The 56949-nt window shown below is 60.1% G+C and carries 54 protein-coding genes (1 of these 54 only partly in view); 43 read left to right on the top strand and 11 right to left on the bottom strand.

Translation table 11 applies throughout. The annotated features are described in order from the left end of the window. Together manA and AB5750_RS03660 are read right to left on the bottom strand one after the other, a co-directional pair. Positions 1–350 carry the beginning of a mannose-6-phosphate isomerase, class I gene (gene manA / locus AB5750_RS03665; protein ID WP_438266016.1) on the bottom strand. 583 nt of this gene lie to the left of the window's left edge, so the window shows 350 of its 933 coding nt (coding positions 1–350); its start codon is at positions 348–350; the stop codon falls past the left edge of the window. A 75-nt stretch (positions 351–425) separates the two neighbouring features. Then, the gene (locus AB5750_RS03660) at positions 426–1145 is read right to left on the bottom strand and encodes a GntR family transcriptional regulator (RefSeq protein ID WP_117648347.1); all 720 of its coding nucleotides are present in this window, start codon (positions 1143–1145) and stop codon (positions 426–428) included. Positions 1146–1485: 340 nt separating this feature from the next. On the opposite strand from AB5750_RS03660, the gene AB5750_RS03655 reads away from it, so the two are divergent. From AB5750_RS03655 to nhaA, 3 genes are all read left to right on the top strand, one after another. Next, entirely contained in the window at positions 1486–2439 is a 954-nt protein-coding gene (locus tag AB5750_RS03655; RefSeq protein WP_368145685.1) for an ROK family protein, read from the top strand. A 159-nt stretch (positions 2440–2598) separates the two neighbouring features. Beyond that, positions 2599–3522, top strand: a complete 924-nt coding sequence (locus AB5750_RS03650) for a manganese-dependent inorganic pyrophosphatase (RefSeq protein WP_117802798.1) — start codon at positions 2599–2601, stop codon at positions 3520–3522. A 267-nt stretch (positions 3523–3789) separates the two neighbouring features. Continuing rightward, positions 3790–5148 carry a Na+/H+ antiporter NhaA gene (gene nhaA / locus AB5750_RS03645; RefSeq protein WP_368145686.1) on the top strand — a complete coding sequence of 453 codons (1359 nt, stop codon included), beginning with the start codon at positions 3790–3792 and terminating at the stop codon, positions 5146–5148. A gap of 372 nt (positions 5149–5520) precedes the next feature. On the opposite strand, the gene AB5750_RS03640 is transcribed toward nhaA, so the two are convergent. Further along, positions 5521–5775 (bottom strand): hypothetical protein, encoded by a 255-nt coding sequence (locus AB5750_RS03640; RefSeq protein WP_117772872.1) that lies wholly within the window; start codon positions 5773–5775, stop codon positions 5521–5523. Between the two features lie 149 nt (positions 5776–5924). On the opposite strand from AB5750_RS03640, the gene AB5750_RS03635 reads away from it, so the two are divergent. The 7 genes from AB5750_RS03635 to AB5750_RS03605 all read left to right on the top strand — a co-directional run bounded on the left by AB5750_RS03635 (position 5925) and on the right by AB5750_RS03605 (position 12881). Further along, positions 5925–7229 (top strand): aspartate aminotransferase type Ic, encoded by a 1305-nt coding sequence (locus AB5750_RS03635; protein WP_161144547.1) that lies wholly within the window; start codon positions 5925–5927, stop codon positions 7227–7229. Positions 7230–7280: 51 nt separating this feature from the next. Next, positions 7281–7595: an STAS domain-containing protein gene (locus AB5750_RS03630; protein WP_117654909.1), complete on the top strand. Its 315-nt coding sequence runs from the start codon at positions 7281–7283 to the stop codon at positions 7593–7595. A gap of 153 nt (positions 7596–7748) precedes the next feature. Further along, the gene (locus AB5750_RS03625; RefSeq protein WP_368145687.1) at positions 7749–8342 is read left to right on the top strand and encodes a twin-arginine translocase TatA/TatE family subunit; all 594 of its coding nucleotides are present in this window, start codon (positions 7749–7751) and stop codon (positions 8340–8342) included. Next, a complete protein-coding gene (gene tatC, locus AB5750_RS03620) occupies positions 8342–9133 on the top strand; it encodes a twin-arginine translocase subunit TatC (protein WP_055285525.1) in 792 nt (263 codons plus the stop codon). Before AB5750_RS03625 ends, tatC begins: the two co-directional genes overlap by 1 nt. Before the next feature lie 6 nt (positions 9134–9139). Continuing rightward, complete coding sequence (gene hypA, locus AB5750_RS03615; protein ID WP_117565013.1) at positions 9140–9496, top strand: hydrogenase maturation nickel metallochaperone HypA; 357 nt, start codon at positions 9140–9142, stop codon at positions 9494–9496. A 55-nt stretch (positions 9497–9551) separates the two neighbouring features. Then, positions 9552–10235 (top strand): hydrogenase nickel incorporation protein HypB, encoded by a 684-nt coding sequence (gene hypB / locus AB5750_RS03610; RefSeq protein ID WP_368145688.1) that lies wholly within the window; start codon positions 9552–9554, stop codon positions 10233–10235. A gap of 54 nt (positions 10236–10289) precedes the next feature. Continuing rightward, positions 10290–12881: a DNA topoisomerase I gene (locus AB5750_RS03605; RefSeq protein ID WP_368145689.1), complete on the top strand. Its 2592-nt coding sequence runs from the start codon at positions 10290–10292 to the stop codon at positions 12879–12881. A gap of 122 nt (positions 12882–13003) precedes the next feature. On the opposite strand, the gene AB5750_RS03600 is transcribed toward AB5750_RS03605, so the two are convergent. Continuing rightward, positions 13004–13990, bottom strand: coding sequence for a zinc-ribbon domain-containing protein (locus tag AB5750_RS03600; RefSeq protein WP_271737224.1), 987 nt, complete (start codon positions 13988–13990; stop codon positions 13004–13006). Positions 13991–14230: 240 nt separating this feature from the next. On the opposite strand from AB5750_RS03600, the gene tmk reads away from it, so the two are divergent. The 21 genes from tmk to nagA all read left to right on the top strand — a co-directional run bounded on the left by tmk (position 14231) and on the right by nagA (position 35425). Next, a complete protein-coding gene (gene tmk / locus AB5750_RS03595; RefSeq protein ID WP_161115023.1) occupies positions 14231–14914 on the top strand; it encodes a dTMP kinase in 684 nt (227 codons plus the stop codon). Position 14915: 1 nt separating this feature from the next. Further along, complete coding sequence (locus AB5750_RS03590) at positions 14916–16043, top strand: DNA polymerase III subunit (protein WP_368145690.1); 1128 nt, start codon at positions 14916–14918, stop codon at positions 16041–16043. Further along, positions 16034–17734: a PSP1 domain-containing protein gene (locus AB5750_RS03585; RefSeq protein ID WP_368145691.1), complete on the top strand. Its 1701-nt coding sequence runs from the start codon at positions 16034–16036 to the stop codon at positions 17732–17734. The genes AB5750_RS03590 and AB5750_RS03585 overlap by 10 nt, the downstream gene beginning before the upstream one ends. A gap of 102 nt (positions 17735–17836) precedes the next feature. Further along, the gene (locus tag AB5750_RS03580) at positions 17837–18643 is read left to right on the top strand and encodes a phosphoribosyltransferase family protein (protein WP_368145692.1); all 807 of its coding nucleotides are present in this window, start codon (positions 17837–17839) and stop codon (positions 18641–18643) included. 11 nt (positions 18644–18654) lie between these two features. Further along, positions 18655–19764 carry a hypothetical protein gene (locus AB5750_RS03575; protein ID WP_368145693.1) on the top strand — a complete coding sequence of 370 codons (1110 nt, stop codon included), beginning with the start codon at positions 18655–18657 and terminating at the stop codon, positions 19762–19764. 733 nt (positions 19765–20497) lie between these two features. Continuing rightward, positions 20498–21523 carry a substrate-binding periplasmic protein gene (locus tag AB5750_RS03570; protein ID WP_368145710.1) on the top strand — a complete coding sequence of 342 codons (1026 nt, stop codon included), beginning with the start codon at positions 20498–20500 and terminating at the stop codon, positions 21521–21523. Positions 21524–21840: 317 nt separating this feature from the next. Beyond that, positions 21841–22425, top strand: coding sequence for a ribosome hibernation-promoting factor, HPF/YfiA family (gene hpf / locus AB5750_RS03565; RefSeq protein ID WP_368145694.1), 585 nt, complete (start codon positions 21841–21843; stop codon positions 22423–22425). A gap of 79 nt (positions 22426–22504) precedes the next feature. Next, entirely contained in the window at positions 22505–23458 is a 954-nt protein-coding gene (locus AB5750_RS03560) for a DegV family protein (protein ID WP_368145695.1), read from the top strand. Between the two features lie 56 nt (positions 23459–23514). Further along, positions 23515–24636 carry an NAD(P)-dependent oxidoreductase gene (locus tag AB5750_RS03555; protein WP_438266018.1) on the top strand — a complete coding sequence of 374 codons (1122 nt, stop codon included), beginning with the start codon at positions 23515–23517 and terminating at the stop codon, positions 24634–24636. 5 nt (positions 24637–24641) lie between these two features. Then, positions 24642–25070, top strand: coding sequence for a hypothetical protein (locus tag AB5750_RS03550; RefSeq protein WP_055310425.1), 429 nt, complete (start codon positions 24642–24644; stop codon positions 25068–25070). A gap of 15 nt (positions 25071–25085) precedes the next feature. Continuing rightward, positions 25086–25784 carry a hypothetical protein gene (locus AB5750_RS03545; RefSeq protein ID WP_368145696.1) on the top strand — a complete coding sequence of 233 codons (699 nt, stop codon included), beginning with the start codon at positions 25086–25088 and terminating at the stop codon, positions 25782–25784. Between the two features lie 6 nt (positions 25785–25790). Continuing rightward, positions 25791–26876: an isocitrate/isopropylmalate dehydrogenase family protein gene (locus AB5750_RS03540; protein ID WP_117743273.1), complete on the top strand. Its 1086-nt coding sequence runs from the start codon at positions 25791–25793 to the stop codon at positions 26874–26876. Between the two features lie 126 nt (positions 26877–27002). Next, positions 27003–28088: a hypothetical protein gene (locus AB5750_RS03535; protein ID WP_368145697.1), complete on the top strand. Its 1086-nt coding sequence runs from the start codon at positions 27003–27005 to the stop codon at positions 28086–28088. A gap of 644 nt (positions 28089–28732) precedes the next feature. Then, a complete protein-coding gene (locus AB5750_RS03530; RefSeq protein ID WP_368145698.1) occupies positions 28733–29176 on the top strand; it encodes a PTS sugar transporter subunit IIA domain-containing protein in 444 nt (147 codons plus the stop codon). Next, positions 29176–29457 carry a preprotein translocase subunit YajC gene (yajC, locus tag AB5750_RS03525; RefSeq protein WP_022094612.1) on the top strand — a complete coding sequence of 94 codons (282 nt, stop codon included), beginning with the start codon at positions 29176–29178 and terminating at the stop codon, positions 29455–29457. The genes AB5750_RS03530 and yajC overlap by 1 nt, the downstream gene beginning before the upstream one ends. A gap of 36 nt (positions 29458–29493) precedes the next feature. Next, entirely contained in the window at positions 29494–29976 is a 483-nt protein-coding gene (gene agaV / locus AB5750_RS03520) for a PTS N-acetylgalactosamine transporter subunit IIB (protein WP_022094611.1), read from the top strand. 90 nt (positions 29977–30066) lie between these two features. Beyond that, a complete protein-coding gene (locus AB5750_RS03515) occupies positions 30067–30867 on the top strand; it encodes a PTS mannose/fructose/sorbose/N-acetylgalactosamine transporter subunit IIC (RefSeq protein ID WP_022094610.1) in 801 nt (266 codons plus the stop codon). Then, positions 30857–31939, top strand: coding sequence for a PTS system mannose/fructose/sorbose family transporter subunit IID (locus tag AB5750_RS03510; RefSeq protein WP_055251210.1), 1083 nt, complete (start codon positions 30857–30859; stop codon positions 31937–31939). Before AB5750_RS03515 ends, AB5750_RS03510 begins: the two co-directional genes overlap by 11 nt. A 185-nt stretch (positions 31940–32124) precedes the next feature. Next, on the top strand, positions 32125–32856 hold the full coding sequence (locus AB5750_RS03505) for a GntR family transcriptional regulator (RefSeq protein ID WP_022094608.1): 732 nt from the start codon (positions 32125–32127) through the stop codon (positions 32854–32856). Between the two features lie 114 nt (positions 32857–32970). Further along, positions 32971–34137, top strand: a complete 1167-nt coding sequence (locus tag AB5750_RS03500) for an AgaS family sugar isomerase (protein WP_035137674.1) — start codon at positions 32971–32973, stop codon at positions 34135–34137. A 118-nt stretch (positions 34138–34255) separates the two neighbouring features. Next, positions 34256–35425: an N-acetylglucosamine-6-phosphate deacetylase gene (gene nagA, locus AB5750_RS03495; protein ID WP_022094606.1), complete on the top strand. Its 1170-nt coding sequence runs from the start codon at positions 34256–34258 to the stop codon at positions 35423–35425. 75 nt (positions 35426–35500) lie between these two features. Here the strand turns inward: nagA and AB5750_RS03490 are convergent, their stop codons facing one another. Further along, on the bottom strand, positions 35501–36085 hold the full coding sequence (locus tag AB5750_RS03490; protein WP_195246910.1) for a flavodoxin domain-containing protein: 585 nt from the start codon (positions 36083–36085) through the stop codon (positions 35501–35503). Between the two features lie 156 nt (positions 36086–36241). Between AB5750_RS03490 and AB5750_RS03485 the strand changes: the two genes are divergently transcribed. From AB5750_RS03485 to AB5750_RS03470, 4 genes are all read left to right on the top strand, one after another. Further along, positions 36242–37123: an aldose 1-epimerase family protein gene (locus AB5750_RS03485; protein WP_195361255.1), complete on the top strand. Its 882-nt coding sequence runs from the start codon at positions 36242–36244 to the stop codon at positions 37121–37123. A 59-nt stretch (positions 37124–37182) separates the two neighbouring features. Then, positions 37183–38118 carry a hexose kinase gene (locus tag AB5750_RS03480; protein WP_022093844.1) on the top strand — a complete coding sequence of 312 codons (936 nt, stop codon included), beginning with the start codon at positions 37183–37185 and terminating at the stop codon, positions 38116–38118. 197 nt (positions 38119–38315) lie between these two features. Next, complete coding sequence (locus AB5750_RS03475) at positions 38316–38789, top strand: NanQ anomerase/TabA/YiaL family protein (protein ID WP_117629886.1); 474 nt, start codon at positions 38316–38318, stop codon at positions 38787–38789. 806 nt (positions 38790–39595) lie between these two features. Further along, on the top strand, positions 39596–40546 hold the full coding sequence (locus tag AB5750_RS03470) for a tyrosine-type recombinase/integrase (protein WP_368145699.1): 951 nt from the start codon (positions 39596–39598) through the stop codon (positions 40544–40546). A 26-nt stretch (positions 40547–40572) separates the two neighbouring features. Here the strand turns inward: AB5750_RS03470 and AB5750_RS03465 are convergent, their stop codons facing one another. Then, positions 40573–41307 (bottom strand): hypothetical protein, encoded by a 735-nt coding sequence (locus AB5750_RS03465; RefSeq protein WP_368145700.1) that lies wholly within the window; start codon positions 41305–41307, stop codon positions 40573–40575. Between the two features lie 289 nt (positions 41308–41596). On the opposite strand from AB5750_RS03465, the gene AB5750_RS03460 reads away from it, so the two are divergent. From AB5750_RS03460 to AB5750_RS03440, 5 genes are all read left to right on the top strand, one after another. Continuing rightward, a complete protein-coding gene (locus AB5750_RS03460) occupies positions 41597–41854 on the top strand; it encodes a hypothetical protein (protein ID WP_368145701.1) in 258 nt (85 codons plus the stop codon). Then, a complete protein-coding gene (locus AB5750_RS03455) occupies positions 41842–42708 on the top strand; it encodes a DnaB-like helicase C-terminal domain-containing protein (RefSeq protein ID WP_368145702.1) in 867 nt (288 codons plus the stop codon). Before AB5750_RS03460 ends, AB5750_RS03455 begins: the two co-directional genes overlap by 13 nt. Positions 42709–43033: 325 nt before the next feature. After that, positions 43034–43372 carry a plasmid mobilization protein gene (locus AB5750_RS03450; RefSeq protein WP_368145703.1) on the top strand — a complete coding sequence of 113 codons (339 nt, stop codon included), beginning with the start codon at positions 43034–43036 and terminating at the stop codon, positions 43370–43372. Positions 43373–43381: 9 nt separating this feature from the next. After that, positions 43382–45286, top strand: coding sequence for a type IV secretory system conjugative DNA transfer family protein (locus AB5750_RS03445; RefSeq protein WP_368145704.1), 1905 nt, complete (start codon positions 43382–43384; stop codon positions 45284–45286). Positions 45287–45312: 26 nt separating this feature from the next. Beyond that, complete coding sequence (locus AB5750_RS03440) at positions 45313–46248, top strand: relaxase family protein (RefSeq protein WP_193221507.1); 936 nt, start codon at positions 45313–45315, stop codon at positions 46246–46248. A gap of 315 nt (positions 46249–46563) precedes the next feature. Here the strand turns inward: AB5750_RS03440 and AB5750_RS03435 are convergent, their stop codons facing one another. Together AB5750_RS03435 and AB5750_RS03430 are read right to left on the bottom strand one after the other, a co-directional pair. After that, a complete protein-coding gene (locus tag AB5750_RS03435) occupies positions 46564–47211 on the bottom strand; it encodes a helix-turn-helix domain-containing protein (RefSeq protein ID WP_368145705.1) in 648 nt (215 codons plus the stop codon). Beyond that, on the bottom strand, positions 47211–48458 hold the full coding sequence (locus tag AB5750_RS03430; RefSeq protein ID WP_368145706.1) for an arginine deiminase family protein: 1248 nt from the start codon (positions 48456–48458) through the stop codon (positions 47211–47213). The genes AB5750_RS03435 and AB5750_RS03430 overlap by 1 nt, the downstream gene beginning before the upstream one ends. A 262-nt stretch (positions 48459–48720) precedes the next feature. Between AB5750_RS03430 and AB5750_RS03425 the strand changes: the two genes are divergently transcribed. From AB5750_RS03425 to argF, 3 genes are all read left to right on the top strand, one after another. Next, complete coding sequence (locus tag AB5750_RS03425; RefSeq protein ID WP_152068496.1) at positions 48721–50154, top strand: YfcC family protein; 1434 nt, start codon at positions 48721–48723, stop codon at positions 50152–50154. 28 nt (positions 50155–50182) lie between these two features. Next, entirely contained in the window at positions 50183–51433 is a 1251-nt protein-coding gene (locus AB5750_RS03420) for an arginine deiminase (RefSeq protein ID WP_152068497.1), read from the top strand. A gap of 81 nt (positions 51434–51514) precedes the next feature. Beyond that, the gene (argF, locus tag AB5750_RS03415) at positions 51515–52522 is read left to right on the top strand and encodes an ornithine carbamoyltransferase (protein ID WP_152068498.1); all 1008 of its coding nucleotides are present in this window, start codon (positions 51515–51517) and stop codon (positions 52520–52522) included. A gap of 561 nt (positions 52523–53083) precedes the next feature. Here the strand turns inward: argF and AB5750_RS03410 are convergent. The 3 genes from AB5750_RS03410 to AB5750_RS03400 all read right to left on the bottom strand — a co-directional run bounded on the left by AB5750_RS03410 (position 53084) and on the right by AB5750_RS03400 (position 56508). Next, positions 53084–53686: a hypothetical protein gene (locus AB5750_RS03410; protein ID WP_368145707.1), complete on the bottom strand. Its 603-nt coding sequence runs from the start codon at positions 53684–53686 to the stop codon at positions 53084–53086. Between the two features lie 4 nt (positions 53687–53690). Next, positions 53691–53990, bottom strand: coding sequence for a DUF2958 domain-containing protein (locus AB5750_RS03405; protein WP_368145708.1), 300 nt, complete (start codon positions 53988–53990; stop codon positions 53691–53693). Between the two features lie 640 nt (positions 53991–54630). Then, the gene (locus AB5750_RS03400; RefSeq protein ID WP_368145709.1) at positions 54631–56508 is read right to left on the bottom strand and encodes a hypothetical protein; all 1878 of its coding nucleotides are present in this window, start codon (positions 56506–56508) and stop codon (positions 54631–54633) included. Positions 56509–56949 lie beyond the last annotated feature (441 nt).

Genomic DNA, 56949 nt, shown 5'->3' with positions numbered 1-56949 from the left:
CAGCACTCGGTCTTGCCCAGGCTGCCGTTCTCGTGCTCGGCAGCGTACTCGTCGTTGGGGTGAATCTGGATCGAAAGGTCGTCCTTGGCGTCCAGAATCTTAATGAGCAGCGGGAACTCCTTGCCCTCGCAGTTGCCAAAAAGCTCACGGTGCTCGGCCCACAGCCACGACAGCGTGTGGCCGGCATACGGGCCCTCCGCGATCTGGCAGTCGCCGTTGGGGTGGGCCGAGATAGCCCAACACTCACCGATGGGACCCTCGGGAATGTCGTAACCAAATACGGTTTCGAGCTGGCGGCCGCCCCAGATCTTCTCGTGGAAAATCGGCGTCAGTTTAATCAAATCGGACATGTTCATACTCCCACGGTGTTGCGCGGCCGCCCGCTCTAATCGAGTCATAACGAGCGCCCGCATGACTACAAAAACCTATGCCAACGTTACGTTGTGCAGCTCAAAGCGGTCGCCGACGTTGCGCGAAATCGAGTACTCAAAGGCGTTGCCGCTATCCAAAAAGCCAATCTGGTTGAGTTCGAGCAGGGGAGCGCCGGGTTTGGTGCCCAGACGCTCGGCCTCTTCCTCGGTTGCCGCCACGGCGCGGATGGTGCGGTGGAAGCTCGAAATCTTCAGCCCGCATTGCTCGCGGATAAAGCTATAGACCGATCCGTATAGGTCCTTCTTTTTAAGGCCCGGTATCAGCTCGAGAGGCATGTAGGTGTACTCGATGACGATGGGCTTCTCGTCGACCTGGCGCACGCGCACGATGTGATAGGCAAAGTCGTCCTCGGCAATTCCCAGCTGAGTTGCGACGTCCGCTGGTGGATTGACAATCGAGAAATCGTAGACCACCGAGGTCACCTTCTCCCCGCGGTGCTCATACGAAAAGCCCTGGGCGCGGTCGTTTTTGCCCTGGAAAAACGCCTGGTCGGGAAGACCCGCCGTGTCCTTAACGTAGGTGCCCGACCCGCGACGGCTGGTAACAAGACCCTCCTCGGTGATCTGCTCGATCGCGCGCTTGACGGTGATCTTGGAAACGCTATAGAGCTCGCAGAACTCAACGACGGTGGGTAGCTTGTCGCCCGGTTTAAGAGCGCCGTCCTCGATGCTTCGACGGATATCTGCAGCTATCGCCTCGTATTTGGGAATCATGGAACCTCCTTTCCGGCTTGATTGAGTACAGAAGAAAGTATAGTCAACACCTAAGCATCCCTATTGCGTTTTTGAAAAGTTCGAGAAAGGTTTAATTAAAAAACGCTTCTCTTTAAAAACTAGAGCGCTCTAAATGAATATGCACTCGAATAATGTGGTATTGAGCAAATTGATCGGCTCGAAGATGGGGTTGGGCCGTTTTGCCGCCCAGCGCTCCGAATCTCATGCCTTGCGTTTTCCCAGATAAAACCTGCCAAAACAAACCTGTCCCTTTTTGACAGGTTTTTGCCTGGGGAGCGGTACCATACAGGCAATGTTTAAACGAGAAAGGTGGGCTCCCATGGAACCTAAGCAGTACTACATCGGCATCGACGTTGGCGGCACTTCGGTTAAGGAAGGCCTGTTCGACGAGGACGGCAACCTGCTTGCCAAGGCCAGCGTGCCCACGCCTCCTATCGTTGACGCCGCGGGCTTTGCCGCGGTGACCGAGGCTATCGATCAGGTGATCGCCAAGGCACAGATTCCGCGCGCCTTTGTGGCGGGCATTGGTCTGGCCGTTCCGTGCCCCATCCCGGCTTCGGGCGATGCCAAGGTCAAGGCCAACATTGCTATCAACCTGCCTGAACTGAGGATTGCCATCCAGGAGCACTGCCCCGACGCGGTCGTTAAGTACGAAAACGATGCCAACGCCGCTGCCATGGGCGAGGCCTGGCTCGGCTCTGCCAAGGGCGTACAGAACGTGGTGATGGTCACCATCGGTACCGGCGTGGGCGGTGGCGTTATCGTTAACGGCGACGTGGTATCGGGCGTTGTGGGTGCCGGCGGCGAGATTGGCCACATGTGCCTGAACCCCGAAGAGGAGCGCACCTGCGGCTGCGGCGGCCATGGCCACCTGGAGCAGTATTCCAGCGCCACCGGTGTGGTGAGCAACTACCTTGCCGAGTGCGAGAAAGCGGGCGTCGAGCCCATCGAGCTCACCGGCCCCTCCGATTCCAAGGACGTGTTCCAAGCCTGCCGCGAGGGCGACAAGCTTGCGCTGGCCGCGGCCGATACCATGGCCGACTATCTCGGTCGCGCCCTGGCGCTCATTGCCAACGTGGTCGATCCCGAGATGTTCCTCATCGGCGGCGGCGCATCCGCCTCGGCCGACGTCTACCTCGACAAGGTCCGCGAGCACTTTAAGCAGTACGCGCTTTCTGCCTCGCGCGAGACGCCCGTCAGGGTCGCCTCGCTCGGCAACGACGCCGGCATCATCGGTGCCGCCTACGTAGCCCTGCGCGCCGCCGGTAAATAGCTGGTGCGGGGGCAGGTGGTGAAAGGGGGACAGGCTTCGTCCCTGACCTCGCCTCAGCGCTTGCCCCAAATTGTGCCGCGACCCTTCCGTCTCATAAGGTTCGGCGTCAGCGTGCTACCATAGCCACGTCCAAGTACACATATCAAGTGGAGGATATCCATGGCAAACGTTCTTGTCTTTGGTCACCAGAACCCCGATAACGACGCCATCATGAGCGCCGTCGTCCTGTCCCAGCTGCTCAACCAGGTTGAGTATGCCGGCAACACCTACGAGGCCTGCGCCCTTGGTCAGCTTCCGGCCGAGTCCGCCAAGCTGCTTGCCGACGCCGGCATTGCCGAGCCCCGCGTGATCGAGTCCGTCGAGGACGGTCAGCTCGTCGTTCTCACCGACCACAACGAGTCTGCCCAGTCCGTTGCCGGCCTTAAGGATGCCACGGTCTTTGGTGTCGTCGATCATCACCGCATCGGCGACTTCGAGACCGCCGGCCCGCTGCACTACATCTGCCTGCCCTGGGGCTCCAGCTGCACCATCGTCACCAAGCTCGCCGGCGTGCTCGGCGTTGAGCTTTCCGACGTCCAGGCCAAGCTGCTGCTCTCGGCCATGATGACCGACACGCTCATGCTCAAGAGCCCCACCACCACCGATGTCGACCGCGCCGTCGCTGCTAAGCTCGGCGAGCAGGTGGGCGTCGACCCGGTCAAGTTTGGCATGGAGGTCTTCCTCACCCGTCCGTCCGGCTCCTTCACCGCAGCCGAGATGGTCGGCAACGACATCAAGATGTTCGAGCCCGCTGGCAAGAAGCTGCTCATCGGCCAGTACGAGACCGTCGACAAGAGCCGCGCACTCGGCATGATCGACGAGATCCGCGAGGCCATGCGCGCCTACGCCGCCGAGAAGGGTGCCGACGGCATCGTCCTGTGCATCACCGACATCATGGAGGAGGGCTCGCAGGTCCTGCTCGAGGGCGAGACCGAGGCCGCTCAGAAGGGCCTGGGCATTGCCGACGAGCACGACGGCGTCTGGATGCCGGGCGTCCTCTCCCGTAAGAAGCAGGTCGCTGCCCCCATCATGGCCGCCTGCTAGGTTTAGTTGACCGAACGCCACGACCGGATCGCGGACGCCCCGCGCTCCGGTCGTTTTTTGTGCACGGCGCCGCGTCGTCTCTCGGACAGGTGTGCCCGTGCCGTTGAGCAAATAATGTTCAACCTGTGGTTCCGCTTTTCGGCCACGCCTGCGTGCTTGTCGTGCAGGGTAGGCTAGATGCAAGCGTAATACGTTAGAGCGCGGCGCCGCCACTTGGGCGGGCCGTGCTTTTTTAAGACGGGAACTTTCCCGTGAAAGGAGCCGCCCATGGCAGCAACTGAGCAGCTGTTCAACGTTCGTGAGCGCAAGCGCTTTGAACGTCACGACATTTGGGAGCGCATCGCCGAGAACGGCACGATTTCCGCCGCGGTCATGGTGATTGCCGCCATCGCCGCCGTCATTTGCGCCAATACCGATGCCTACGAGGCCATCCATCACTTTTTGGAGACCCCGCTGTATGTGGGTCTGGGCAACCTTACGGCTGGTCTCACCGTTGAGCTTTTCGTCAACGACTTCCTCATGGCGATTTTCTTTTTGTTGGTGGGCATTGAGCTTAAGTACGAGATGACGGTCGGCGAGCTCAAAAACCCGCGTCAGGCCATGCTTCCCATGCTGGCAGCCGTGGGCGGCGTCGTCGTTCCCGCCTGCATCTACCTGATCTTTAACCATGCCGGCGCGCACAACGGCTGGGCCATTCCCATGGCAACCGATATTGCCTTTGCGCTGGGCGTGCTGTCGCTTTTGGGCAATCGCGTGCCCAACGGCGTGCGCGTGTTCTTCTCGACGCTCGCCATCGCCGACGACCTCATCTCCATCGCCGCCATCGCCATTTTCTACGGTCAGAGCCCCAATCCGTTTTGGTTGGGCGCCGCCGCGCTTGTGACCTGCGCGCTCGTGTGGCTCAACAAGACGCAGCATTACCGCCTTGCCCCGTATTCGGTACTGGGTCTGCTGTTGTGGTTCTGCATGTTCAAGAGCGGCGTACATGCCACGCTTGCTGGCGTCATCTTGGCCTTTACCATCCCGGCCAAGTGCGGCGTCAAGCTCGATAGCCTCACCGATTGGTTGGGCGAGTGCCTGCCGCTGCTCGATGACCGTTACGATGACGAGGCACACATCCTGGGCCAGCATGACTTTACCGTCTCGACCACCAAGGTCGAGCGCGTCATGCACCGCGTGACCCCGCCGCTCATCCGCATGGAGCGTCTGATCTCCACGCCGGTCAACTTTGTGATCCTGCCGATCTTTGCGTTCGTAAACGCTCAGGTTCGCTTAGTGGGCGTGGACATGAGCACGCTGCTCACCGACCCGGTGACGCTCGGCGTGTACTTTGGCATGCTGCTGGGCAAGCCGATCGGCATCTTTGGTATGACGTTTGCCCTGGTTAAGCTTAAGATCTCCGAGCTGCCGCATAACGTTAACTGGCACATGATTGCCGGTGTGGGCATTCTGGGCGGTATCGGCTTTACCATGTCGATTCTCATCAGCGGCCTTGCCTTCCCGACGGCCCAGTTTGAGGTTCTTGCAGCCAAGGCCGCTATTCTCACCGGCTCTGTCACCGCGGCCGTGCTTGGCATGATCTACATGAGTGTGATCTGCAAGCACCCCGCGCCCAAAAACGAGTAAGAGCACAAAACCGGCTTCAGAACCGGTTTAGGCGCGTTCAAAATGCGGATTCGGGCGGTGTTTGCCGCCTGCCAGACACCCCAGTGGTCAAAAAACGCCGTTTGTGAGTACTGTCACAAACGGCGTTTCATTTTAGGTGTGGAAAATAATGAACACAATCTTGTTATCTGTACGTTAACGAGTAATCGCTTGACTCAAATTTGGCGACAGCTACTGCTCGGAAAGGAAATTTGGGCGCAAAAATGTCGATTTGGGTCCTGAATCGCTGCTACTAAAAAAGTAACAGTACTCATATTTGCCCTTTTTTGGCCACAAGCCCTAAAACAAGCCTCGCCAAGGTCGGGAAGCGGGCCAAATCGCCGGCCTCGAGGCTTATTCCACGGTTCCGTAGACGGCGCCCCAGCCGTGGGCGGCTAGGGCCGAGTTAAGCTGGTCACACAGCGACTGGCGGTCGTAATAGCCGGGCGGTAGCAGGTTGACGATTTCCATGAGATCGGGCGCCAGGTCCAAGATCTCGGCCTGCACGATCAGGTCCAGGCGGTCGATGGCGTGGCGATCGTAAAACAGTCCGTCGACCAGGCGCTGCAGGTCGCCGAATTCCTCGGCCCTAAACGATCCGTACTCCATAGTGCCTCCTTGGGCGCCCCACGCCGCCATGCGCGGCGATTCGTAATTCATTGCGATGAACTTAATCTATCACGGCTTCATACCGTTGCGGCGGTGGCGGTCTATACTTAGACGAACTGCAACGTCCCGCTTCGCGAAAGGTCGCACACATGCAGACGATCTACCAGAAGATGGAAACCACCGAACTCGATGCCGCCATCGAGGCACTCAAAGCCGAGGTCGCCGAGGTCAAGGCCAAGGGCCTGGCGCTCGACATGGCCCGCGGCAAGCCGTCGCCCTCTCAGGTGGACATCTCTCGACCCATGCTCGATATCCTCAATGCCGACGCCGATTTGCACGACGGCAACGTCGACTGCTCCAATTACGGCTGTTTTGAGGGCATTCCCTCGGCACGCAAGTTGGCAGGGGAGTTCCTGGGCTGCCCCGCCGAGCAGACGCTCGTGCTGGGTTCGTCGAGCTTGCTGATCGAGCACGATATCGCCGGTATGTTCTGGCGTTGCGGCTCATGTGGTAGCGACCCTTGGGAGGCTTACGAGGCCGCGCACGACGGCAAGAAGGTCAAGTTCCTGTGCCCGGTTCCCGGCTACGACCGCCACTTTGGCATCACCGCCGATCTGGGTATCGAGAACGTCCCCGTCGCGATGACCGACAACGGCCCCGACATGGACGAGGTCGAGCGCCTGGTTGCTGCCGACGACTCCATCAAGGGTATCTGGTGCGTGCCCAAGTATTCCAACCCCACGGGCATCACCTTTAGCGAGGACACCGTGCGCCGCCTAGTCGAGATGCCCACGGCCGCGCCCGATTTCCGCATCTTCTGGGACAACGCCTACTGCGTGCATGACCTGTACGACGAGACCGACGAACTTGCCAACATCTTTGACCTCGCTCGCGCGGCGGGCACCGAGGACCGTGTGGTGGCCTTTGCCTCGACGTCCAAGATCACCTTCCCGGGCGCCGGCATCGGCTTTATCGGTGCGAGCCCCGCGGTTATCGCCGAGTTCTCCAAGCGCCTGAAGGCCGGCCTCATCAGCGCCGACAAGCTCAACCAGCTGCGTCACGTGCGCTTCCTTCCCACCATCGAGGCGGTTAAGGAGCACATGAAAAAGCATGCCGAGTTCCTGCGTCCGCGCTTTGAGGCCGTCGAGCGCAAGCTCACCGAGGGCTTGGGCGACACGGGCTGCGCCACCTGGACGCACCCCCGCGGCGGCTACTTTGTAAGCTTCGATGGTCCCGAGGGCTCGGCCCAAAAGGTCGCCGCGCTTTGCGCCGACCTGGGCGTCAAGCTCACGCCGGCCGGTGCCACCTGGCCCTATGGCAAGGACCCGCGCGACACCAACATCCGCATCGCGCCGAGCTATCCCACGGTCGAGGACCTGGAGGCCGCGCTCGATGTGCTGGTGCTGGCCGTTAAGCTTGTCGCTGCCGAGCTTGCTCGTGCCGAGCGCGCCTAACGCGCGGCTTCCCGTACTATCCGCACTTTCGATACGTAAAGGAGCGTATACATGGATTTGGGTATTTCCACCAACCCCACGCCAGAGCTCTACACCATTAAGGTGACCGGTGAGATCGATATCTCTAACGCCGATAGCCTGCGCAACGCCATCGACCTGGCGCTCGAGCAGCCCACCGAGGCCGTTGAGCTCGATTTTGCCCAGGTGAGCTACATCGATTCGACGGGCATTGGCGTGCTCGTGGGCGCCGCGCACCACGCGGTCGACCACGGCAAGCGTTTTGGCTGCGTCAACGTGCAGCCCCCGGTGATGCGCGTGGTTCAGCTGTTGGGTGTCGACCAGGAGATTTCGATCACCGCTGCATAATCTTTGCCCCCAAAAGGGCGTGCCGTTTGGCATATGTTTGTGATGCGCTCGGACGTTTTGGCGTCCGGGCGCTATACTTGACCGAATGAATAGACGAGTTCCGGCCGAATGGCGCGGTGCGGGCTCGACTCACATCGAGCCTTGGAGGTATGTGTGTTTGGTATTGGAGAGGGTGAGCTCGCGATCATCGTGGTCTTCGGCTTTTTGCTGTTTGGCCCGGATAAGCTCCCGCAGATGGGCCGCACGATCGGCCGTGCCATCCGTCAGTTCCGCGAGACGCAGGAAAAGATGACGGCCGTTGTTCAGTCCGAGATTATCGATCCGGTGAGCGAGGCCGCGTCGGCCCCGGTCAAGCCCAAGAAGGCTGCTGCGACCGACGACGATTCCGATGCGGACGAGGATGCCGCCGAGACGGCAGCGCCCGCCAAGAAGGAGACCTTTGCCGAGCGTCGCGCCCGCCTTGCCGCCGAGAAGGCCGCGAGCGAGGGTGCCACTGAGGGCGAAGGTGCTGCTGAGGAGGCTGAAGCCGAGGGTCCCGAACCCGCCGCTGCCGGGTCCGAGGCTGCAGCCGCTGTCGAGCCCGCTCCTGCCGCCGAGCCCGAGCCCGAGCCGGCAGAGCCCACGACGGCTGACCTCTACGCCCGTCGTCCCCGCAAGCGCAAGGCCGTCGTCGACCAGCTCGCTCGCGAGCTCGAGGCCGAGGATGACACCGCTGCTGCCGACGCTCCGAAGGGAGGCGATGAGTAATGCCTATCGGACCTGCGCGAATGCCGCTCTTCGATCACCTGGGAGAACTCCGTCGCCGCCTGACCATCGTGGTCGTGTCGGTGTTTGCCGCCGCTATCGTGCTGTATTTCGCCACGCCCGTGGTGCTCGACATCTTGGAAGACCCCATCCGCTCCTTTGTGCCGGACGGTAAGTTCTACATCACCACCACGCTCGGCGGCTTTGGCCTGCGCTTCTCACTGGCCATCAAGATGGCCGTGGTCATGTGCACGCCTATGATCATCTGGCAGATTCTGGCGTTTTTCCTGCCGGCGCTTCGCCCCAACGAACGCAAGTGGGTCGTGCCCACGGTGCTCGCCTCGACGGTGCTGTTCTTCCTGGGCGCAATCTTCTGCTACTTCATCATCATTCCCGCGGGCTTTGAGTGGCTCATCGGCGAGACCTCGGCCGTCGCTACGGCGCTGCCCGATCTGGAGAACTACGTCAACATGGAGCTGCTCTTTATGATCGGCTTTGGTGTGGCGTTTGAGCTGCCGCTCATCATCTTCTACCTGTCCGTCTTCCACATCGTTTCCTACGCGGCCTTCCGCAGCGCCTGGCGCTACGTGTACGTAGGCCTGCTCGTGGGTTCGGCTGTGATCACGCCCGACGGATCGCCCGTCACCCTGGGCCTTATGTACGGCGCCCTGCTCTCGCTCTACGAGATTTCGCTCGCCATCGCCCGTGTGGTCATTACCGCGCGCGAGGGCAAGGAGGGCTTGTTTGTGAGTCGTCTGGACCTGTTCTCGGACGATGAGGACGACGAGGAGTAAATCGGTATGCACGAGGTTGGCATTGTCAACGGCATACTCGATACAGTGATTCGCGCGGCGCGTGGGGCGGGGGCCTCGCGCGCCGTTCTGGTTACGCTGCGTATCGGGGATATGACCGAGGTCGTGCGCGAGGCGCTCGACTTTGCGTGGGAGACGTTTCGTGACGAGGACCCGCTCACGCGCGGCTGCGAGCTTGCCGTGGAGGAGGTCCATCCACAAAGCGAGTGCTTGGACTGCGGTGAGGTCTTTGAGCACGACCGTTTCCACTGCCGCTGCCCCCAGTGCGGCGGCGCCAATGTGCGCCTACTGCACGGCCGCGAGCTCGACATCGCAAGTATCGAAATCGAAACCCCCGATGATTAGCCTATCAGCCATCTGGGGACGGGGTATAAAGGGGCAGAAGTAAGGAGTGCCGAATATGGCCGAGAAAACGATTGATATCGCGTCGCCGATTCTGTCGCGCAACGAGCGCCTGGCAGATCAGCTGCGACAGCGATTTAAAGAGACAAACACCTATGTGATCAATGTGCTGTCGAGCCCCGGCTCGGGCAAGACCACCACGATCCTGGGCACCAACGAGCGCCTGCGCGACAAGGCTGGCCTGCGCTGTGCCGTCATTGAGGGCGATATCGCCTCGGACGTCGACGCCATCACCATGAAGGAAGCCGGCATGCCCGCCATCCAGATCAACACGGGCGGCCTGTGCCACCTTGAGGGCAACATGATCATGGAGGCTGTCGATGCGTTCGACCAGGCCGTCGGTCTGGAGAACATCGACGTCATCTTTATCGAAAACGTTGGCAACCTGGTCTGCCCGGTCGATTTTGACCTGGGCGAGAACCTGTCCATCATGATTCTCTCGGTGCCCGAGGGCGACGACAAGCCCATCAAGTACCCGGGCATCTTCCAACACGCCGCCGCACAGCTGCTCAACAAGGTCGACGTGGCCCCGGCTTTCGATTTTGACATGGATAGGTATACTAAGACACTCGATGACCTCAATCCGCAGGCGCCGCGGTTTGCCGTGAGCGCGCGCAAGGGCGAGGGCATGGATGCCTGGTGCGATTGGCTCATCGGGCAGATTGAGCAAGCAAGGGCGTAAGTCGGCCGCCATACGGGCGGGCGTAGCCGCAGAGATACGAGATAGGAGCCTCTTTTGAAGCTCATCATCGCCGAGAAAAACGACGCTGCGCGTCAGATCGCTGAGCGTCTGTCCACGGGTAAACCCAAAAAGGATAAGGTGTACAACACCGCCATCTACCGTTTTGAGTGGAAGGGCGAGGAGTGCGTGACCATCGGCCTGGCCGGTCACATCCTTGCGCCCGATTTTTGCGACAGCGTGCTGTTCGATAAAAAGCTGGGCTGGTATTCGGTCACCGAGGACGGCGAGATGCTGCCGGCCGACATGCCCGATGGCCTGGCTCGTCCGCCCTACGACACCAAGCGCAAGCCGTTTCTTGCCGACGGTATCTCCATCAAGGGCTGGAAGCTCGAGAGCCTGCCCTACCTCACCTGGGCGCCCGTCATTAAACTACCGGCCGAGAAGGAGCTCATTCGCTCGCTCAAGAACCTTGCCAAGAAGTCCGACAGCGTCATCATCGCTACGGACTTCGATCGCGAGGGCGAGCTGATCGGTTCGGACGCCCTCAACAAGGTGCGCGAGGTTGCGCCCGACTTGCCGGTCGCCCGCGCCCAGTACTCTTCGTTTACCAAGGCCGAGATTACGCACGCCTTCGATAATCTCGTCTCGCTCGACCAGAACCTGGCCGACGCCGGCGAGAGCCGTCAGCACATCGACCTTATCTGGGGTGCGGTGCTCACGCGTTACCTGACGCTCGCCAAGTTTGGCGGCTTTGGTAACGTGCGCTCCGCCGGCCGCGTGCAGACCCCGACGCTTGCCCTGGTGGTCGAGCGCGAGCGCGAGCGCATGGCGTTTGTGCCCGAGGACTATTGGCAGATTCGCGGCATGGGCGCCGCGCAAGGCGCTGCCGAGGACGATCGCTTTAAGATCGCGCACAAGACAGCGCGCTTTACCGACAAGGATGCTGCCGAGACGGCGTATAGTCACGTCGACGGCGCCGAGACGGCAACCGTCGCCGCGGTGACCAAGCGCTCCCGCAAGCAGCAGCCGCCCACGCCGTTTGCGACGACCTCGCTACAGGCCGCCGCCGCGGCCGAGGGCATCTCGCCTGCGCGTACCATGCGCATCGCCGAGTCCCTCTACATGGCGGGCCTCATCAGCTACCCGCGTGTCGACAACACCGTGTACCCCGCGACGCTCGATCTGGGCGCCGTGGTGAGTGACCTGGCAAAGATCAACCCGGCGCTGGCGCCCGTGTGCAAAAAGGTACTCGCTGGCCCCATGAAGCCCACGCGCGGTAAAGTCGAGACCACCGACCACCCGCCTATCTACCCCACGGGCGAGGGCGATCCGTCCACGCTCGACGGCGGCCAGCGCAAGCTCTACGACCTGATAGCCCGTCGCTTCCTGGCGACGCTTATGGGTCCCGCGACCATCGAGAACACCAAGCTCGAGCTCGACGTGAACGGTGAGCCGTTCGTGGCTTCGGGCGATGTGCTCGTGACTCCGGGCTTCCGCGAGGCGTATCCGTATGGACTTAAGCGCGATGAGCAGATGCCGCCGCTGGAGCAGGGCGATACGGTCGATGTGTTCGACATTAAACTCGAGGCCAAGCAGACCGAGCCGCCCGCGCGCTACAGCCAGGGCAAGCTCGTGCAGGAGATGGAAAAGCGCGGCCTGGGTACCAAGTCCACGCGTGCGAGCATCATCGAGCGCCTGTATGCCGTGCGCTATCTCAAAAATGATCCCGTTGAGCCGAGCCAGCTGGGCATCGCCATCATCGACGCGCTGACGCAATTTGCCCCGCGCATCACGAGCCCCGATATGACCAGCGAGCTTGATGGCGATATGACCCGCGTCGAGCGCGGCGAGGACACCGAAGAGCATGTCGTGACGCACTCGCGCGCGCTGCTGGCTGGCGTGCTCGACGAGCTGCTCAAGCACACGCAGGAGCTGGGCGACGCCATCAGCGACGCCGTTACGGCCGATGCGCGCGTGGGCGCCTGCCCCAAGTGCGGCAAGGACCTGGTTATGAAGACGAGCGCCAAGACCCGTGGCAGCTTCATTGGCTGCATGGGCTGGCCCGACTGCGACGTGACCTATCCGGTGCCGAGCGGCGTCAAGGTAAGCCCGCTCGAGGGCGAGGCAGCCGTGTGCCCCGAGTGCGGCGCGCCGCGCATTAAGTGTCAGCCGTTCCGCCAGAAGGCTTTCGAGATCTGCGTGAACCCGACGTGCCCCACCAACTACGAGCCCGACCTTAAGGTGGGCGAGTGCAAGGTGTGTGCCGAGGCCGGACGCCATGGCGACCTGATCGCACACAAGAGCGAGAAGAGCGGCAAGCGCTTTATCCGCTGCACCAACTATGACGATTGCGGCGTGAGCTATCCGCTGCCGGCGCGTGGCAAGCTCGAGGCGACGGGCGAGACCTGCCCCGAGTGCGGTGCCCCCATCGTGGTGGTCAACACGGCGCGCGGTCCGTGGCGCATCTGCGTCAACATGGACTGCCCGACCAAGGAGAAGAAGCCGGCTCGCGGCCGCAAAACTGCGACCAAGGCGAGTACGGCAAAGAAGACGACGGCGGCAAAGAAGACTGCTGCCAAGAAGACGACCGCCAAAAAGACGACGGCCAAGAAGTCGACTACCAAAAAGACCGCTGCCGACAAGTAGCCGCACGGTCGAAACATCACCTAAAACAAAAACGAGCGAGGACCCCGCGATCCTCGCTCGTTTTTTAGGCAGTCATTGGGGACGTTCTTTAATGACTAGTCGTTTAAGACCGTCGCATGTGACTAGTTCACTTCGACGGGTTTGGCGCCGGGATAGCGCTCCTCAAAGTCTAGGCGGTACTTATTGTCATTGGTGCCCGCCACGTTGTCGCGCGACAGCGGCGCCACGATCTCATTCTTGTGGTCCGCAGGCTTGGCGTATTTCAGGCTGATCTCCCAGGCATCACAGATTGCGTCAATGCGGTGATCCAGGTCGTCGTACAGGGCGATGATGTCCTTCCAGGAGCTGTAGTTCTTGGAGCTCGTCGGGACGTCTAGGTCCTCGACGATGTCGTAATACTGCTCGATGGTGTTCTCCGTGCGCTCGGCGACGTCGGCGAGATTTTGACGGGTGGTTCGATCCTCTTCCAGATAGCTGCCGTTGAAGTTCTGCGCGCAGCCACGGACGTAGTTGTCGAGGTCTTCGAGCAAGTCGTAGTATTCGCTTAGTCGGCGGTAGAGATTCTGCTCGGAGAGCGTTGCTTCGCCGCCATCCTCGTCGTCGTCATCGTCATCATCGTCGTACAGGCTGTTGGGATCGCCGAGAGGCTTTAGGTCATCGTCGTCGACGTCATGGTGCAGCTTAGCTACCTCGGCGGTCGTCTGCGTGGCGGCGTTGTCGAAAGGCTTGATCACAAAGAAAACGACCAGGGCGATGATGATCGCCACCAGCACAACGATAACGGCGATAAGCGGCCCGGTGCCGCTCTTTTTGGGAGCGGGGGTCTGTGGTGAAGCGGGCGCGTATGCGGGAGCCGGCTGCTGTTGGGGCGAGCCACTCGCGACGGGTACGCGCTGCGTAGTCTCGACGGTCGCGGGGCCTGCGGCGGGGTCGGGGCGATAGGCGAGGGGGTCGTCCGCCTTGGCTTGCGGCGTATCGAGGGAACCGGTCTGCTCAAAAGCGGGCTGGCTATCGCTCGCGGTTGTTTGCTCAACGGGTGCACCGCACGAGGTGCAGAACTTGGCATCATCTGCAAGAAGCTTGCCGCACGAGGCGCAATACCGAGACATTGCCACTCCTTTCGCCACATTTCAATGCAATACGACGATTATACCCAGCGTCCAAAATTCCCCATCATAAGTTGCGGTGAAATAGGGACTGTTTGGCGGTCTCAGAGCTTCAATCAGTCCCTATTTCACCGCAACTTTGGAAAGGCACCTTTAGCCATTGGGGACGCACCGAGCACTGGGGTATCATGGCTTGGTTGCTATAAATCGCATTTACGCGCCTTGTAGGAAGGGGCTGCGCCCATGGCTTTTGAGCCCGCTCAACATAGCTTTATCACGCTCGAGGGCGTCGACGGTGCCGGCAAGTCCACGCAGGCGCGCCTGCTTGCCCGCGCGCTCGAACTCGCTGGCTACCAGGTTGTGAGCCTGCGCGAGCCGGGCGGTACCGCCATCAGCGAAAAGATCCGTGCTCTGCTGCTCGACCCCGCCAACACGGCGATGGGTGACACCTGCGAGCTGCTGCTCTACGAGGCGGCGCGTGCCCAGCTGGTGCACGAGGTCATAGCTCCCGCCCTTGCTGCCGGCAAGGTGGTCCTGTGCGACCGCTTCTACGATTCCACAACCTGCTATCAGGCGTTTGCCGATGGCCTCGACCGTCAGATGGTACGCGATGCCAACAACCTGGCTGTCGCCGGTACGCATCCGGCGCTCACGCTCGTCTACCACATCACACCCGAGCAGGCGGCGTTACGCATGGCAGCCCGTGGCGCGGCAGATCGCATGGAGGCAAAAGGCATGGCCTTCCAAGAGCGCGTCTACCAGGGATTTTGCGCCATTGCCGCCGAGGAACCAAACCGCGTAAAGCTCATCGACGCGACCGCGTCCATCGAGGACGTCTTCGCGCAGACGGTCGAGCAGGTTCGCGCCTACGGCCTCGACATTTCCCAGGACGCCGTCACCGCCGCGCTTGCCCAGGAGGCCGAGTAGCATGGCCCCCGCTCAGGCAAGCCTACTGGCCAAGCTCGACACCCAAGAGCGCGTGCGCGACTTTTTGACCAATGCCGTCGCCAGCGGTCGCGCATCGCACGCCTACCTGTTTTTGGGCGCGCCCGGCGCGGGCAAGCTCGACGCCGCGTGGGCGCTCGCCCAAGCCTTCCTGTGCGAGCAGGATGGCTGCGGCTCATGCGATAGCTGCGTGCGCGTCACCCGCCATACACACCCCGACGTGCACTATTACACGCCCGAGAGCGCCACGGGCTACCTCATCGCCCAGACCCGCGAGCTGCTCGATGACGTGCCTCTGGCGCCCATCCGTGCCAAGGCCAAGGTCTACATCATCGACCGTGCCGAGCAACTGCGCGCCAACACCGCCAACGCACTGCTCAAAACACTCGAGGAGCCGCCCGAGGGCGTTATGTTCATCCTGCTGGGCACCTCGGCAGACGTGATGTTGCCCACCATCGTGAGCCGCTGCCAGTGCGTGCCGTTTCGGCTGGTATCGCCCGCCGTCGCCGCGCAGGCCGTGAGCCGCGCCACCGGTCAGGACCCTGCGCGTTGCCGCATGGCCGTCGCCGTAGCGGGAAGCCCCACGCGCGGTATCGAGTTCCTCAAGAGCGCCGAGCGCCAGGACGCCCGTCGCCAGATGGTCCGTGCCATCGACTCGCTCATCGCCGCCGACGAGGCCGATGTGCTCAGTCGCGCCAAGTCGCTCATTGTCGCCGTTAAGGCGCCGCTCGCCGAGGTCAAGTCCACGCAGGAAAAGGTGCTCGAGCAAAATGCCGACTACCTGTCGCGTGGAGCATTGAAGCAGCTTGAGGACCGCAACAAGCGCGAACTCAACGCGCGCGAGCGTTCGGGTATCATGGAAGCGCTGGCGAGCGCGCGGACGCTCATGCGCGACGTGCTGCTGACGCTACAGGATGGGGCGGCAGACGTTGTGAACGAGGACGTGCGCGACACGATCGGGCGGCTTGCCGCGGCGACGAATGTTGCGGGTGCCACCCGGGCGCTCGAGGCGGTTGCCACCGCTGAGCGCAACATCGCCAGAAACGTTACTCCCCAGCTGGCCATCGAGGTCATGCTGTTCGATATCAGGAAGGCACTGAAATGCCGTTAGTCGTACCCGTTAAGTTTACCTACGCCTCGCGCGACCTGTGGTTCGACCCACAGGATCTGGATATCCTCGAGGCCGATTATGCCATCTGCTCCACCGAGCGCGGAACCGAGATCGGCCTGGTCACGGCCGACCCCTTCGAGGTGCCGCAAGACGAGATCGGTCAGCCGCTCAAGCCTGTGTTGCGCGTAGCGAGCGACATCGACCTGCAGCTTGCCGACGACCTGGCTATCCAGGGTGACGAGGCCATGGTCGACTTCCGCCGTCTGGTCAAGGAGCTCGACCTCGAGATGAAGCCGGTCGGCGTCGAGTACCTGTTTGGCGGCGAGAAGGCCGTGTTCTACTTTGCGGCCGAGGAGCGCGTCGATTTCCGTCAGCTCGTCAAGGACCTGTCCTCGACGCTGCACATTCGCGTCGACATGCGCCAGATCGGCGTGCGCGACGAGACCCGCCTGGTGGGCGGCTATGCCCAGTGCGGCCAGGAGCTCTGCTGCACGCGCTTTGGCGGACAGTTTGAGCCCGTCTCGATCCGCATGGCAAAAGAGCAGGACCTGCCGCTCAATTCCTCCAAGATCAGCGGCGTTTGCGGCCGCCTGATGTGCTGCCTGCGCTATGAGTTCGAAGCGTACAAGGACTTTAAGAGCCGTGCGCCCAAAAAGAAGACGCTCATCGATACGCCGCTTGGCAAGGCGCGCATCCAGGAATATGACACGCCGCGTGAGCAGCTGGTGTTGCGCCTGGAGAACGGCAAAGTCTTTAAGGTCAACCTGGCCGACATGACCTGCTCTGAGGGCTGCAAAAAGAAGGCCGCCGAGCAGGGCTGCAACTGCCGCCCCGACTGCGTGACGCGCGATGTGCTCGAGCGTATCGAGTCGCCCGAGATGCGCCTGGCGCTTATGGAGCTCGACCGCGAGAACGGCGTCGACGTGGGCGATGGCCTGTCGAGTGCCGACCGTCTGGCTGGCACGTCGATGCCCAAGCGCCGCCGTCGCGATGCGGACGCCGATACCCGTGCCGGTCAGAGCCAGGGCGAGGGTCGCGGCCGCGGTAAGGGTCGCGGCAAGGCCGAGGCACCCGAGGCCGAGGGAGCGGCCGATGGCCGTCGCCGCCGCAAGCGCACGGGCTCGGGCGATGCTACCGAGGCTGCAGCCGCGGGCAAGAACTCCTCCCGCGAGCGCGAGGCTCAGCAGCCTCAGCAGCAGAATCGCGGCGGCGGCATGAACCCCACACGACGTCGCCGCCGTCATCTGTCGAGCGAGGAGCGCGAGGACGCCTTCCGCGCCGCAGCTGCTCGCGAGGCTGGTGCCGCTTCCAAGGGCGCCTCGGCCTCCGATGCGCCTGCCGACAAGGGCGGCAAGTCACGTGGCGAGGAGGAGCGCGTGCCGCGCCCGCGCCGTCGCCATTCCTCGGGCGCGCAGCAGAAGCCCTCAGTGCCCTCCGTGGCCGATCAGGTCTCGGATGGCGAGGTCAAGGTCACGCGCCGTCGTCCCGGAGATGGCGGGGGAGCGGCTGCCAAGGCTTCGCGTGGCGCCGCTCGCGACGAGCGCGAGCCGCGCGAGGACCGCGGTGGCGAGGGCTCGGCCGACCAGGGTCAAAAGCGCCGTCGCCGTCGCCGTTCCCGCAAGCCGCGCCAGGATGGTGGTGAGGGCTCGACCCCGTCTTCGTCCGCACCACAACCGCCCGCCGGCGAATAACGCCCGCGAGCGGATTTAGCTCGCCTTGCCCCGAGCGCATCGGGGTATCATAGCGCCGAATCAACAACCCTCCCCGCGACCGAACGTAGGGAGGGTTGTGTCTTGAAGAGCCATCTGAACATATTGAGCCGCCTGCAGGGCGCCGGCGCCCTGCCGTTTGCGGACGAATTGCTACCGTTTGCCGAGCGGGTGGCACGCGAGGCGCTCGAGGCATTGTCGCCAACACGATGTGCCGGCTGCGAGCGCGCCGGTACGCTTATTTGCCAAGACTGCCTGGCTGCGCTCACGCTCATCGACCCACGTCATAGCTGCACCCGATGCGGCGCCCCGTTTGGGGATTTGCTGTGCACTGAGTGTTCGGTCGAGAGCACGTCCTCGGCAATGGCGGAGGCGCTCGATCGCTGCCTGGCGTGCGCCGTCTATGCGCATCCGCTGCCGCGCATCATTAAAGCGTACAAGGATGCGGGCGAGCGACGTCTGGCTCCGTATCTGGCGGAGCTGCTCTACGACACCGCCCTGCATGCCCAGGTCGTAGCGCCCGATCGCTACGGAGGTGTGCTGTCCGGTGCGGATGCGGTGGTGTTTGTGCCTGCGACGGCGGCAGCGTTTCGGCGGCGTGGTTTTGATCATATGGAGGCCATTGCGCGCCCATTTTGCGAGCTGTCGGGTGTTCCTCTGCTCGAAGCCCTCGTTAAGTACGGCCATGGCGACCAGCGTGAACTCGGTCGTGAAGAACGCCGTGAACGCGCCCGAGGCATGTACGAGACCGTTGAGGACGTGCGGGGCCGCCGCCTGCTGCTTATCGACGACGTTATCACCACGGGTGCGACGATGGCAGCGGCTTCGGCGGAACTCAAGCGCGCCGGTGCCGCGGCCGTTGATGGCCTCGCTATCGCACGCGTTTGGTAGGGGTGATTCATGTGGCGGTAACAATCAGGCAGTGCAATAAACCGACAAAAGAGCAGCTAGCGGCTTCCGTGATCCTGACGGGCGCCTCGGCGTTGCGCATGATTCGAGCCGAGCGCCGGCAGATGGGCTACATCGGCTGGAAGGACTTTGAGCCCGAGGAGGAGTGTCGCGTGCTGTGTACGTTATCGCCTTCGACCGAGGATATCTATCTTCCCGACCTGGTGCGAATTGGAGCCAAAAGCGGCGAGGTGCAAGAAGATCTGTGCTTGCTGGTGGGATCTGCGGCGCAGCGCCGCCGCATACCTGGCGTGGGCTGGTCCGTGTGTTCCGGGTTGCCTGCCGGCTCGATTCTAGAGGTGGAACCGGGGGTGTACAGTCTATCTCCCGAGGCCCTTTGTGTTGCCGTTGCGCGCGAGGTCGGCTGCATCCAGGCGTTTGCCCTGGCCCAGGAGCTGTGCTCTAAGATTTCACTGAGCGACCGCGGGAAGTATCTGCCTCCCTACACCTCGCCTGTTACGAATAAACTTGCAAAGGACAAGGACCAGCCAGCAGACGTGGGCTACTTTGAAGTCGAACCGGTGCTGACGCCCGATCGCCTGGCAGATTACCTTGCGGCATGCAAGGGGAATGTGGCCAAACAGCTGCTGCGCCTGTGTCCCCACCTGTCAGAAAACCTGCGCTCGCCCATGGAGTGCATCATGCTCGCTCTGTTTTCGCTTCCGTTTTCCTATGGCGGATTTGCCTGCGGTCCCTTTAAGACCGACTACAAGATCGAGTTCGATGACCGCGCGCAGGCAATCTCGGGGATGCCTCATGCAGTTTGCGATGCGTATCAAGAAGCGGCCCGGTTTGACCTGGAATACAACGGTGAGCTGGGCCATTCCTCTCGGAGGGGACGTATCCATGATGAAAAGCGCAACACGGGCTTGATTACTATGGGAATCGAGGTCGCGACGGTCAATAGCGAAATGCTCTGTGACATGGAAGCGATGGAAGCGCTCGCATGGCGCATGCACCAGCGTATGCGAAAGCGGTACCGGAATCGTGTCGATGCCCGCAGGAAGAAGCAAGAGGCGTTGCTTAACACGCTGCGGGCGTGTTTTGGGCTTAAGCCGGTCTAATTCACGTCGAAAATAGGGGGTTAATCATATGCCCTGGCCAAAATATGGCAAATATGAGTACTGTCACTAAATCAGTAACAGCAAAATCAAGGAATTTAGGACTCGGGGGCGTCATAAAGTAAGAAGATAATAAACAAATGTAGAATAACTAAGCATCAGGTTGGCGACACTGAGCGCATAATCTGTCCGAGAGGCCAAAATTGCCTGTTACTAAATTGGTGACAGTACTCATATTTGCCATTTTTTGGCCACAGCACCCTAGGAAGGGTGCCCCGGAGCTCCCCATAGGGGGAGCTCCGGGCTTCACAGGGGCACGAATAGCCCACTCCGACCTGCGAAATCTGTACTCGCGATGCGAATGACGCCCCTAACCTTAAACTATAGCTTGAACTTAGCTATAATGCGCTACGTTCCTACCAGGCTGTGGTTGCGGACGGACGAAATGCCCGTCCTAGTCCAAGACAGACGCGGTCAAAGGGATCCACGTAAGCGACCGCGTGCGCGCGGCGCGATCATGGCGCGTCCTAGATGTAAGCCGCACCGTCCGTTCTACTTTCTTTGGGGCAATACCGCCTCGCGGGCGAGCGGGCCAGTCGTGAAGGTGGCTGCGGCCTCCCGAGCAAACACCCCGGTGCGCAAGTGTGGGGTCAAATACCAGGTCAGCTGGTGGGAACAATCTGATATTCCGCGCAACGCACGGATCGTATACGACACAGAAGGCAGGGTAGTGGACATGGTGAGGGGCAGCTTGATGCACGCGGCTCGGTTAGGTGCTGGGACCGCAGCGGTCATCGCCGTTTTGGGCCTGAGCGGATGCGCGTTCAACCCGCTGTCTACGTTCACGACTCCCACGATCGACCAGATCGAGTACGAGACCGTCACGCCCGCGGTGTCGGATGATGCCCTGGTCACCCCCGGTACCCTGACGGTTGCCCTCGATACCTCCGATGCGCCGCAGGCCATGCAGGGCGCTGACGGCGAGCTCACGGGGTATGCAGTCGACGCTGCCCGCGCCCTCGCAAGCCGCATGGGCCTTAAGGTCGCCTTTGTCGATGCATCCTCGGCGGGTTCCGCGCTCGGTGACAAAAAGGCTGATATCTTTATCGGCGAGATCAACTCCACGGACGGGGACGTTAGCTCGCTCGGCACCTGCCTGTACGATGCCGCTTCCGTGTTCGGAAAAACCAGCGATGGTGGGTCGCTAAGCGTTTCCACCGATACCCTTAACACGTCTACTCTGGGTATTCAGATGTCCTCGGCCTCGCAGGAGGCGCTTGCTAAGCAGAGCATCACCGCCAACCAAAAGACCTACTCCAACATCAACGAGTGCTTTGAGGCGCTCGAGTCCGGCGAGGTCGACTATGTGGTCTGCGACTCCACGGCCGGCGGCTACCTTGCACGCCTGATGAGCGAGGTCTCCTATGTCGGTGCGCTCGAGGCGCCCTCGACGCTTGGTGTTGCGGGCCTCTCGTCCAATGACGAACTGTGCCGTGCCGTGAGCGATGCCCTCGACGACATCACGGTCGACGGTACGCTCGAGGCGGTTCACTGCGTCTGGTACGGTCAGATTCCCTACGACCTCACCACTAAGACGGTTTCGGGCGCTAACGTGCAACCGGGCGACTCTGAGTCCAGTGAGACCACGTCCTCCGGCAGCGAGTCTTTCGATTCCAACAATGAGACCGCATCCTCCGAGGACAAATCGTCCAGCCAGGAAGGCACCATCACTGACGATGACATTAACAAACTCAATAGCTAGTTATTGCCAGGGGTGGTGTCTCCTATACGTTGGAAAGGACACCTCTTCACGGTTTCAACATGCACTGCCGGGCTTCCCCAATAGGGGAGCCCGGCTTTTTCATCCCTATAAAACCAGCAGGTCAAAGCCAATTTTCGGGACCAAATACAAATCTGTCGGCTCCCTCCTATAGCGCACTTTGCCATGGAAAAGTACGAGACTTCGGTATGCGGTATCAAGCAATCGTTATTCGGGTCTTTGGGAATCCGCGTGATTAAATGCACGGCAATGGGTACATAGCCAGTACAGTAAGTCCCCGAGGCAGATTGGAGCCACGTATGGATATCAAGGTTTCTGGACGCAAGACGACGGTAACCGATGCTCTGCGTGCGCATGTGGATGAGAAGATCGGCGAGGCGCTCAAGGTTTTCGATATCGAGCCCATGACGGTCGACGTTGTACTTCGCTATGAGAAGAACCCCTCGAACCCCAACCCGGCAATCGTCGAGGTCACGGTTCGCGCTCGCGGTTCTGTGATTCGCGTTGCCGAGCACGGTGCCGATATGTACGCCGCCATCGACCTCTCCGCCGACAAGGTCACCCGCCAGCTGCGCAAGTTTAAGACCAAGGTCGTGGACAACCGCCAGGGCGGTGCCAGCGCTGCGGATGTCGCACCGGTCGAGCGCGTCGACGATTTGGCCGACCTGCTGCTGCCCGAGGAGGACGACGACCTGCTCGTCCGCGAGAAGGTCATCGACGTCACCCCGATGACTGAGGAGCAGGCGCTGGTGCAGACCGATCTGCTGGGCCACGACTTCTACGTGTTCGAGAACGCGACGACTGGCCTCATCAATGTGGTGTATCACCGTAAGAATGGTGGATATGGCATCATCAAGCCCCGTATCGAAACACTTGACGAGTAAAATACGTTAACTTGCATGAGTTAACGGCTGGCGGCCATCCCATGCGGGTGGCCGCCTTTTTACGTAAGGAGTCGCTTTGATGGACAAGGCTGCATCCGCCGGCCATTCAGACCGCTGCCGCATCGTCGTCGATACCTGCTGCGACTTTAGCCCCGAGGTCGCCGCGAACCTCGATGTCGATATCCTGGGCTTCCCCTTCATCATCGATGGCGAGGAGCGCACGGACGACATCTGGTCGAGTATCACGCCCAAGGAGTTCTACGACCGCATGCGCGCCGGCGCCCGCGTGTCCACCTCGGCCGTGTCGCTCGGTCGCTATATCGAGTTCTTTACCGAGTGCGCCAAAGAGGGCACGCCCACGGTCTACCTGTGCTTTACCTCGGCGCTGTCGTCGAGCTACAACTCCGCGTGCCAGGCGGCAGATGCCGTGCGTGCCGAGTATCCCGACTTTGAGCTGTACGTTGTCGATAACGCCCTGCCTTGCGCGACCGGTGAGCTGCTGGCGCTCGAGGCAGTCCGTCAGCGCTCGGCGGGCCTAACTGCCAAGCAGCTGGTCGAATGGGCAAACGAGGCCAAGACCTACGTCCATGGCTACTTTACGCTCGAGAGCTTTGACGCGCTGGCGGCCGGCGGCCGCATTCCGCCCGCGGCGGCGCAGCTCACGGCTAAGCTCGACGTCAAGCCCGAGCTCTCCTACGACCTGGCCGGCTCGCTGTCGCTCATCGGTGTCAACCGCGGCCGCAAGAAGGCGCTCAAGTCCATCCTCAAGTCGTTCCGCGAGAACTACGTGCCCGATCGCACTATGCCCATCGCCATCATGACGGCCGATGCCGAGAAGGACGGCGATTGGCTCGAGGCCGCCATCCGCAAGGAGGAAGGCTGCGCCGACGTCACCATCATCCGCAGTTCCGTGGGCCCCACCATCGGCTCGCACGTGGGTCCCGGCATGGTGGCCTGCGCGTTTTGGGGTAAGAACCGCGCCGAGAAGGCCTCGCTTTCCGACCGCATCGCGCGTCGCGTACGTGGCGAGTAGGCGAGCGCTGCGGCCGCAAACGCCCTCAAGTCACTGCCCAAACGCTGGCATCGAGTATTCAACCTGGTAACAACACCCAACCCAAAAGGAAAGGTTTCATGGCAAACAAGCTCTCCGTCGCATTCATCGGCACCGGAATCATGGGTGCCCCCATCGCCGGCCACATCCTGGACGCCGGCTACCCCGTCACGGTCAACAACCGCACCAAGTCCAAGGCCGCCGCGCTTATCGAGCGCGGCGCCGTCTGGGCCGATACGCCGGCCGAGGCCGTGGCGAACGCCGATGTCGTCTTTACCATGGTGGGCTATCCCTCCGAGGTCGAGGAGCTCTATCTGGCGGGCAACGGCCTGCTTGCGTGCACCAAGCCGGGCGCGGTCTTGATCGACCTCACCACGAGCTCGCCCGAGCTCGCCCGTGACATTGCCGAGGCCGCCCAGGTTTCTGGTCGCATGGCGTTTGACTGCCCCGTCACCGGCGGCGAGTCGGGTGCTATCGCCGGCACGCTCACGGCTATCGTGGGCGCTACCGAGAACGACATCGCCCCGGTCCGCGACATCCTTGCCACCTTTGCGGCCAACATCTGCTGCTTCGACGGCGCCGGCAAGGGCCAGGCTGCCAAGCTCGCCAATCAGGTGTCGCTGGGCGCCTGCATGGTCGGCATGGCGGACGCCATGGCATTTGCCGAGCTGAGCGGCCTTGACCTGGAGAAGACCCGCCAGATGATCCTGGGCGGCACCGGTAAGTCCGGCGCCATGGAGAGCCTGGCGCCCAAGGCGCTCGACGGCGACTACAAGCCCGGCTTTATGGTCGAGCACTTCATTAAGGACCTGCGTCTGGCGCTCGCCTACGCCGATGATCGCGAGCTCGCGCTGCCCGGCGCCGACGTCGCCTTTACGCTCTATGACATGCTCGACGCCATCGGCGGCGCCAAGCTGGGTACCCAGGCCATCACGGTCCTCTATAAGGAGGAGGCCGACGCCATTGCCGCCGGTCTGGACTGGTCGCAGTATCGTCCCGAAGAGCATGGCGCTCACGAGGAAGGCTGCGGTTGCGGCGAGCATGGCGACGACCACGAGTGCGGTTGCGGCCACCACCATGGCGAGGACCACGAGTGCTGCGGCGGCCACGGCCATGACGACGGCCACGAGTGCTGCTGCGGCCACCATCACGGGGAGTAGCGCCCATGAGCTGGACGTTCGTGGTGCTTGCGCTGGTGCTCTTTCTCTTTGCGATCTACATCGGCTTTTTGTGCGGCCAGTGGGCGTGCGAAAAGCGCGTCATCACCAAGCGCGACTACTGGATCGCCAATTTTGCAGGTGCGGCGGCAGTCGTCCTGCTAACCTGGGTGTTTTCGCTGTTCCCGCTGGTGCAGTTTGCGCCGATCGGCTGGCTCGGCGGCTTTATCGCCGGCCTTAAGATGAGTTTTGGCGAGTCCGTCGGCCCGTGGCGCAAGCACGACGAGGTCTTTAACGTCAACAAGGCTCACCGCGCCGCCGCCGACGCGGGCGATGCCGAGGAGCGTCGCCGCGCACGCCGCAATGGCGCGGCCGACCGACAGCTCATCTCGGTCACCGATGACAGCAAGGGTGCTGGCAAGCACGCTAAGAAATAGTAAGAAGAGGTAACTATGGCAGAAAACAAGGAAGAACAGCTCACCGACGAGGAGCTGGCACGGCTTCAGCTGGCAGAGGAGAACGAGAACGCCGTCGACCGTCTGGTCAAGGAGCTCGGCTGCCCCACGCGCCGTATCCGTCAGTTTGCCGCCCGCGTGCTGCACCTGCTTGCCGAGCGCGATCCGCAGCGCGTCGTGCCCTGCGTGCCCGCGCTGATCGAGGCACTTGACCGCCCCGAGGCTCAGACCCGCTGGGAGGCCCTCGATGCCCTTGCGGCGCTCGCCACCACCTGCCCCGAGCAGCTGGGCGATGCCTTTGAGGGCGCCGAGACCGCGCTGTTCGACGAGATTTCCTCCACGCTGCGCTATGCCGCCTTCCGCCTGCTGTGCGTGTGGGGCGCCACGAGCGTCGAGCGTTCGCGCGAGGCTTGGCCCATCCTGGACGAGGCTATCCAGTGCTACCACGGCGACCTTGAGTATCGCGATATGCTCGGTTGCCTGTACGAGTTTGGCCAGGGCGAGATCGACGCCGAGGTCGCCGAGAAGCTCGCGCTGCGCCTTAAGTTCGACGCCGAGAACGGCAAGGGCAGCTATCTCAAGGCCCGTTCGAGCGAGATTTGCGAAATGCTTGTTAAACGTTTCGGCCTGAATCTCTCCAAAAAGAAGAAGCGTGCTAGCGTTAAAAAATCTGACGACGCCGAAGACGAGGAGTAACAGATTATGGCGCACGATGTAGTCCTGATTCCCGGTGACGGTATCGGTCCCGAGATTACGCAGGCCATGCGCCGCGTGGTCGAGGCCACCGGTGTCCAGATCAACTGGAACGTCCAGGAGGCCGGCGCCGGCGTCATGGACGAGTTTGGCACGCCGCTGCCCCAGCATGTGCTCGATGCGGTCGCCGAGACCAAGGTTGCCATCAAGGGCCCCATCACCACGCCGGTCGGCACGGGCTTCCGCAGCGTTAACGTCGCCCTGCGCAAGCATTTCGACCTGTACGCCTGCGTGCGCCCCTGCCTGTCGCAGCCGGGCGACGGCTCGCGCTTCCGCGACGTCGACCTGGTCATCGTGCGCGAGAACACCGAGGACCTCTACGCCGGCATCGAGTTCGATGAGGGCGCTGCCGAGGTCGAGGAGCTCTCGCAGCTCGTCGAGCGCTCGGGTCAAAAGACCTTCGCCGCCGATTCCGCCATTTCAATTAAGCCGATTTCCATCGCCAAGAGCCGCCGCATTGTGGAGTATGCCTTTGAGTATGCCCGCCGCTGCGGCCGCAAAAAGGTGACGGCCGTGCACAAGGCCAACATCATGAAGGCGACCGACGGCCTGTTCCTGCGCGTGGCGCGCGAGGTGGCCGCCAACTATCCCGATATCGAGTTCAACGACAAGATCGTCGACGCCACCTGCATGGGCCTGGTCCAGAACCCCAACGACTTCGATGTCCTGGTGCTGCCCAACCTGTACGGCGACATCGTGAGCGACCTGTGCGCCGGCCTGGTGGGCGGTCTGGGCATGGCCCCCGGCTCCAACATCGGTGCCGACTGCGCAATCTTTGAGGCTACGCATGGCTCCGCGCCCGATATCGCCGGCCAGGATATCGCCAACCCCACGGCCGAGATCCTCTCTGCTGCGATGATGCTCGATCACCTGGGCGAGAACGACGCTGCCAATCGCATTCGCGCCGCCGTATCTGCCACGCTCGACGAGGGCGAGCAGGTTACCGGTGACGTGCGTCGTGCCCAGACCGGCTCCGTTGAGGGCGCTGTGGGCACGCAGGCCTTTGCCGATGCCGTTATCGCGCACCTGGTCTAAGGTATGCACGCTGCAAACGCCTAAATAGTACTTAAGTGTTTGCGTATAACCTAAGAATCAATACGCCCGGCGCTCTGCCGGGCGTATTCTATTGAGGACTATGTTTCCTAACAAGGAGTAACTGATATGGGTCTGATTCAAAAGAAGGACGAGAAGGACGAGATCGACGGCATCCAGATCATCGAGCGCGGCGAAGGCCCCGACGGTGATGAGGACGAGAAGATCGACCTGGTCGCCGGCACGTCTGCCGAGCATATTGCCGCCGGCACGACCGCCGAGGAGGAGGACGCTCGCCTGGAGGCAAAGTTCGCCGCGGACGCCGCCGACGAGAACCTCATGCCCGAGGAGCAGGACGAGGATGACGACTCCGACGTGGACGACCACGCTTGTAAGCACAAGAAGACGATGATTGTCGCCTTTGTGGTCGCCATCGTGATCGCTGCCGTGGTCGGCTTCTTTATTGGCAACGGTGGTTTTGGCGGCAAGGGTGTCGGCTCGTCGACCCTGACCGAGGACCAGCTCGATTCGACCGTGGCAAGCTATAGCTACAACGGCAAGAAGAGCGACATCACCGCGCGTGAGGCCATCGAGAGCCAGTACAGCCTCGACACCGTCAAGGACGACGACGGCAACTACACCGCTCCGTCTGCCGACGTTATCCTGTCCTACGTGCGCAACCAGATTCTGCTGGACGCTGCCGAGGACGAGGGCATTACCGTCTCTTCCAAGGAAATGAAGCAGTACGCCGAGGATTCCATCGGCACCTCCGACTACAAGACCATGGCCACGCAGTACGGCGTGTCCAAGGACCAGGCCAAGCAGATCGTCCGCCAGTCCGCGACGCTGCAGAAGCTCTACAAGAAGAAGGTGGGCGATAGCTCCGCAAGCATGCCGACCGCCCCGACCGAGCCTGCTGACGGCAACGAGGAGACCGCGAGCAAGGACTACGCCGACTACATCATCAACCTTGCCGGCGATGAGTGGGATAGCTCAAAGGGCACTTGGAAGGATGCCGACAGCACCTATGCCAAGGCCTTTGCCGATGATGCCTTTACGGCCGATAGCGCTACCTATAAGCAGGCCATGACCGCCTACTATACTGCTTATCAGCAGTATTCCTCGCAGGCTTCGAGCGCCAGCTCCAAGTGGACCGAGTACGCCAACGGCCTCTACGCCAAGGCCAACATCAGCATCTACGGCCTGTTTGCGTAAGGTTTGTCCGACCTTTCGAGTGCGAAGCTGAAATATCTGATGAAACCCCCTAGAACGGACATCGTTCTAGGGGGTTTTGCGTTGTAGAGCCATCTGTTGAGATTGGAAAGGTAGATTGTGTGATCGCGCAAGCGCTCCATCGCGTTTCCCCGATTCATATGGGAAAACAACTGCAAACGATTACAAGTAACCGGTGAACGGTCGAAAACTACCGTTCACCGATAATCTCAAAACTGGTTCTAACTGGTATTAAGTCAAAAAGACCAATTCACATATCTTCACAATGACCTGCAATTTTTCTACACGCTATTTTTAGCCGCCCTGCGTTGTTTAGACACAGGAAAAGATCCGATTTTTTGCCAAAGCATTTCGAAACGGTTTCAAAACCGCAGGTAGAAGTGTTAATGACCGGTAAACGGTCGATTTATCACCGTGAGCGGTGCAAAAACGTTTTACCGTATGAATCAACGAAAGCGATCTCTTCTGGGGTGATATAGTGACAACAACACGTCACGTGGTTACTACCAGTTTAGAAACCACTGGTCTTCAAAGAACGCTTTCTAAGAAGCTTTAAGGGCGAGCGCCCGCTGGCTTCCGAAAATCATCGGACTCAGATTGTACACACCTTCGGAAGGGAAATTTGAATGGTTGGCTTTATTCTTACCGGTCATGGACAGTTCGCACCCGGCCTAGCTAGCGCTATCGCTATGGTTGCCGGCGACCAGCCCGCTTTTACCGTCGTTCCTTTTGAGGGCGACCAGGCTGCTTTCTACGGTGAGGATCTCCGCGCCGCTATTACCGCCATGCGCGAGGAGTGCGATGGCGTGCTCGTCTTTACCGACCTGCTTGGCGGCACCCCGTTCAACCAGTCGATGATGATTGCCCAGGATGTCGACAACGTCGAGGTTCTGACTGGCACCAACCTTCCCATGGTTATTGAGCTTCTGTTCCTCCGCGGCAATGCCACGCTCGCCGAGCTTGGCGAGCAGGCCGTGACCGTTGGCCAGACGGGCGTCACCGCCCAGACGGTCGCATCCGTTGCCGGCTCCGAGGAAGAGGATATCTTCGGCGACGAGGACGGCATCTAATGGCCGATTTCGGAGCCAACGTCCTGAGCTCCTCGGTCGCCCTTTTAGGCCTGCTTGTCATCATGGGCTTGATTTACACCATCTGGTCGCAAATCAACATGAAGAAGAAGCAGAAGTACTTCAAGGAGCTGCACACCGAGCTCAAGCCGGGTCAAGAGGTTCTTTTCGCCGGCGGTATCTACGGAACCGTCAAAGGCATCGAAGGCGAGAAGGTCCAGATCAAAGTCCGATCCGGAGCCGTCGTAGATGTTTCGCGTTACGCGATTCAGGAGATCAAGTAACTGTCGTCAGCAAATAACGAAAGGAAGCTGATCAACATGGCAGAACCCAACATTCTTCTTACCCGCATCGATAACCGACTGGTTCATGGTCAGGTTGCCACCCAGTGGAACTCCACCCTGGGCTCCAACCTCATCCTCGTCGCCAACGACGACGTGGCGTCCAACACCATGCGCCAGAACCTCATGAAGATGGCCGCTCCCGCCGGCGTCGCTACGCGTTTCTTCTCTCTGCAGAAGACCATCGACGTCATTGGCAAGGCGAGCCCGCGCCAGAAGATCTTCATCGTGGCCGAAACACCGGAAGACGTGCTTACGCTCGTCAAGGGCGGTGTGCCTATAAAGAAGGTAAACATCGGCAACATGCACATGTCGGAAGGAAAGCGCCAAGTCGCCACCTCCGTCGCAGTTAACGACGAGGATGTCGCTGCGTTTAAAGAGCTGCAGGAATTGGGGGTGGAGTTGGAGATCAGGCGCGTTCCGAGCACGCCTGTTGAGGACACGAGCAAGCTCTTCTCGTAATCCTCGTGATCCACGTTGTCAGGAGTGAAACCCTGACGTTCTGTACGTGAAATCCAAAGTGCGTACATACATTTTGAAAGGAGGAGCAAGATGGAATACTCGATCATCCAGATCGCTCTGGTCTTCGTCGTCACGTTCATCGCGGCAATCGACCAGTTTGACTTCCTCGAGTCTCTCTATCAGCCCATCGTCACCGGCGCCGTCATCGGTCTTATCCTTGGCGACCTCAACACCGGTCTTCTCGTGGGTGGTACCTATCAGCTCATGACGATCGGCAACATGCCGATCGGAGGCGCTCAGCCGCCTAACGCCGTCATCGGCGGCATCATGGCAGCCATTCTCGCTATCGCCACGGGCCTCGAGCCCAACGCGGCAGTCGGCCTCGCCATTCCGTTCGCTCTGCTTGGCCAGCTTGGCGTTACCCTGGTCTTCACGCTTATGTCCCCGCTTATGTCCACGGCCGATAACATGGCTCACAACGCGGACACCAAGGGCATCGAGCGCCTGAACTACTTCGCCATGGCTCTGCTCGGCCTGATCTTCGCTGTCGTCGTCACCCTGTTCTTCATCGCTGGCGCTACCATCGGTCAGACCATCGCTTCTGCCATCCCGACTTGGCTGCAGACCGGTCTGTCCGCTGCAGGCGGCATGATGCGCTTCGTCGGCTTCGCCGTCCTGCTCAAGGTTATGATGAACCGCGATATGTGGGGCTTCTTCCTCATGGGCTTTGGCCTCGCGCTCATCACCGTTGCCAACGATTCGCTGGCAACCCCTGCTCTGCTCATCCTCGCTCTCATCGGCTTCGGCATCGCTTTCTGGGACTTCCAGCAGCAGACCGAGCTGAAGGGTGCAGCTGTTTCTGACGGAGGTGACTTCGAAGATGGCATCTAATGAGTATGTTATCCCGGAGCACTACGAGGATCTCACTCCTGCTCCGCAGCTCGACCAGAAGACCCTCAACAAGATGGCTTGGCGCTCCTGCTTCCTGCAGGCATCGTTCAACTACGAGCGCATGCAGGCCGCTGGCTGGCTCTACTCCATCATCCCCGGTCTGGAGAAGATCCACACCAACAAGAACGACCTCGCGGCTTCCATGAGCCACAACCTGGAGTTCTTCAACACCCACCCGTTCCTTGTCACCTTTGTTATGGGCATCGTGCTTTCGCTCGAGCAGAACAAGGTTGACATCCCCACGATCCGCGCCGTCCGCGTCGCCGCAATGGGCCCGCTCGGTGGTATCGGTGACGCCCTGTTCTGGCTGACGCTCGTGCCTATCACGGCCGGCATCACCTCCAACATGGCCATCAACGGCAACGCCGCTGCACCGATCATCTTCCTGGTGATCTTCAACGTCGTCCAGTTCGCTCTGCGCTTCTGGCTCATGAACTGGTCCTACAAGCTTGGCACCAGCGCTATTGACGCTCTGACCGCCAACATGCAGGCCTTCACGCGTGCCGCTTCCATCATGGGCGTCTTCGTCGTCGGTTGCCTGGTCGTCACCATGGGTGGCACCCAGATCAACCTCCAGATCCCCAACGGCACCACCCGTGGCCTCTCCGCTACTACCGTGATCGTCTCCGAGAAGGAGGCCGAGAACTTCACCGGTATGGAGGGCATCGATACCGAGACCGCTGAGGCCGGTACCATCGCCATGACCGATAAGGACGGCAACGCCCTTACCGCTTCCGATGCCGACGGCAACGCTGTCGAGTGCGGCGTCACCGATCTGGGCAACGGCATGGAGTCCGTTACCTACGGCACCGTCACCGAGGATCCGGTCAACTTCTCTGTTGCCGACACCCTCAACACCATCGTCCCGAAGCTCGTCCCGCTTATGCTTACGCTGCTGCTTTACTACATGTTCGCTAAGCACAGCTGGACCCCGACCAAGGGCATTCTCCTGCTCTTCGTCCTTGGCATCCTGGGCGCTGGCCCGCTTGGTCTCTGGCCGAGCATCTGGTAAGGCTCTAGCTTGAGGGGTGTGTCCCTACGCGGCTCACACCCCGACCCCTTAAGCCATGTGTATGTTAAAAGCCGCGTGCTCGAAAGAGCGCGCGGCTTTTGTTTTCTTAATGATTCGGGTGTGGCAGACAGATAATGCATAACACCCTAGGTAGTTAGCCGAATTCGAGCAAAAGGGAGGATAGGATGGCGATCGGAGCGCGTAAGCAACCGCTGTACGATCAGCTGGTCGATATTCTGACCGAAAAGATTGACCATGAATATCGCGCCGGTGACATGATTCCTTCCGAGCGCGAACTTTCGGAGCGCTATGGTCTCTCGCGCACTACGGTACGCCTGGCTCTGCAGGAACTGGAGCGTTTAGGACTGGTGGTTCGGCAGCACGGTCGCGGTACCTTTGTGACCGACCGTTCGGCAAAGGCAACCAATCTTATGCAGTCCTACAGCTTTACCGAGCAGATGCGCGCGATGGGTCGAGAACCCGAGACCACGATTCTCGAGTTTTGCGAGATGGAGGCCGATAAGAATCTGGCCGAGCATATGGGATTGCGCATCGGTGATCGCATTTTTAAGCTCAAGCGCCTTCGCTCTGCCGATAACATGCCCATGATGGTCGAACGCAGCTATCTACCGGTTCGTCAATTTCTGTCCCTAAAGCGACCGCTGCTGGAGCGTAAGCCGCTTTACGATGTGATTGAGCAGGACTTTCAGCAAAAGATACGCGTGGCCGAAGAGGAGTTCTATGCGAGCATAGCCCGTCCCACCGATGCCCACCTTTTGGGAATTGTCGAGGGCTCGCCTGTGCTCGATTTGGTCAGGACTACGTATAACGAGTCAAACGAGGTTGTGGAGTATACACTCTCGGTTGCTCGTGCCGATCAGTTTAAATACAAGGTTTACCACCAGCGTAGCAACTAGTGTCCGCATCGTTTCCATATGGTGATTCTTTGCATTTAACTGGTTACTACCAGATAACCAACCGAAGTGTATAATTGCACGTCAGAGGATTACTTCTAGAGAGAGGTATTAGAAATGTTCGAGAAGAGTGTCGAGGAGCTCACCGAGCTCGGCGCCCAGATCACCACTGCCGAGATTGCTCAGCAGCCCGAGCTTTGGCGTGATACGCTCAACATCTATCGCGAGAACAAGGAGGCCATCGAGGCCTTCCTGGCCGAGGCTCGCGCTATGGGCGAGGGCCGTCTGTCCGTTGTCTTCACCGGTGCCGGTACGTCCGACTACGTTGGCGATACCTGCGCCCCGTACCTGCGTCACGCTGGCAACACTGATCTCTACGACTTTAAGCCCATCGCCACGACCGACATCGTGAGCGCCCCGCGCGACTTCCTGCGCGCCGAGGATCCCACGCTCGTGGTTTCCTTTGCCCGCTCTGGCAACAGCCCCGAGAGCCTTGCTGCCGTTGCCGTTGCCAAGGAGCTCGTCCACAACGTCAAGTTCCTCAACATCACCTGCGCTCCCGAGGGCAAGCTCGCCGTCGAGTCTGCCGATGATCCCAACGCGCTGACGCTGCTCATTCCGCGCGCCAACGACAAGGGCTTCGCCATGACCGGTTCTTATTCCTGCATGACCCTGCTCTCCACCCTTATTTTCGACACTGCCTCTGACGAGCAGAAGGCCGAGTGGGTCGAGACCATCGCCAAGATGGGCGAGGAGGTCATCTCCCGTGAGCCCGAGATCGCCGATTACCTGGCTGGCGACTTCAACCGTGTGACCTACTTGGGTTCTGGCTCCTTCGGTGGCCTTGCCCAGGAGAGCCAGCTCAAGATCCTCGAGCTCGCTCACGGTCTGGTCGCTACTTCCTACGACACCTCCATGGGCTATCGTCACGGACCTAAGTCCTTCGTCGACGATAAGACGCTCGTCTTCGTGTTCGTCAACAACGACGCCTACACCCGTCAGTACGACATCGACATCCTCAACGAGATCGGTGGCGACGAGATCGCTCAGCACACCATCGCCGTTCAGCAGGAAGGTGCCACCGTCTATGAGGGTGAGTCCTTCACCTTTAAGGGCTACGAGGCACTTCCCGAGGGCTACCTTGCCCTGCCGTTCGTGATGTTTGCCCAGGCTATCAGCCTGCTCAACTCCGTGCGCGTGGGCAACACGCCCGATACGCCGAGCCCCACCGGCACGGTCAACCGCGTGGTCAAGGGTGTGACGATTCACCCCTTCACCGCTTAATCGCGTCCCCCTGTAAGGGCGCCCGTCCGCTCATAACGGCGGGCGGGCGCTTTTTGTTTTTACATGGACCGGGTATAAGCATTACCACAGTCAACTGCTTTAGAAGCAAGGAGTGCATATGAGCACGTACGCAATTAAGGCTGACAAGTTCTTCTTGCCGGCAGGCCCGCAACTGGGCGGCTATCTTATGGTCGAGGATGGGGTTTTTGGCGCCTGGCAGGCCGACGAGCCCTCTTGCGAGATCAAGGACTACACGGGATCGTGGATCGCACCGGGTATGGTCGATACTCACATCCATGGCTTCTATAACCACTCGACTACCGATAACGATCCCGAGGGCATTGATATCAGCTCGACCGAGCTCGCCCGTCGCGGTACCACCAGCTGGCTGCCCACGACGTTCACCGATGGCGTCGAGCAGATCAAGGATGCCTGCGCCGCCATCGCCCAGGCGGACGAGGGTCGCGGCCCTGACTTCTGCGGTGCTCGCATTCAGGGCATCTATCTGGAGGGCCCCTTCTTTACCATGAAGCACGTGGGCGCGCAGAACCCCGCTTATCTTATCGATCCCTCCGAGGAGGTCTTCGATCAGTGGCAGGAGGCTGCGGGCGGTCGCATCGTCAAGAGCGCCATGGCGGCCGAGCGCGACGGTGCCGCTGCTTATGCGGCTGCTCTGAATGCCAAGGGTGTGGTGACCAGCATCGGTCACTCCGACGCCACCTACGATGAGTGCATCGCCGCCATCAACGCCGGTGCCAGCTGCTTTACGCATACCTATAACGGTCAGCGCGGGCTGCATCACCGTGAGCCCGGTGTCGTGGGCGCTGCCATGTCCACGCCCGAGACCTACGCCGAGATCATCTGTGACGGCAAGCACGTTAACCCTGCCGCCATCAAGGCGCTGCTGCAGGCAAAGGGCTGGCAACACACGGTGCTCATCACTGACTGCCTGGGCTGCGGCGGCATGCCCGAGGGCAGCTACACCAGTGGTGGCATGGACGTCATCATGAAGGACAACCTGTGCTGGCTCGCCGACGGCAAGAGCATTGCCGGCTCGGTGCTCACGCTTGCCCAGGGCGTCAAGAACATCGTTGACTGGGGCATCGCCAGCGCCGATATCGCCATTCGCATGGCAACCGAGGTGCCGGCACGCTCCGCGCACATCGAGGATAAGTGCGGCAGCATCATGCCGGGTCGCGACGCCGACTTTGTCGTGTTCGACCATGAGCTTACCCTCGTCGAGACGTATGTTGGCGGCCAGAGCGTCGGCAACGCCTTTACCGAGTAACGATAGAAAAAGACGGCGGGCCCGAATCTGCTCGGACCCGCCGTATGGGTTAAACGCTCAAAAGCACCTTCACAGTTACAGCTTGTTAGCGATCTTCTTTGCCGTGCGCTTAACGCCGGCCACCAGGCCTCCTGCAGGATGCTCCTTCTCGTATGCTAGACGCTTCTCACGTTTGGCGTACTCTTCGACGATGATATCGCCGTACTCATCTTCGATCTTGTCGAAGAAGTCGACGGCGCCCTTAATTTCCTCAGCGGTCGGGTGTCCCTTTTGGACACCGCCGGCGAGTTTGAACGGCCCCCACGTATCAAAGCCGGGGCAGCCGTAGACACCCATAAAGATGGCCTGCCTCATGCGGCAGATGCCATCGATATCCTTGCCGTACCACTTGTTTTTGCCACCGTAGGTCATAAGGCCAAACACCTTGTCCTGCGGCTGCAGCACGTTGGTCAGTACACGTGCCATATCCTTGTCGATCTCGGAGTAATAGATGCCCGTGGCGACGCCGATTAGATGATATTCGTGCAGGTTGGGGTACTCGTTTTTGCCGAGTGACTTCACGTCGAGGGTATCGATCTCGGGGTGCGCCTCGACGATGGCGTCCACGAGCTTTTTCGTATTGCCGTGATGGCGCGAGGCGTAGAGGATGATGGTTCGCATAAGAAGGCCTTTCAGCTGTAATTGCATCAATGTCTGTATGGTACCCCGTTACATGGCTGGGATACCGGACGCATCGATGAACGTGCGGGTTTGTCCTTTGGTCAGGGCCGAGACGGGTACTTGCGAGCAAAAAGCAGTTGTTCGAAAGGATGGGCAATGGAATACGCTCTCTCCAACGATTCGATTTCTATTAAGGTGTCCACGGCTGGTGGTTCGTTTACCTCGATCGAGGCCGGAGGTCGCGAGTATCTGTGGCAGGGCGATCCCGCCGTGTGGTCCGGCCAGGCACCGATTTGCTTCCCGATTTGCGGAGGCTTGCGCGATAACAACGCCATGACGTTTGCCGGGCATCATGTAAAGCTCGCTCGCCATGGGTTTGCGCGCAAACAGGAGTGGAAGCTGCTGAGCCAGAGCGAGAACGAGCTGGCGATGTGCCTGGCTTCGGAGGATAACGCCGCGCTGCTGAGCGATTATCCGTATCCGTTTAAGCTTGTCGCCCGCTATACGCTCGAGGACGCTGCCGTGCGCGTTTCCTATGAGGTCACCAACGAGGGCACCGAGGACATGCCGTTCTTTATTGGCGGTCATCCCGGCTTTAGGTGTCCGCTCGATGAGGGCGAGGCCTATACGGACTACGAGTTGCGCTTTGAGAAGGACGAGGCTGCGGAGCTCTGCACCGCCGTCCCCTCGACTGGCTTGATTGACGTGACCAATCGCTCCAAGAACCCCATGGTGGGAAAGACGCTGCCTCTGTCACATGAGCTCTTCGATTTTGCGGAGACCATCTTTGACGTGCTCGAGAGCCGTCAGGTCACGCTTTCCAAAAAGGGCGAGGACAAGGGCGTCCGCCTGAGCTTTGAGGACTTCCCATATCTCATTGTGTGGAGCAAGCCCGAGGGCGATTTTGTGGCGGTTGAGCCCTGGGGCGGCCTTTCGACCTGCTCCGATGAGGACGACGTGCTTGAGCATAAGCGCGGCTGCCTTGTCGCCAAGCCCAAGGAGACCGTCGTTCGCTCGTTCACGATTGAGATTCTGTAATTCCGTTTTGTCGACTCGTATCGCGAGGCATAAGGAGCCTGCGAGATAAGGAGCTAAAAATGATCCTCACCGTTACGATGAACCCGTCTGTCGATACGCGCTATCAGCTCGATGAGCTCATTATCGACGACGTCAACCGTGTGACGCCCGAAAAGACCGCCGGCGGCAAGGGCCTCAACGTGGCCCGTGTACTGGGTCAGCTGGGCGACGACGTTGTGGCAACCGGTCTGCTCGGCGGCCACATGGGCGCCTACATGGCCGAGCTCATGGACGCCAACGGTATTAACAACGACTTTGTGCCCATCAAGGGCGAGACCCGTATTTGCCTCAACATCCTCCACGCCGGCAACCAGACCGAGCTGCTCGAGAGCGGCCCGACAATTGCCCCCGAGGAGCTCGATGCCTTTACCGCCAAGTTTACCGAGCTTGCGGGCAAGGCCGACGTCGTCACTATTTCGGGGTCGCTGCCCCGCGGTGTCGAGGCAGACTACTATGCCAAGATCACGGGCATTGCCGAGAACGCCGGCGCCAAGGTGCTGCTCGATACCTCGGGTGCTTCGCTCGAGGCCGCCCTTAAGTCCGAAATTAAGCCCGAGCTGGTCAAGCCTAACTTGACCGAGATCAACGGCCTTCTGGGCACGAGCTTTACCACCGACGATGTGGACGAGCTCCGCGCCGCGCTTGCCTCTGATGCCCGCTTCTCCGATATCCCCTGGGTCGTCGTGTCCATGGGCGCTGCCGGCTCCGTTGGCTTCCACAATGGCCGTGCGTTCCGCGCAAAGACGCCCGATATCCCTGCCGTTAACGCCACGGGCTCTGGTGACTCCACTATCGCAGGCTTCGCACATGCCATCGCTGCTGGCGCAGACGACGAGACGGTGCTGCGTACCGCCAACACCTGCGGCAAGCTCAACGCCATGGATCCCATGACTGGCCACTTGGTTATGGATCGTTGGGACGAGGTCTACAACGGCGTTGTCGTGACCGAGCTGTAAGGGCTTGGGCGTCGGCCCCGGCATCGATTGCTAGCTCATGTCGACGACAAGTGCGATAGCATTATGTCGGGGCGCGACGCCGACGTTGTCGTGTTCAATCCCGACCTTACCCTGGTCGAGACGTATGTGGGTGGCAACAGCGTCGGTAATGCGTTTGCCGAGTAGCCGCCAAAGAAGCGATCCGAGAGGGGATTTAGATGATTTACGGTGCATTGGGCGATATCGAGGAGTACCGCGGAATGCTCAAGGGCCTCGACGTGCTGATCGACTGGCTCGAGGAGAACGATCCGGCGAAGCTCGAGGTCGGCAGCCATCCGATTCTGGGCGACAAGGTCTTTGCGAACGTCATGGCTCCCACGACGCGTCCGGAGGCCGAGGCTCACTATGAGACGCATCAGCGCTATCACGACCTGCAGATCGACGTCGAGGGTCGCGAGGCCTTTAAGGTTGCCACGGGCAGCCTGACGCTGGTCCAGGAGTTCGACGAGAAGGACGACTACGATCTGGTCGATTCCGACGCCTCGATCGCCGGCGATCTTGCTGACGACAAGTTTGCGCTGTTTGTTGCCGGCGAGCCTCACATGCCCACGCTCGAGTTCCCGGGCGATGGCGCGCAGCCGGTCAAGAAGATTTGCTTTAAGCTGCTTGCAGATGCTTACTGGGAGGAGTAGCGCGCTGCTCGGCTGAGCTGTTCGTGTTGCGAGCGTTATCCCTTGGGGGAGCTCGCTTGGGCCCCGCTGATCGCGGTTCCTTTGGGGATTGCGGTTGGCGGGGCTTTTGTTGAGTAGGGGAGTTTCCGGCGGCGTTGTGCTTGGATTGGCGGATGCGCGCCCGAAATCGGCAACAAAAAAGCCGCCAGAAGGCGGCTATCTTGTGCAATGGAGCCAGCGACCGGGCTCGAACCGGTGACCCCCGCTTTACGAGTACGTGAATTCGGCATTTGACGAGATGAAGCCAATTTCACTGAATTTAAAAGAAGCGCAGGTAAAAATAGGTAATTAGCAATTATCGAGCTAGCTATTAGAATCATATTTCCCACTCTTTTCACCTCTGGTTGGACTTGAAAGAGTGAAAAATTTCAGTTAGGCTGTCGGGCGAAGCCTTTAAAGCTTCGACCGACAGCCTAACTGAAAATCAGCGAGGGATACGATTGCAGGGCACGATAAAAAAGACCGCTCGAGGGACATCGGAATGCATCGATAAGACCAAGGGGGTCTATCGGATTTACTTTTCTCTAGGAAAGGATCCGGAGACGGGACGGTACCGTCGTAGTCCATCGCGTAGGGTTCATTGCAGAAGCAAGAACCCGAAAAACTGGCCGAGCGAAGTTGCCAAGGCGCTAGAAGCCTATAGAGCTGAGCTCGAGGGTGCTTCCAGCCGGGATAATGGCCCCCTTGGTTTATCGGATTACGCAGACAGGTTTCATGCAAATAGAGAGTCGACCATGGGGTCACCACTTGCTTATGAGCGCGAAGGTTTGGATATCCGTCACATACGCGAGCTGTTTGGCAATCCTGATCTCGATCGGCTTAGATCGGATGACATTCGCGCTGCGTATGCCAAGGCCAGAAAAGAACGCCGATTCAGCGAGAGTGAAATTCGCCGCATCCACATCAAGCTCAAACAGATAATGGAAGATGCCGTTGATAACGACCTTGTGGGCAAGAATCCTTGCAGGGGAGTGAAGCTGCCTAAACAGAATGTCGAGGCTCGTAAGGCGCTGAGCGCCGAAGAGGCGGCAAGGCTGCTCACGGTCCTTTTGGAGGAGAAGCCGTCTTCCTTTATCACGTGCACGATGCTTCTGCTTCTCTGTGGTTTGAGGAAGGGGGAGGCCCTTGGTCTCTCATGGGAGGATTATGACCCCGAGGCCAAGACTCTGAGGATAGTAAAGCAATATACGAACGACAGGACGTTGAGGCCGCCCAAATCGAAGATGAGTAGGCGCAAGATTTCGATAGGGAATGAACTTGCCGATTATTTGGACAGGTGGAAAGTCATCCAGCGGAGCGAGTTCAACTCCTTTGCGGTGGGCCAGACTGGAGAAACACCCATTGTCCATTCCATTGGTGTCGTCGATGCCGCCGGCGGCAAACGGGCTCTAGTGACCCGGATGGATGGACATAACTATTCGAGGGCGTTTAGGCTCTTTGCGGCGAAAAACGGCTTCGGTGCTTTTGAGGAGAGTAGGGAAGTCGTCGGGAGTGACGGCGTCAAGCGTACCCGCTATACGGGCTACAACGGACTGAAGCCTCATGAGCTGAGGCATACGCAGGCGACTTTGCTCGTCGGAGCCAATGCCGATATCAAAACGATCCAAGCGCGTTTGGGCCATGCCAGCCCATCTACGACGCTGTCTATCTATAGCCACTTTATTGAGGCAAATGACCAGAAGGCCGCGTCTGCGTTGGACAATCTGCTGAAAGGCTAGAAAAGAGGCCCTATCGGGCCTCTTTTCTAAGCGACATTGTTTCGGTAGATCATCGCGCCGTATGGCGGCTCCAGCTCCATTGACTGGTAGTAGCTGGCATCCAGAACGTTGAAATAGCAGATGATGGGGGCGGTTAGGTGCTCGTCCATATTTAGGTAATGCCCCTCGTCGTCTGTGACCAGCTTGACCTCGTCGCGGATCACATCGGCCATGCGGGGCCAGAGCTTGGTTGCGCGCTGCAGTTTGTCTTTTTGGCTATAGTCACCATTGTGGAAGAAAACAAAATGGGGCGCGTCGTACTTTGCTCCGCCGCGAATTTCGATTATTCCGACCTGGCTGCACGATTCTGCGCAATCTTCCGGCTCCAGAAGCGTCCATGACGAGGGAAAGACCGCGTAGTCGCCGCCCGAAAGGTTGATGCGCCTCATGCCCTGGGGCTCCTCTGCCTCTTTATAGTAGAGGGATAGATGGTCGTAGAGGCGCTGGAACTGTTCACGTTCCAGCTCTTTAGTGCTAAACGTCAGCTCTTCCGTCCCGTCGATGGGAAGGGCCCTCATCTCGTTAGTGATGAGTCGGATCTCCTTGGCACAAGCGTCCTCCAGGACTTTTGCAAATCGGGGCGTAAGCCCTGTAAGCAAATTGCAAAGGTAGTCGATCGCCTCGCCGGTGCTCCTGATCGATTCAGGGTTCTTACGGCGCAGCTCTTCGATTTTCCTGGGTGTGGTTTCCAGAACAGTAGTTCCGTACTTAATCTTTTTCATCTTGCTTCCGGATAATGGTAAACGGCCCATGGCAACTCCAATCTCTGTATATGATTGTAATTCAGCTAGACATAAAAATCTATATTGTTCGAAAAAAGGTTCGAAAGACAATTAGATATAGAAGACGAATCGTTGTACGAAATGCTATAATGGTGTTAAGCAAAAGCCTGACCAGCTTGTCGGAAAGGAGTTATTTAACTTCGGTCGTTGATTTAAAAGCCGCCCGCCCCTCCCCCTTCGTCGCCAAACTTAGATAGGGAAGGGCGAGCCAGCATGAAAGGATTCTACCATGATGATTGGAGAACCCGAACCGTACGTTGCCGTACAGGCATTACCTGCGGTTTCCTCTGGCCCCGACTTGGGACACGAACGCCTTCTCGGCATTTCCGATGTCAGCAACATGACCGGACTCAGCCCGGTCACCGCATCGAAGCTCATGAAGGAGAGCGGGCGCGCGATTGCGTTGCATCGCCGCATTTACATCCTTGAATCGAGCTTCTTTGCATACCTCCATGAGTTGGAGGTGAGCGGTCCGTGTCGTTGGTAGAACCGATGAGCGAAGGCCTGGATAAGACCGCGCTTGACATCCTGAGCAATAGGCCGCTCGGCCATATCGAGCACCGTAAGCTCGACGCCCTTCTTGGCGGCGTGCGCCAATACCTGTGCATCGTGCCGGGTGGCCCCGGCACTGGCAAGACTACCTTTATGCAGCAAATCGCCGACGGATGGGCCATTGCTGGCCATCCGGTGGTCATCTTTGAGGGCGAGCTCGGGCGAGACAGCATGCTCGCGAAGAGCCTCACCCGCATCTCGGGCGGCGAGCTCACACACGACGACATGAGCGGCGACGGCATGTCTGAGGACAAACGCGGGCTCTTCAAGAAGGTTCTCGATATCTACGCCCGCAGCATCGCCGAGCGAATGTTTATCGCTGCCGGGGAGATTAAGAACGCCGAGATGAAAAGGACGATCGAGGAAGTCGCGGGCAAATTCGGCGAGCCGCCGTTGGTCATCGTCGACTACGCCCAGATTGTCTCGCTGCCCCAAGACCTTCGCATCGCTGATGAGCGCATCGGTCTTAAGCTCGTCGCTTCCGAGCTCCGCAGGATTGTGGATGAGACCCATTGTCCACTCTTCGCTATCTCATCAATTAACCGCGTCAACTACGACAAGCAGACCACCGGGCTTCAAGCGATTGGCGGTTGTAATATGTTCGAGTACTCGGCGGATCTCGTGATGTCCCTTTCCATCAAAGGTGATAAACCAGATGAGCGCAACGCGAATATGATGGAGGAAAAGCGGCCTGTCATCGCCTCTGTCACTAAAAACCGATACGGGTCATGCGGCGTCGTTGAGTTCGAGTTCAACGCCCCCGCCGCGACGTTCACCGAGATCGGTTAACCATGGAGCCCGGGCCCTGCATCGGCAGGTACCGGGCGCCCAACCCATGCTTGTCGTCCGACGAGCTCGCGCGCGCCGAGAACAGGGACCTTCCTTTGCTCTCGGCAGCCGAGCTCATTTGGGAACGGGAACGCCTGCTCGATGCTCTTGATATCTATAGGGATCAATGGCGGCCATACCGTATATATCTCGGAACATTGCCGGGAGTTCCCTTTGATGTATGGGCACGGGCGAGGATTGGGCGCATCGGTCGGATGCTCCAAGCAATTTCAACTTAATAAAAGGGGCGGGGTCGATGCGTCGGCCCCGCCCGGAATGGACGGTTATGACTTCCATGAACGCGCATATCAACGTACGGATGAGCGAGGCGCAGCGTAGGGCTATCGAGGAGAAGGCGGCGGCCATGAATATGCCAGCGTCCACCTTCATGCGTGACGCCGCCCTGCTCTGCGGCGAGAAGCCGGTCAGGGTCGCCGACACGGGGGAGCTTGCCGGCATCAGGACCGAGCTGAAGAAGATCGGCACGAACCTCAACCAGGCGGTCCGCGCCCTTAACACCTACGGGTCCGACCCGATCGTCCTCAACAACCTCAATCGGGCGACTTCAATCGTCTCGACCGCGGTGGGCTGGGTCAACGACCTGCTCGCCTGCGCAAGGGGGTAGGTGGTCCACATGAAGGAGAAGCTGGTCATGGCGCTGGCTTTCGCGGCGCTGCTTACCGCGGGGCTTGCGCCCCTTGTCGCCATCCCCCTCGATTGCGTGGTCCTCGGACTTCCGATCGAGCTGAGCTCAATCGGATTCGCCCTGAGCGTGGATAGCATCATTTGGTGGTGGGTCAACGTGGCGCCCCATTGCATCCCGGGCTGCCTCGCCTCGTTCGCCCTGTTCCTGTCGATATTCTTGCTCATGCAGCTATCGGCCTCCTCGAAGGAGCGGGCCACCGATGGAGGCGTGTTCGGGGAGGCGCGGGTGAAAACGGGGCCCGAGACCATCCGGGGCTCGGAGATTTGGGATGGGCACGGACAGCCTAAAAGCAGGGGATTCGTGTACGGGTTCGAGAAGACGTTGTTCGGCTCCAGGTATCTGTTCGAGCCGAGACGTCATATGTTCCTCGATGGCTCGACGGGCGCAGGAAAATCCAGGTCGATTCTGATCCCGACAATCGACCTGCTGACGTATGGGGCGGATGACGGGGAATCGATACCGCAGACCATCATCGTGTCCGACGTGAAGAGCGAGCTCATCGAGTTGACGGGCGATGAGTTGGAGCGTCGCGGCTACCGGGTGCTTCTGCTGGATGCCCAGCATCCCGAGAGGAGCGACACGTTCAATCCCCTGGAGATGGTCGATAGGCTTGCGAGCGGGGGAGACCTGCCGGCGGCGGAGCAGGCCGCGGACGCCGTCGCCCGTACGCTAATCGCGGGGGAGGCCGATGCGAAGGCGACCCACTGGACGGAATCCGCGCGGTCGCTGCTGGCGGCGACGATCATTCTGACCGTACTGGACGAGGGCTGCCCGCGGAGTTGCAGACACCTCGCAACGGTCTACCACATCATATGCCTGGGGACGGAGGGTGCCGGCGAGGACCCGTGCGAACCCCTGAAAGGCCTGTTCCGCTCCCTGCCGCAGGGGCACCCGGCCCGCTCGCGCGCCTCGCAGTTCATCTCGAGCGGCGGCAACGAGCTGAGGAGCATCGTCTCCACCCTGAAGGTCAACCTGAGGATTTATGCGTCGGCGCCGATTGCGCGCATGACCTCGGGCAACGATATCGAGCCGGGGAGAATCCTGGGCGAGAAGACCGCGCTATTCCTCCATGTGATGGACGAGGGCTCTCCCTACAACGCGATCGCGGCGGTCCTGTTCGAGCAGCTCTATTCCGCTGTGTATTCCATCGCGGACGCATCCGGCGGCAAGCTGCCGAGGCCCGTGTCCATCCTCGGTGACGAATGGGGGAACCTGCCGAAGGTCGAGTGCCTGCCGAGCCTCCTCAGCCTCGGGCGCTCGTACGACCTGTTCTGGATGGGTGCGGTCCAGAATATCTCCCAGCTCAACAAGTATGGCGAGCGCGACGGACGGAAGAAGATCCTGGCGAACTGCGGCGTCAAGGTCGCCATGAAGCTGGGCGAGGCCGAGGACCGCCAGTATTTCACCGAGCTTGTCGGGAAGACGACGCGGCACACCATGGGAACCAGCTCGAGCAGGGGGCCCTCGGGCGGCACGGGGTCAACATCCTACAGCGAGCATGCCGACGACCTGATCCACCCCTGGGAGTGGACGGAAATGTCCCCCGACAAGGACGGCGTGATCGTGGTGAAGACCGCGGAGAACGGCGTGGGCAGGGGCCATGCGGGATGTTTCCGGGCGCCCGTCTGCGATTGCACGCGGATGCCGACGAAAGGGCATTTCGACCTGGGGACGCGCGAGCACGAGACGGCCAAAAGGATGGAATACCAGGCCAGGCTGGTATCGAGGCGGGCGGGCCGGACGGACGGCGTCGATCTGTGGGCCCCCGAATTCGAGGAAGGGCCCGCGGAGGCGCCTGCTTCCGATGGATGGTCCGGCCTCTTCGTCGACTGACGGTGGACTTCGAGGGGAGTCGAAAGATGACCGCAATCAAGCAGACGAGCGTCATGAGCAGGGAGCACCTCCGGAACCTCAGGCGCTATTTCGATTGGGACAGGGAGAAGGTCCTAGACCACGATACCCAGCACATCGTCAACGAGGGCCGCTGGTTCGAGGAGATGGATGCGACCCGGGAGGCGGCCGGGCACAACCGGCCCGGGAAGCAGGGCGCGAGGTGCACGTACATGCAGCATCAGGTGATCGGTTTCAATCCGGATGAGTGCTCCTGCAACGGCGGGCCGATGACGCCTTCGCGCTGCATGGAGTATGCGAGGGACTATATAGCCAGGCGCTATCCCAACCAAGAGATCGTGATCGTGCTGCACGAGGAGAGGTGCAAGTCGGACGGCTCGGCCCGATTCGCCGCCCACCTCGCAATCAACAGGACGGACCTCGAGACGGGGCGGCGCCTGAACGACGGGCCGGCGAGGGCGGCGGCGAAATCCCGCGTGGGGACGGTGAGGGACCTCGATGCGGAGTACGGCCTGAGGCAGCTCGAAAGGGGCCTCTCGAACTCGCGGGTGCACGCGCGCCAGCCCGGTCGCGAGGAACGCGAGATGGCAAAGAAGGGGCGGTCCGGCAAGTCCGAGAACGCAAAGGTCCGGGCGATCATCGCCCAGAGGGCGGAGGAGGTCGGGAGGCTCAAAAACTGCCCCGATCGCTTTGGGGAGTTTGCGAGACTGCTGGAATCGGACGGGATCGAGGTCGCCCGCTCCAAGCGGGGGGCGCTGCAGTACCGCTACCACTCGAAGTCCCTCGGCAAGACGCGGAAGATCAACGGCGCGAGGCTCGGCTACGCCGTCAACCGCTCGACCGGGCGGATCATGAGGTTCACGGCAAGGGGGATCGACCTTGCCATGCGGGCGGCCTGGGAGCTCGCCCGCGAGGGCGCGGATGACGGAAGGGGCAGGGATTGACTTTTGTTACCGTCAATGGGAAATCGGTCAATTGCGCTACTGTAAATTACCCAACGGAGTCACTCCGTTTACCCAACTTCGACAACGCCGCCCCAACCGCCCTACGGCCCTCTCTTCCTCTCCGCCGGGGCATCCTTGAGCCTGTAGGACCTACCCGTGATGCGCACCATGTGGCGGTAATGGAGATTGCAGCGTGAAGCGATGTTTCAGGACGCGTCGGTCTACATGGCCGGCGTGTCTTTGTGTCCGATTGTCCGTGCGGGCTGTAGAAACCGTTCCGTGGCCACGTGCGAAAAGCCACTCGTTGTCTCGCGGCTACACAATGTCCATTGCGCCCCGATACCACACGACCACACCGATAATGCGAACACGTCTACGATCCAGAATGAGGTCGGGTGCAGTCGAGTCATAGCTGTGCGTCGAAAGCACGATCGTGTTGTTTCCCATGCTGTACCTGCGAATCAGCACGCGGACGGCGTCGATGGCCGCCACCACCGTACAGCCGTTGTATGGCTTCACGTCTGGGTCGACCAGCAGCAGCGTGCCTTGGGGATACAGCAGCGTCATGTCCTTGTTGTTCATCTGCACGTACGCGGCGTGCAGATGCCTCTCTGCTATGTCGGAGGGGGTGAGCGTGGCGCCTACGCTTTGCAACGAGGTCCCATTTCCCGATCGCTTGATTCGCAGGATGGGAAACGCGTCGCGAGTTTGCGGGTTCAACCCCTCGCCCTTGGCGGAGCGTAGGGCCTCTCGTGCGGCAAGTCCTATGCTGTCGCTTAAGATGTCGTCTTCCGTCACACCGTACAGCTTGACCATCTTTTGGATATGTCTCGGTCGAATCGCCGTACGGTTTTTCTCCCATCGGCATACGGTTTCTTTTGCAACACCAAGGTCGCGGGCAAATTCGGCCTGAGTGAGCCCCAGCTGCTCGCGCAGGAGAGCTATGTTGCTTCCCTTGTCCATTAGTCCAGCTTGCGAACAAGTGGCATGCACAGGCAGCTGGGGCCACCAAACCCGCTCGTCAACTCGTCGAGGGAAATCTCTATGAGGTCGAAGCCGGCTCGTGCGAGCTTGCGGTTCATGATGGCGTTGTTGGCCGAGACGCACAGCTTATTGGGGGAGAGCACGAGGGTTTCCACGGCGGCTCCCTCTACGGTCCTGTTGAAGCTTGGGGTTTCGCACGATATTGTTCGCACGCTGGGTACATCGGCAACCAATGCCAACAGCTGGTCCAGGTCGCAGTCGAGCGATACGACCGTGCAGGTGCCTTGCTTGCGGCCGCGTTCAATCTTGTATGCGTGAAGGTTCTCGCCGATGGCACGGTCGACCACGAAGGTCTCGGGGCCGATACGGTTGAGGTACGTATCTAGGTGGATGCGCGTACCGTTCTCTTCCACCTCGACGACGTACACGGTGTCGACGGTGCTTTGCGGGTTCCAGAGCAGCGAGGCCGCGAGTACATCGATCGCCGCCGCTTCGGTGCGTTGCGACATGCCCACGAGCACGGTCTTCTCGTCCATGTTGAGGATGTCTCCGCCCTCGATATGGAAGGAACTCTCGGGCTCGAACCACAGGGGAGTGTCTTTAAACATGGGATGATGGCGGAAGACGACGGTGTGGAGCGTGGCCTCGTGGTTGCGATCGTTCCAGTACATGTGGTTGCAGCATACGCCGTTGCCCACGACCACAGACGGGTCGCGGGCAAAGAACAGCGTGTTCATGGGGTTGACCATGAGCCCGTGGGGATTGAAGCCCATGCCGACTGCCTGCGCGAGCGAAGAAGTCGCCGTGGGTAGGTCGAGCACGTCCTCGTAGCGCATGCCGGCGAGCATCATGTTTACCAGATTTGTTGCGGATGTAGCCTTCTCAAGATAGGCACGCAGGGCGCCTAGCAGCTCGTTGCCGCTCACGCTGCAGGTGCTGAGGAACGACTCGGTCAGCTCGCGCCGTGCCTGCTCGTCATGCTCGACGGTTTCGATCACGAGGTCCTTAAGGTATACAACCTCTATGCCGCTGTCCTCGAAAGCTTTAACCAGGTTGCGGTGCTCTTCGATCGCCTTGTCGTAGTCGAAGCTCGTGCGTGTGGGGCGCAGCGCGAAGACGCTGCTGAACTCATCGGACGTAAAGCTCGCCGTCTCGATACCGGGGGAGTGGACCAGGACCTTTTTGAGCGTCCCCGTTTCGTTGACGACGTGCAGTGCGTTTTGCATACCTATCTCCGTACCTCGTGCATCTGTATATAGGCACTGTAGCGCAATGCCATACCGTAATGTTGCCTAGTGCTGGTTAATTGACATTATATATCAATCGTTATTTTGCGTATTGACGTTTAACATCAACCTAGCTGACGCTTGCCGCCGCAAACGGTGCCATCGGGCGCAGCGCGTGCGGCGCGTGTGACGCGATGTCCAACAATGGACTCACGTCAAACAGGCGCTGCGGCGCCGTGGATAGAAGCAATAAGGAGGAGACATGGCTGAAGAAAAGAAGAAGTTCCAAGTGCCTCATGTCTACACCATCATCTTCGCGTTGATGGTGGTGTTCGCGGCCCTCACGTGGCTCGTCCCCTCGGGTGCCTTCGAGCGCACCGAGGTCGCGGGTCGTGAGGTCACCGTGGCCGGTACCTATCAGGAGGTCGACAAGGTCTCCGTCGATGAGGACGGTGCGACCGTCGATCTTCGCCAGGGCGTCTTCGACGTTCTGCAGGCTCCCGCGGTCGGTATCCAGCAGGCCGTCGAGGTCGTCGCGTTCATCCTCATCGTCGGCGGTTCCTTCCAGGTAATCACCGCGACGGGCGCCATTACCAACGGTATGAGCCGTGTGGTCAGGCGTTTCGAGAAGCGCGACATCTTGATCATCCCCATCTGCATGGCGCTGTTCGCGCTCGGTGGCACCACTTTCGGCATGGCCGAGGAGACCCTGCCGTTCTTCGCCATCTTCCTTCCCATCATGATGTCCATGGGGTTCGACTCGATGACCGCCTTCATGGTCGTCTTCGTCGGCGCCCGTATCGGATACATCGCCTCGACCATCAACCCCTTCAGCGTCCTTATCGCCCAGGGCGTCATCGGTATCCAGGGTAACCCCCAGCTGTGGCTGCGCATGATTGCCTTTGTGGTCCTCACCATCGTGGGCATCGCCTGGGTCACTATGTACGCCCGCCACGTCAAGAAGAACCCCGAGTCCTCCATCACCTACAAGGACGACTTCGCCAAGCGCGAGGAGTTCTCCGTCAACGATAACGCGCTGGAGGTCGAGTTCACCGGTCGCCAGAAGGCCATCCTGGCTATCTTCGTCGCCGGTATGTGCGCCATTATCTGGGGTCTCGTCACCCAGGGTTGGTACATGAACGAGATTGCCGGCATCTTCCTGGCCATGGGCCTGCTCTCCGGCATCATCGGCGGCATGAACGAGGCCACCATCGCCAGTGAGTTCGTCGCCGGTATCAAGGACTTCGCGTTCTCCGCTATCGTCGTCGGCCTCGCCCGCGGCATCCTCGTCATCGCCAACGACGGCATGATCATCGACACGATTCTCAACGCCATGGCCACGGGCCTGGCAGGTATCCCTCCCGTGCTGTTCACCACCATCCTGTACGCCGTGGACAACGTGCTTGCCATCCTCGTCCCCAGCTCCTCGGGGATTGCGGCCCTCACCATGCCCATCTTCGGTCCTCTGACCGAGCTCATGGGCCTCAACCCCGAGGGTGCCGTTACCGCGCTTTCTATGGGTGGGACCACCATGTCCCTCATCTGCCCCACGAGTGCTATCCTCGTCGCCGGTCTGGGCGTCTGCAAGATCTCCCTTGGCCAGTGGTGGAAGACGGCATGGAAGTTCTTCCTCGTCGTCACTGTTATCAACCTCGTGTTCGTATCCGTTTCCAGCATGCTCCCCGTCGTGGGGTAGCGTGTAACGTTCAGAAAGGTTAGTCAATATGACAACAATCAAGGGACTTAACGTTCACAGCGAGATCGGCCAGCTCAAGCGCGTCATGGTCCACCGTCCGGGTAAGGACCTGGTTAACCTGCGCCCCGAGGACTTCGAGAAGGTCTGGATCCACGACGCTTTCGATCTCGACTGGGCTCAAAAGGAGCATGACGCCTTCACCGACCTCCTGCGCGGCGCCGGTGCCGAGGTTCTCTACATGGAGAAGATGCTTGCCGAAACCATGGACCTCGTACCCAGCGCACGCGGCGAGTTCTTCGAGAAGTTCATCTCCGAGGCGAATATCGCCAACCCCACGCTCGAGGCCGTCGTACGCGAGAAGCTCTCGTCCATCAAGGACAACTACGAGTTCGTGCTCGCCTGCATGGGCGGTCTGTACTATCGCGACCTGGACATCCCGGCTACCTCTGCCTCTCTGTCCATTCTGGACTCCGAGGACGCCAAGCCCGAGGACCTCGTGGTCTACCCGCTGCCCAGCTCCTACTTCTCCCGCGATCCTCTGGCGGTCGTAGGCCACGGCGTATGCCTCAACAAGATGTACTGGCCCCAGCGCAACCGCGAGACCATCTTCTACGGCACCATCCTCGCCAACCACCCCGACTACGCAGGTACCCCCGTATGGTACAACCACGATTCCAAGTACCACATTGAGGGCGGCGACATCCTGAACATCAACGGCAAGACGCTCGCCATCGGCATCTCGCAGCGCACCTCTCCCGAGGCCATCGACGAGCTCGCTCAGAACATGTTCTGGGGTGAGGTGCCTTCCGAGATCGAGGCAATCTATGCCATCAAGATCCCTTACGGCTACGCCTTCATGCACCTCGACACCGTCTTCACCCAGGTCGACTACGACAAGTTCACCGTCTACCCCGGTATCTTCGACTGTCTCAAGGTCTACCGCCTTACCCGCGGCGCCAAGCCCGGCGAGATCGCCATCGAGGAGATCGACGACACCCTCGAGCACATTCTCGAGGCTGCTACCGGTGTGGACAAGGTTACCTTGCTCGAGTGCGGTGGCGGCGATCCTATCGAGGCCTCCCGCGAGCAGTGGAACGATGGTTCCAACACCCTGGCTGTGGCGCCCGGCAAGGTTCTCGTCTACGAACGCAACAAGGTCACCAACGACCTGCTTTACAAGGCCGGTGTCGAGTTGCTCGTCGCCCCCTCCGAGGAGCTCTCTCGTGGCCGTGGCGGTCCCCGCTGCATGACCATGCCCTTCGAGCGCGCCGATATCTAGTTCTCAATTTCCCCTCCGCACGCCAGGCAACCAATCCACCCGGCGTGCGGGCTCCTCAAACCATTACCGAAAGGAACCATCATGGGTGTAAGCCTCTCCGGTCGCCACTTCCTCAAGCTCCTCGATTACACCACCGAGGAGATTGAGTACCTGCTCGCTCTCGCAGCCGACTTCAAGAACGCCAAGCGTATGGGTATGCCCCACAAGTACCTCGAGGGCAAGAACATCGTCCTGCTGTTCGAGAAGACCTCCACGCGCACCCGCTGCGCCTTCGAGGTCGGCGCCATGGACCTCGGCATGGGCGTCACCTACCTCGAGCCCGGCTCCTCCCAGATGGGCAAGAAGGAGTCCATCGAGGATACCGCCCGCGTCCTCGGCCGCATGTACGACGGCATCGAGTACCGCGGCTTCGAGCAGGAGAAGGTCGAGTGCCTCGCCGAGAACGCCGGCGTGCCCGTGTGGAACGGCCTGACCACCGAGTTCCACCCCACCCAGGCGCTGGCCGACATCCTCACCATGCGCGAGGAATTCGGTGACACCAAGGGCCTCAAGCTCACGTTCTTCGGCAAGCACGCCGGCAACGTGGCCGACTCCCTCATGATCATCTGCGCCAAGCTCGGCATCAACTACTGCTCTTGCGGCCCCATCGCCACCGGCGAGGGCGCAACCTCCTACGATCCCGAGTTCCTGGCCGAGTGCGAGCGCATCGCCGCCGAGAACGGCTGCACCATCACCGTCACCGATGATGTCGAGGAGGGTGCCCGCGACGCCGACGTCATCTACACCGACGTCTGGGTCGGCATGGGCCAGCCCGCAGAGCTTTGGAAGAGCCGCATCGCCCTCATGAGCCCCTATCGAGTGACCTCCGAGGTCATGGCCATGGCCAAGCCCACAGCCATCTTCATGCACTGCCTGCCCTCGTTCCACGACACTAACACCACGGTCGGCAAGGAGATTGCCGAGCAGTTCGGCGTCACCGAGATGGAAGTCTCCGACGAGGTCTTCGAGTCCAAGCAGTCCCGCGTCTTCCAGGAGGCCGAGAACCGCATGCACACCATCAAGGCCGTCATGTACGCGACCCTAAAGTAGGTTGGGCATCAAGGCACCGTAAGAAAGAACTGTAAATATTGCTGCGCTGAGCGATGTTTCGAGACGCGTCGACCCCGATGGCCGGCGCGTCTTTTTGCGCTTGGGTGATCATGCGAGCTTTCATATCTGGGGTCCGTGCAACAGCCGGCAAGGCTGTTGCACGGCTCTGCGGGAGCGACTTCGGAGCGGTCCGCACATCCCGGCTTCGGTCGGGCAAGGTATTCCGTTGCACGGAATACATATCTTGCATGGCCCGTGTAACGGAAGCCCATGCGGGCGGAGTGCAACGGGGCAGGTGAGCGGAGGCGCAGTGATGGCGACCCATGGGGAGCCATCGAGCGGAGCCGGAGCGAGAGCCGGCGTGCCGTGACACGGCGGGTCGATCGCGAGTTGAAGCCGAGCGATTGTCCCGCCGTTCACGGCCCGCCGGCGGCGGTCCGGGGTTCCAAGGGGGCACGTCCCTTTGGCGCGCAGGGGTCCGGGGATGGCGCGAGGCATCCCCGCGAAACGCCGCGAGGGGCACGCCGTCGCCGGCGTGCCCGTGCAGGTGGCGGTCCGATGCTATTCCGACCCGGCCGTGTATACCGTCCGGCCCGTCTCGCAGTCGATAGTCTCGGCGTCCCCGAAGCCGACCCGGACGGCCGCCCATCCGCCGGCGATTGCCAACGCGTCGGCCTCGGACCTCGCGGCGGCGATGAGTCGCTCTAGCTCATCCGAGCCCGCCGGCGCGGTCCCCACATCGAACGCGCCGCCGACGCCGCCCGACTCGTACTCGACGACGACCGTCGAGCCGAGAGCCTCCTCAAGGGTCTCGGGCAGACCGCCCATGCTCTCGAGGGCGTGCCCGGCGACCGTGGCCAGCGGGTAGCGGGCCATCCCGGACGCCGCCGAGCGGCCGACCGTGCGGAGCATGCCGGCGGCCTCGAGCGCCCCGAGGAGCGCCGCGGGGACCGCGGCGTCGATGGCGATGTTGCCCCGCCCGCGGCACCACTCGGCGGCCGCCGGCACGCTCGCCGTGAGCACGCCCCACTCGGCCATGTAGCCCTCGGAGCGCGGGTCCGTGGCGTCGAGGAGGAGGACGGCGAGGCCGCCGCCCACGTACTCCCCGGCCACGAGGGCGAGGCGGACCGCCTCGCCCATAAAGTCGAACTCGACCGTGACCATGCGGCTACCTCATCCTGACGGCGCTGAGCGGCTTCGGGGAGAAGTGCTCGTCGCGCTCGACGGCGGCGAAACCCATCGAACGATTCAGCTCGGCCATCTCCTTGAGACTGAAATAACCCAGCTCGTCGTCGTAGCCCATGACGAGGCCGAACGCCTCGTCCGTGCCGTCGAACTCGAGCAGCCACCAGTCCCATCCGTTCACGCACGAGAAGTAGTGGGCGTAGACCGTGGGGTCCCCTGCCCCGTCCTGCTCGTAGAGCCTCGGCACCGTCTTGGCGATTTCCTCGGTCATCAGCCGCTGCATGTCTTCCTCCGTTCCGGGCACGTGGCCCTCAACATCTCGCCCCTGCGGGCAAAGCCGAATGGCGACGCCGCGCGTCGTCGTCGGCTTTGCTCCCTGCAAAGCCGCACAGGAGCGAAGACGGGTCAAGGGAGGTCCGTGACGACCTCCACCAACCGGAGCGGAGCGGAGGTTTGTGCGGGGTCTCATGGGCCCCCTTGACGCGGCGTAGCGGAGGTGCCACCCGGCCGCATAGTCGTAGTCCTGCTGCGGCGAACGCCGAGTATCGAAAAAAGCTCGCCTCACCTTCAACTCTGAACTCGTCGATGTATCTACAGCATGAGATATACGACAGATGCCTTCGTGCTGTTAATCAAAAGTGCAACCACTGGTGCGGACATGAATTTGAAGCGCATGCAACGGGTCCATTGAACTTCGCGACTACCTGACTGCTCCTGGCCGCCACACGATGCCAATGCTTTGCCATTTTCATTGCCGGAACGACACGCGGCTAGCGCGTCAGCCATCACGTGTATAAAAAGAGCAACACTCTCATAATGAAAGCGTCGCTCTTAAAGCTTCCAAAGAGCTTTTGTATCTAGGCTGACATTGAAGATACTGAAAGCATCACTCTGTCTCCCGATAGCCTCTTTTGTTTTTTAACTCAGTACTTCGGGCAACCACGGTACGTCGGTTTACCCAAATATTTGTTTATTGTCGGGCGAGATATTCCAGTTATTCTCACAATGTCGGCGTAGGTGGCATCGGGAAACATCCTTCGGAAACCGACCAGTACTTCCTGTATCTTGGCGCGCTTAATTGGGGCCCTGTATTCCTCGGGGACGTCTTTTCCCTGCAACCTTTCTTTCTTGGCCTGCGTTGACTTGAGATGCTTCCGCTTAGACCCATTTTTCTTTTTTGAAATCTTGGTCTTTTCCGGATTACCGGACTCCACGAAACTGATGCCGTCTGTATCGATTTCACGCGCTTCTAGCTTTCTCTTTAAGACAAGCGCGGAAAGTGGCTCATCAAAACGCCACTCGATTAGGCACACGTTATTCTCTTCGCAGAGTTGCCTCTTCTTTCTATCTCTTTCTTGCGTAGCAAGAAGCGCGCTTTCGCCTCCAAAAAGCTCTATTGCCTGATAGTGTTGTTGCCCTTGATATTCAAACCCAGTCGAAATCGACGGAACGAAAATATCGAGAGACTGATTTCCAAGCCAGCTAGAGTGATACTGAAATATGGCATCTGGGTATGAGCTTTGGATGATTTGGAATAACGTATACTCACCCTTCCACCTGTGATTTAACGTTCCCTCAGAGGCTATTTCCTGGAAGATCTCATCGTATTTCTGCTTTTCCGCCCTAAAGTCCTGTTTGCCACCGTGGTAGAACATATATAGCCGCTGTTCTTCTGTCAGATTACTGCCAAAATAGTTGCCCATGAATATCGACATCACCTTCTGGGAACAGCAAGATCGATAGGCCCCCTCAGGCAACAGTCCTCGCCGCGGCGTTTCTCCGCATAGCTTATAGAGATCGCGCACGACAAGCTTCAAATGCTTAAATGCCTCGGGAGAATAGCGGTAAACGCTCTGATACTCCAGCCAATGGTTCTCGGTACCACGCTCAAGCTCATCGATTCCGATTCCGTAGATGGCGTGACAGAAAAGCGAGGGCTCTTTTGTAAAACAGTAATAAAGAAATCTCGCATCCTCGGCCCTATTCACATAAGTCACCGCGAGGTTAATCGTCTGGTCATCATCAAATAAATTCGGGATTACTTCGACTGCATCGGCGTTGGAAATGTAGCGCTGAACAATTAGCGACATTTTGCTGTTCTCTACATGAAGAAGAAAAGTAACCTTATCCTCATTCGGCGCAGTCGACTCCAACGAGAACGAACCGTAGCGAGCGCGCAGCTCGCTATCATGCCACCACAAAGACAGTCCCCAATTGTCTGCAGAAGCGTGGCCCTGTCGTTCCTCCTGAAATGCCCAGCTCGGCGAACCGCTCGAATCGTCAAGTTGGTAAAAAGCGAGCTCGTTGACATCGAACAAGAAATTGCCATATATGCCAGGTTGTTTCTCTTTTGCAAGGATAACAAAGCCCCTTCTGGAGGAACTTGCAAGGAAAGCATCCTTCAGCGTAGGTACGTATTCAAACTCGTCCACGTCTTCAAGCGATTTGATTTGTTCTGTACCCTTAAATAAAACCCAGTTGAATTTGTCCCCATTTTTTACGATGGCCGAAACGATCACATCATTAAGAAGGTCGGCTTCCGGCTGCCACCTATAAAGACAGGCAAGATAACGACCCTTCCACCTGATAAAAACGGTATAAGAGTGGACGTTGGGTATCTCGAGCAAACCTCCAGCGGTTTCCATGCGAAATGTACCGACTTGCTCCGAACTATCGTAATCAACGACACCCGTTACGTCTACTTTTTTCCCGTCGAAATAAACCAACGGTTCGCAGAGCTCAGTGTTCGAGCGCACGTCCTCAAAGCCGGGCTCACCATGCGACGCAGCCCAAGCGGCCATGCCAACAATCTCTCTTGCGAACGCTCGAACATGGTCCTTGTATCCGTACTGGAATCTGTCAACAACTTGCTTCCCATCTTTGATCCGCAAGCTCTCAACGAAATGTCTGTACTTCTTAGATCTTGGAAGCATAAGGTGAGAACCTGTATAAACTCTCGGCATTCGGCCTCCCCAGTTAGTTTCAATGCTCGTCATATGTTAAGGAAATTATAGTAATCGTAGCTAAACGGCCTAGATTGTGACCACTGCAACCTGCACTGATAATTGTTCTCGGGGGAAGCGGGCACTGCGGGGCGCGTCAACAGCGCGCGATTTCCGCGTCGCAGCGCTACCCTGATGCCGAATGCCGGGACGATGACCCACTGACCTGCTGACGCCTCTTCGGCCGTCCTCAAATCCGACCTGTCTCGCCCCGGCTTCCGCGACCCGGAGTCCTGCCAT

The organism is Collinsella aerofaciens (assembly GCF_040926185.1).
Classification (GTDB): Bacteria; Actinomycetota; Coriobacteriia; order Coriobacteriales; family Coriobacteriaceae; genus Collinsella; species Collinsella aerofaciens_BC.
This window is presented reverse-complemented; position numbering and strand designations above follow the sequence as displayed.

What these genes read in the sequence shown, in the direction of transcription:
- AB5750_RS03590 (WP_368145690.1), top strand. Translation starts at nt 14,916, where the DNA reads ATGGCCCCCGCTCAGGCAAGCCTACTGGCCAAGCTCGACACCCAAGAG.
- AB5750_RS03585 (WP_368145691.1), top strand. Translation starts at nt 16,034, where the DNA reads ATGCCGTTAGTCGTACCCGTTAAGTTTACCTACGCCTCGCGCGACCTG.
- AB5750_RS03650 (WP_117802798.1), top strand. Translation starts at nt 2,599, where the DNA reads ATGGCAAACGTTCTTGTCTTTGGTCACCAGAACCCCGATAACGACGCC.
- AB5750_RS03640 (WP_117772872.1), bottom strand. Translation starts at nt 5,775, where the DNA reads ATGGAGTACGGATCGTTTAGGGCCGAGGAATTCGGCGACCTGCAGCGC.
- AB5750_RS03440 (WP_193221507.1), top strand. Translation starts at nt 45,313, where the DNA reads ATGACCGCAATCAAGCAGACGAGCGTCATGAGCAGGGAGCACCTCCGG.
- AB5750_RS03500 (WP_035137674.1), top strand. Translation starts at nt 32,971, where the DNA reads ATGTTCGAGAAGAGTGTCGAGGAGCTCACCGAGCTCGGCGCCCAGATC.
- hypB (WP_368145688.1), top strand. Translation starts at nt 9,552, where the DNA reads ATGGCCGAGAAAACGATTGATATCGCGTCGCCGATTCTGTCGCGCAAC.
- AB5750_RS03630 (WP_117654909.1), top strand. Translation starts at nt 7,281, where the DNA reads ATGGATTTGGGTATTTCCACCAACCCCACGCCAGAGCTCTACACCATT.
- AB5750_RS03530 (WP_368145698.1), top strand. Translation starts at nt 28,733, where the DNA reads ATGGTTGGCTTTATTCTTACCGGTCATGGACAGTTCGCACCCGGCCTA.
- AB5750_RS03545 (WP_368145696.1), top strand. Translation starts at nt 25,086, where the DNA reads ATGGCAGAAAACAAGGAAGAACAGCTCACCGACGAGGAGCTGGCACGG.
- AB5750_RS03465 (WP_368145700.1), bottom strand. Translation starts at nt 41,307, where the DNA reads ATGAAAAAGATTAAGTACGGAACTACTGTTCTGGAAACCACACCCAGG.
- AB5750_RS03660 (WP_117648347.1), bottom strand. Translation starts at nt 1,145, where the DNA reads ATGATTCCCAAATACGAGGCGATAGCTGCAGATATCCGTCGAAGCATC.
- AB5750_RS03445 (WP_368145704.1), top strand. Translation starts at nt 43,382, where the DNA reads ATGAAGGAGAAGCTGGTCATGGCGCTGGCTTTCGCGGCGCTGCTTACC.
- AB5750_RS03430 (WP_368145706.1), bottom strand. Translation starts at nt 48,458, where the DNA reads ATGCAAAACGCACTGCACGTCGTCAACGAAACGGGGACGCTCAAAAAG.
- AB5750_RS03570 (WP_368145710.1), top strand. Translation starts at nt 20,498, where the DNA reads ATGGTGAGGGGCAGCTTGATGCACGCGGCTCGGTTAGGTGCTGGGACC.
- agaV (WP_022094611.1), top strand. Translation starts at nt 29,494, where the DNA reads ATGGCAGAACCCAACATTCTTCTTACCCGCATCGATAACCGACTGGTT.
- AB5750_RS03540 (WP_117743273.1), top strand. Translation starts at nt 25,791, where the DNA reads ATGGCGCACGATGTAGTCCTGATTCCCGGTGACGGTATCGGTCCCGAG.
- AB5750_RS03510 (WP_055251210.1), top strand. Translation starts at nt 30,857, where the DNA reads ATGGCATCTAATGAGTATGTTATCCCGGAGCACTACGAGGATCTCACT.
- AB5750_RS03410 (WP_368145707.1), bottom strand. Translation starts at nt 53,686, where the DNA reads ATGGTCACGGTCGAGTTCGACTTTATGGGCGAGGCGGTCCGCCTCGCC.
- AB5750_RS03420 (WP_152068497.1), top strand. Translation starts at nt 50,183, where the DNA reads ATGACAACAATCAAGGGACTTAACGTTCACAGCGAGATCGGCCAGCTC.
- AB5750_RS03425 (WP_152068496.1), top strand. Translation starts at nt 48,721, where the DNA reads ATGGCTGAAGAAAAGAAGAAGTTCCAAGTGCCTCATGTCTACACCATC.
- AB5750_RS03535 (WP_368145697.1), top strand. Translation starts at nt 27,003, where the DNA reads ATGGGTCTGATTCAAAAGAAGGACGAGAAGGACGAGATCGACGGCATC.
- AB5750_RS03405 (WP_368145708.1), bottom strand. Translation starts at nt 53,990, where the DNA reads ATGCAGCGGCTGATGACCGAGGAAATCGCCAAGACGGTGCCGAGGCTC.
- hpf (WP_368145694.1), top strand. Translation starts at nt 21,841, where the DNA reads ATGGATATCAAGGTTTCTGGACGCAAGACGACGGTAACCGATGCTCTG.
- yajC (WP_022094612.1), top strand. Translation starts at nt 29,176, where the DNA reads ATGGCCGATTTCGGAGCCAACGTCCTGAGCTCCTCGGTCGCCCTTTTA.
- AB5750_RS03450 (WP_368145703.1), top strand. Translation starts at nt 43,034, where the DNA reads ATGACTTCCATGAACGCGCATATCAACGTACGGATGAGCGAGGCGCAG.
- AB5750_RS03460 (WP_368145701.1), top strand. Translation starts at nt 41,597, where the DNA reads ATGATGATTGGAGAACCCGAACCGTACGTTGCCGTACAGGCATTACCT.
- hypA (WP_117565013.1), top strand. Translation starts at nt 9,140, where the DNA reads ATGCACGAGGTTGGCATTGTCAACGGCATACTCGATACAGTGATTCGC.
- AB5750_RS03485 (WP_195361255.1), top strand. Translation starts at nt 36,242, where the DNA reads ATGGAATACGCTCTCTCCAACGATTCGATTTCTATTAAGGTGTCCACG.
- AB5750_RS03560 (WP_368145695.1), top strand. Translation starts at nt 22,505, where the DNA reads ATGGACAAGGCTGCATCCGCCGGCCATTCAGACCGCTGCCGCATCGTC.
- AB5750_RS03635 (WP_161144547.1), top strand. Translation starts at nt 5,925, where the DNA reads ATGCAGACGATCTACCAGAAGATGGAAACCACCGAACTCGATGCCGCC.
- AB5750_RS03655 (WP_368145685.1), top strand. Translation starts at nt 1,486, where the DNA reads ATGGAACCTAAGCAGTACTACATCGGCATCGACGTTGGCGGCACTTCG.
- AB5750_RS03550 (WP_055310425.1), top strand. Translation starts at nt 24,642, where the DNA reads ATGAGCTGGACGTTCGTGGTGCTTGCGCTGGTGCTCTTTCTCTTTGCG.
- tmk (WP_161115023.1), top strand. Translation starts at nt 14,231, where the DNA reads ATGGCTTTTGAGCCCGCTCAACATAGCTTTATCACGCTCGAGGGCGTC.
- AB5750_RS03435 (WP_368145705.1), bottom strand. Translation starts at nt 47,211, where the DNA reads ATGGACAAGGGAAGCAACATAGCTCTCCTGCGCGAGCAGCTGGGGCTC.
- AB5750_RS03600 (WP_271737224.1), bottom strand. Translation starts at nt 13,990, where the DNA reads ATGTCTCGGTATTGCGCCTCGTGCGGCAAGCTTCTTGCAGATGATGCC.
- AB5750_RS03490 (WP_195246910.1), bottom strand. Translation starts at nt 36,085, where the DNA reads ATGCGAACCATCATCCTCTACGCCTCGCGCCATCACGGCAATACGAAA.
- AB5750_RS03515 (WP_022094610.1), top strand. Translation starts at nt 30,067, where the DNA reads ATGGAATACTCGATCATCCAGATCGCTCTGGTCTTCGTCGTCACGTTC.
- AB5750_RS03475 (WP_117629886.1), top strand. Translation starts at nt 38,316, where the DNA reads ATGATTTACGGTGCATTGGGCGATATCGAGGAGTACCGCGGAATGCTC.
- AB5750_RS03480 (WP_022093844.1), top strand. Translation starts at nt 37,183, where the DNA reads ATGATCCTCACCGTTACGATGAACCCGTCTGTCGATACGCGCTATCAG.
- tatC (WP_055285525.1), top strand. Translation starts at nt 8,342, where the DNA reads ATGCCTATCGGACCTGCGCGAATGCCGCTCTTCGATCACCTGGGAGAA.
- AB5750_RS03505 (WP_022094608.1), top strand. Translation starts at nt 32,125, where the DNA reads ATGGCGATCGGAGCGCGTAAGCAACCGCTGTACGATCAGCTGGTCGAT.
- AB5750_RS03400 (WP_368145709.1), bottom strand. Translation starts at nt 56,508, where the DNA reads ATGGCCGCTTGGGCTGCGTCGCATGGTGAGCCCGGCTTTGAGGACGTG.
- argF (WP_152068498.1), top strand. Translation starts at nt 51,515, where the DNA reads ATGGGTGTAAGCCTCTCCGGTCGCCACTTCCTCAAGCTCCTCGATTAC.
- nagA (WP_022094606.1), top strand. Translation starts at nt 34,256, where the DNA reads ATGAGCACGTACGCAATTAAGGCTGACAAGTTCTTCTTGCCGGCAGGC.
- nhaA (WP_368145686.1), top strand. Translation starts at nt 3,790, where the DNA reads ATGGCAGCAACTGAGCAGCTGTTCAACGTTCGTGAGCGCAAGCGCTTT.